Origin of the sequence: Methylobacterium sp. Leaf466 (assembly GCF_001425565.1) — a bacterium.
Lineage (GTDB): Bacteria > Pseudomonadota > Alphaproteobacteria > Rhizobiales > Beijerinckiaceae > Methylobacterium.
The window spans coordinates 111,495-167,465 of the sequence record NZ_LMRC01000035.1 but is presented as its reverse complement, the minus strand read 5'-3'; the positions used below and the strand labels follow the sequence as shown (position 1 = coordinate 167,465).

Sequence of the window (55,971 nt, the reverse complement as noted above, 5' to 3'; positions counted from 1 at the left end):
GGTTGCTCAGGAGGCGCTCGAACAGTGCGCCCTTGCGCCCGTGCCCGCGTAGGTCGCCCGAGTACAGAAGGCGCTGCCCACCAGCTTCCACCAGCAGGGCATAGGCATCGTAGGCCGAGTGGTCGACGAGAATCGGCGTGACTGTGAACGGACCGAAGGTGAGCGGCTGGCGGTCGGTCAACGTGATGGTGTTGGCCGGGACGTGGCAATCAGGGACAAAGGCGGATGCCGCCTGCAGGATACGAAGTGTGGCGGCGCCGAGCGCCACCGGCAGGTCAGGCCCGGCGAGGTGACTGAGGCCGGTGTGGTCGCGGTGGCCGTGGCTCAGGACGAGGCCCAGCAGACTGCCGCCACCAGCCAAACCTTCGATGTCGGGATGACACGCGGGGTCTGACGATTCTCCGTCGAGAGGCAGGCCAAGGTCGAGTAGGAGACGGGCACCAGCATGCTCCAGCTCGATGTTGGAGCCGCCGATCTCGCGCGCGCCACGGTGAATGCGCACCCGCATCGGACGTCCCATCTCCCCTAGGTTGTGGAACGAGCTTAGCCGTAACGTGTGGCTATTGCCAGTGGTTAGATAGCCCCTCCCGCGTGCTGATCCGTCTCATGAAGGGTCGGGCTCTGGTCGCGTGGAACCTACGCCGGGTGCGTGTGGCGCAAGGCTTGTCGCAGGAGCGGCTGGCGGCGGATGCCGGCGTGGACCGAGCCTATCTCGGCGGTCTGGAGCGGCAGGCCGAGAACCCGACGGTCGACCTGCTCGACAAGGTCGCTGATGCGTTGGCCGTGCCGTTGGGCGAACTGTTCGTGACGCCTACTGAAGGCGACGCACCGCCCGAGCCGCTTCGAGGCGGGCGTCGGCGCTGACGCCTCACCGGACCCTGGCGATCTGGGACAGGTGTTGGAAGACGATTTAACCAGCCGCTTTGACGTGTAGACTGGAGAAATCCACCCCGATCGCGATCAATTCGATGGCGGCCTGTAGTTGCGGCAGGGTCGAGCGCTTGGTGTATCGGGCGGTCTCGCCTGCTGTCGCGTGACCCGTGATGTGGTCAATCACGGCCGTGGCTACACCGGCTTGATGCATGAGCGTCGTGGCCGTGTGTCGGAAGGAGTGGAAGTCGAGCCCAACTCGGTAGATCCCAACGTCTCGGCGGTAGCGCGTGAACCATTTGGTGAAGGCGTGGCCGAGCCGTGCGTCGGCCCCGCCGGGTTCGAGGCCGGGAAAAACCCGCGGCTGCTTGATGCGCCGCTGCTTATCGACATGGGCGAGGAAGCCAAGGCGGATCAGTTCGGAGTGGACCGGCACGCGACGTACGGCTGTCACGTTCTTCACTTTGCGCGGGGGGCGGTCGTTGATGTCGACGAACCAGACCCCCTCGTCCTGCCGGATGTCCTCGACCTGCAACTGGCAGATTTCTTCCTGACGCATGCCGGAGAAAACGGCGATCAGGGGTAGCCAGAACTTCTCGTCGCGCACGATGAGCGTCCCCGGCGTCGTGCGTCGGGTCGGCGACATGCAGCCCGTCCAGACTGGTGTCGCGAACAAGCGGGCGAGTTCGGCCCGCTCCCACATATCGCGCTGCTCGCTCGCCTTGCGACTGCTCGTAAACCTGAAGCCGGCGAAGATATTCGCTGCGGCCTCGTCTTTCGCTACAGCTGCGGTCCATAGCGTGGAGAGCGCCGAAAAGTGTCGCTTCACCGTCTTCTGCGTGATAGCCGCCGTCCGGTCCGTAGTCGTGAGCGCCCCATATGCGGTGAGGATCTCATCGACTTTGAGGCCCCGATAGCGCGGATGCTTCCCGTAGTCGTTGGGGAGGCGTTCGACCTGCTCTCGGAAGCGACCCGCATCCTTGCGACTGTAGGCGGCAAGTGGCTGGTCACCGCATACCTCGGTGAACAGGCGGAAGGTTGCGCCCGCCTGGGCTGCTGTCTGCCGGTCCCACGCGCCGATGGCAATCTGCGTGTTACGGAACGCGGCTCCCACGACCGAGAGAGGGCTCGCTTCCTGAAAAGCCGCGTAAGGCTCGGGGGCCGCAGCCGGCGTGGCAGGGGGGTGAGATGTCGATGAAGGCTTAGGAGCCCGAGCCTCCAGTTGAAGCTTAAGGAGCCGATCGCCGGGCTCGAAGTTGAAATCGCCCTCGTAGCGGGCCTTAAGCGCTTCAGCGACGTCGATCCCAGCGCGTAGCATCGCCTGTCGCGCTTGTGCGAGTTCTTCAGGGGCTAGAGTGGCCGCTGCAATGCCCTGCCGTTTCAGCATGTGGCTCGCAACGAAACCTGCTTCTTCCAGACGGTTGCAGGCTAGTGCCTCGCGGTTCAAGGCCGCCATCGTCTCGAATTGAACGACACGGCGCTTGCGCACGTCATTCGGAACCGCACCACGGGTGAAGCGACCCTTGCTTTCCTGATCAAGAATCAGCCCGTAGAAGTCCTGTACGAGGCGAGCAAGTTGGTCGTCGGTCAGCATCGGCGTCACGCTGAGAGCCGAGAACAGGCTCTCCGAGGCGAGGTATAGCCGATATGCGCGGAGCTTGGCAGTGCGCGGGTCTGAGGTCGCGAGGCTACGAAGCAATTCGCTGAGCCGCAGATGCGGCCGCAGGCCGTTCGGTACGCGTCGCCGGAAATAGAAAATTCGCCCACGCAGGACAACGTTCTGGATCGTGCCCACTCCGCTCCTTCGGTGCCCGGGTGGGCGACCTGTGTAGCAGCGGTGTGTAGCAACAGGCTCACGCCGCAGGGCGACTGCGCGAGAAGCTCAATGATCTGAAAGGCTTAGTTCTGACAGTGGCTGGGGGACGAGGATTCGAACCTCGACTAGAGGAGTCAGAGTCCACTGTTCTACCGTTAAACTATCCCCCATCACGCCCGGCGATCCTGGATGTGGACACCCTTGGAAACGCACCGTGGCCTGACGTTCTCCCGGCCGAGCCGCGAGAGACGCCCCATTAGGGCACCTTTCGCGCAGGGTCAACCGCAAGGTTACGGGTCAGGTCAGCAGCTTGTCCAGCGTGATCGGGATCTCGCGCACCCGCACCCCGGTGGCGTGCCAGACCGCGTTGGCGATGGCGCCGGCTGTGCCGGTGATACCGAGCTCGCCGACGCCCTTGATGCCGAGCGGGTTCACGTGCGGATCGTGCTCCTCCACCAGGATCGTCTCGATCGACGGCAGGTCGGCGCTCACCGGCACGTGGTAGTCGGCGAGGTTGGCGTTCACGATCCGGCCCGAGCGCCGGTCGTGGGCGGCGTGCTCGTGCAGCGCGAGGGAGAGGCCCCAGATCATGCCGCCCTCGTACTGGCTGCGCACGAGGCGCGGGTTGACGATGCGGCCGGCCGCGAAGGCCCCCACCAGCCGCATCACCCGCACCTGCCCGAGGTCGGGGTCGACCTTCACCTCGGCATAGACCGCCCCATGCGCATGCATCGCATAGGTCTTTCGCGAGGCGGGCTCGCCCGCACCCTGGCCCTTGGCCGCCACGGACGGTTTTCCGGCGCGCGCCAGGATGTCGCCGAAACGCTCGGAGCGGGCCGGGTCGTCGCGGCGGGCGAGGCGGCCCTCGCTCGCGGTCACGCCGGCATTGCCGGCCCCGTAGAGCGGCGAGGCCGGGTCCGTGGTGGCGAGATCGGCGAGTTGCGCGATCACGGCCTGCGCCGCGGCGTGGACCGCGGTGCCCGAGGTGGCGGTGCCGGTGGAGCCGCCGGCCAGGCCGCCGTTGGGCAGGTCCGAGTCGCCGATGCGCAGGGTGACCCGGTCGAGGGACAGGCCGAGGCCGTCGGCGGCGATCTGGGCGAGCACCGTCCAGGCCCCCTGCCCCATGTCCTGGGCCGCGGTCTCGATCAGCGCGGTGCCGTCGGCCCGGATCGTGGCGCGGGCCTCTCCCTGCATCATGCCGGCGGGATAGGTCGCGGTGCCCATGCCCCAGCCGACCAGGAGCCCGTCGGTGTCGCGCATCGCCCGCGGCGCCCGCGGGCGGCGGTCCCAGCCGAAGCGCTCGGCCCCTTGCGCGTAGCACGCGCGCAGGGCCTTCGAGGAGAACGGGCGCCCGGTAATGGGCTCGACCTCGGCGTAGTTCTTCAGGCGCAAATCGAGGGGGTCGATGTCGAGTTCGAGGGCCAGTTCGTCCAGCGCGCTCTCCACCGCGACGCTGCCCGAGGCCTCGCCGGGCGCGCGCATGAAGATCGGGGTGCCGATGTCGGCGCGCGAGCCCTCGTGCGTCGTTGAGATCGCCGGCGAGGCGTAGAGATGGCGCGCCACGAGCCCCGAGGCCTCGAAGAAGTCGTCGTAGGCGCTGGTCTGGCTCAGGGTGTGGTGGCCCAGCGCCGTCAGGGCGCCGTCGCGGGTGGCCCCCAGGGTGAGCGTCTGCCGGGTCGGCGAGCGGTGGCCGACCGGGCCGAACATCTGCTCGCGCCGGGTCACGAGCTTGACCGGCCTGCCCGTCAGCTTCGCCGCCATGATCCCGAGGATCTGCGGCGGGCTGAGAAAGCCCTTCGAGCCGAAGCCGCCGCCGAGATAATGGCAGACGACGCGGATGTTCTCCGGCGGGATGCCGAAGAAGCCGGCGAGCCGGGCCTTGGCGATCCAGAGCGCCTGGCTCGGGGTGTGGAGGGTGAGCCGGTCGCCGTCCCACTGCGCGACGCTGCAATGGGGCTCGAGGGGATTGTGGTACTGCCCGGCCGTCTCGTAGGTGGCGGTGACGCGGGCGTCCGCCGCGGCCAGCCCGGCCTCCATGTCGCCCGTCCCGTCCGAGGTCGGCGAGCCGGCCCCGACGCTGTCGGGGGTGAAGATTCCGCCCTCCCCCAGCCCGATCGTCGGGGCCTCGCTCTCGTAGCGGGGGCTGAGCAGGGCGGCACCTTCGGTGGCCGCCTCCAGGGTCGTGGCGACCACCACCGCGATCGGCTGGCCGGCGTAGCGGACCGTGTGGTCCTGCAGCAGGTTGAGGCGGAAGGCGAAGGGATTGTCCTTCTCGTCCGGCGACTTGGCCAGCGGCGGTGCGTTGTCGGGCGTCATCACCGCGATCACGCCGGGGTGGGCCTCGGCCGCCGCCAGGTCGAGGTGGGTGACGCGGCCCTTGGCGATGGTGCTCGTGGCCATCACCGCATGGACGAGCCCGTCGGGCCGGATGTCGGCGCTGTAGCGGGCCGCCCCCGTCACCTTGTCGGGGCCGTCGCGCCGAGTGAGCGGCAGGCCGATGGAGGAACCGTGGCGTTGGCGCTCAGGCATGGTGGGACGCTCCGGCGGTGGGGCTGGTGGCGAAGGGGCTGGCAGGAAGCGCGGGCATGCGCCCCGGCGTTCCGGCCGCCGCGAGGGTGAGCGCGCGCACGACGATGCGCCGGGCCAGTTCGATCTTGAAGGCGTTGTCGCCCGAGGGCGTGGCCCCGGCCAGCGCCGCCCGCGCCGCCTCGGCGAACACCTCGGGGCTCGGTGCGCGGCCGGCCAGCAGGGCCTCGGCCTCCCGGGCGCGCCAGGGCCTGAGGGCGACGCTGCCCAGGGCGATGCGGCCGTCCGCGATCCTGCCGTCCTCCAGGCGCAGGCCCACCGCCGCCGAGACCACGGCGAAGGCGTAGGAGGTGCGCTCGCGGACCTTGAGGTAGCGCGAATGGCCTGCGAAGCCGGCGGCCTCGGGCGGCAGCCGGATCGCGGTGACCACCTCGCCCGCGCGAAGCGCGGTCTCGCGCTCGGGCGTGTCGCCGGGCAGGAGGTGGAAGGCGTCGAAGGGCACCTCGCGGCGGCCTGTCGGCCCCTCGATCTCCACCACCGCGTCGAGGGCGGCCAGCGGCACGCAGAAGTCGGAGGGGTGGGTGGCGATGCAGTGCTCGCTCCAGCCCAGCACCGCATGGGTGCGGGTGATGCCGCCCCGCGCCTCGCAGCCCGCCCCCGGCGAACGCTTGTTGCAGGCGCTGGCGGGGTCGTAGAAATAGCCGCAGCGGGTGCGCTGCAGGACGTTGCCGGCCGTGGTGGCCGCGTTGCGCAGCTGCGCCGAGGCCCCCGACAGCAGGGCCTCGACCACCGCCGGATAGCGCCCGGCAAAGCCGGCGTCGCGGGTGAGCGCGCCGTTGCGGACCAGGGCCCCGATGCGGGTGGACCCGTCCGGCAGGGTCTCGATCCGGTCGAGGCCGGGCAGGCGGGTGAGGTCGACGAGGCGGTCAGGCCGCGTCAGCCCGCCCTTCATCAGGTCGACGAGGTTGGTGCCGCCGGCGAGATACGCGCTGCCCGGGGTGGAGGCGGCCGCCACCGCCTCGGCGAGGGAGCCCGCGCGTACGTAATCGAAGCTCTTCACGCCGCGTCCTCCGTCAGGTTGCCGCCGGGCAGCACGTCCGGTGCGTGCATCGCTGCATGGGTCATGGCCGCGTGGGCCTGCAGCACCGCCTGGGTGATGCCGGCGTAGGCGCCGCAGCGGCAGAGGTTGCCGCTCATGCCCTCGCGCACCCGCTCGGGGTCCGCCGGCCCGCCCTCCTCCGCGAGCCCGCCCTCGCCGATCAGCGCCACCGCGCTCAGGATCTGGCCCGGGGTGCAGAAGCCGCACTGGAAGCCGTCGTTGTCGAGGAAGGCGGCCTGGACCGGGTGCAGCACGTCGCCCTGCGCCAACCCCTCGATGGTGAGAAGGCTGGCGCCGTCGTGGCTCACGGCCAGCGCCAGGCAGGCGTTGATGCGCGTCCCGTCCACCAGGATGGTGCAGGCGCCGCACTGGCCGCGGTCGCAGCCCTTCTTGGCGCCGGTGAGGTCGAGGCGCTCGCGCAACAGGTCGAGCAGCGTCACCCGCGCGTCCTCGAGGACGATCTCGCGGCGGACGCCGTTCACGGTCAGCGTGATCGGTATGCTCATGATGGACAGACCCATGATGGGCGTGCAGAGGACCGGCCACGACCGGGCCGGCTTCCACAGCGGATGTCTGGAACCGCTCCAGATAGCCTTGCCGCGCCGGCCGACCAGGGGCGGCGACCCTTGCCGTCGCGACCCTGGCAGTCACGACCTTTGCAGTCGCGACCTTTGCAGTCGAATGGGACCTGCGCATGAGACGGATCCTCGTCATCGGCATCGGCACCGGCAACCCGGAGCACCTCACGGTCGAGGCGGTGCGGGCGCTCAACACCGTCGACGTGGTGTTCGTCCTCGACAAGGGCGGCGACAAGGACGCCCTCGTGCGCCTGCGCCGGGAGATCTGCGCGCGCTACATCACCGGGCGACCCTACCGCATCGTCGAGGCGTCTGACCCCGAGCGCGACCGCAACCCGGCCGACTACGGCGCCACCGTCGAGGCCTGGCATGCCGCCCGCGCCGCGCTCTACGAGACGATGTTCGCCCGCGAACTCGGGGAGGACCAGTGCGGCGCCATCCTCGTCTGGGGTGATCCCTCGCTCTACGACAGCACGATCCGGATCATCGACCGGATCGTGGCGCGCGGGCGCATCGCCTTCGGGTTCCGGGTGATCCCCGGCATCACCAGCGTGCAGGCGCTCTGCGCCGGGCACCGCATCCCGCTCAACCGCATCGGCGCGCCGGTGCGGATCACGACGGGGCGGCGGCTGAGCCGGGGGCTGCCTCGGGATGACGAATCGGTGGCGGTGATGCTCGACGGCAATCCGGCGCTCTCCGCCCTCGATCCCGACCTCGAGATCCACTGGGGCGCCTACCTCGGCTCGCCGGACGAGATCCTGGTCTCGGGGCGCCTGGGCGAGGTCGCCGACACCATCGCACGGGTGCGCGCCGAGGCGCGGGCCCGCCACGGCTGGATCATGGACACCTACCTGCTGCGCCGGCCGGACTCCGAGTCCTGATCGGCCGCCGCACGATCCCCACGGCCATCCCCGTCCCGGCGAACGACCGGGCCGCCCGCCTGGGGGTGTTTGCAGCCACCGGCCGGCTCGCGGCGACCTGAGCCGGCGGTTCAGGCCAGCATGCGGCGGGCGGCGGGGCTGATCCAGTCCCAGCCGGCGCCGCTCGCGGTGAGGCAGGCGAGGCCCTGCGCCTCGGCCAGGGCCCTGCCGTGTTCGGGGCCCAGCACCATCACGGCGGTCGCCCAGGCGTCGGCCATGAGGCAGGAGGCATGCAGCACCGTGGCGGCCGTCAGGCCCGTCTCGATGGGCCGGCCGGTGCGCCCGTCGAGGGTATGGCCGATCCGGCGCCCGCCGAGGTCGCGGGCGCGCCGGTGGTCGCCCGAGGTGGCGATGGCGAGGTCGTGCAGGGCGGCGACGGTCTCGGTCGTGCCGGCCGGCGCTTCCAGGGCCACCCACCAGGGTTGCCGGTCGGGCTTGAGCCCGCGCCCGCGCAACTCGCCGCCGATCTCCACGAGGTGGTGGGCGAAGCCCCGGGCCGCGAGCAGGTCCGAGATCGCGTCGACGGCGTGGCCCTTGGCGCTGCCGGAGAGGTCGAGCCGGAGTCCGCCGGGCTGAAGCGCGCTGCGGTTCTCCCCATCCAGGGCGAGACGGCGCCAGCCGCAGCGGGCGCGCGCGGCCGCGATGACGGCCTCGTCCGGCGGCTGCGCGACGGGACCCGGCGGCCCAAAACCCCAGAGGTCGACGAGGGCGCCCAGGGTCGGGTCGTGGGCGCCCCGGCTCGCCCGTGCCACGGCGCAGGCGGCCTCCAGCACCCGGAACAGGTCGTCGGGCAGCACGTGCCGGCTGCCGGCGGGCGCCCGGTTGAAGTGGCAGAGGGCGGATTCCGGCTCCCAATGGCTCAGCTGCGCCACGAGCCGGGCGAGTTCGACCACGACCGCGTCCCTCACCGCCGCGCCCTCGCCGGGGCGGCGCGTCACCACGCTCACCGACCAGGTCGTGCCCATGATGCGGCCGCCGACCCGCTCCACCGGCCCTGCGGGGAACGCATCCGGGCCGATCGGCGCGAGGATTTCGGGGATCAGCAGGCGGCGCATCGGTCGCTTTGGTATGTCGGTGGCCTTCGACCGTGACGGGGCGAGGGCGTCCGCGTCACGGGCGGCGATTCCCAGGTTCCTATTGCGGCAGCACCTCGAAGGTCGCGGCGTAGACGGACCGCCGCCGGGCGCCTTCGATGCCGGACTTGTCGTCCTGCGCCTCGGCGCCGAACCAGTACTGGCCGGCCTGCGCCCAGGTGACGGAGACGACGCCGTCAGGGCCGGAGGTGAGTTTCTGTTCCTCCGACTTGTCGCGGTAGCGGCTGCCGCCGCGCACCACCTCCACGGCGATCCCCGGGGCCGGCGCCCCGTCGAGGAGCACCGTGAAGCGGGCGGTCTCGCCGGCGGTGAGGTTGTTGGGATGGGTGTCGAAGCGCAATTCCAGGCCCCGGCCGGCCGGGGCGAAGGCGGTGGCGTCGGGCTTGCCCAGCGTCACGAAGGTCTCGGTGCGCTGCACCACCCGCGTCACCTTCACGTCCTGGGCCCCGGCGGGAAGGGCCTGCTTCAGGGCCTCGGCCTTGCCGCGCCAGCGCTTCTGGGCGCCGTCCAGCTTGTAGCTCGCGGTGACGCCGTCGTTGACGATGGCCGCCCGGTAGCTGCCGGGTTTCGTCAGGTGGATGTCGAAGGTGCTGCGGAACTTGCCCGTGGCGGCGTTCTCGTGGGCGAGCGCGGTGCCCTCGGGGCCGGTGACGGCAAGGCCCTCGAGGCGCATCGGCACGTGCTCGAACACGAACAGGTCGTTGGACACCGCGGCGTCGAAGGTGACCCAGGCGTCGCCCCCCGAGAGCACCGTCGAGGAGGGCAGCATCCAGACCCGGTGGGCTGAGGCCGGGAGGACGAGGGCGAGGCTCAGGACGGCGGCGAGGGACAGGGCGCGCATGGGATCGGTCCTTACGGTGTGACGGTGAGGGAGACGGCGCCGAGCTCGTCCTTGCCGCGAACGGACGCTTCGGCCGCGGCCGGCGGCCATGCGAGGGGCAGGCGCACCACCTCGCGGCCGCCGACCTCGCGGGCGGCCTCGACCACGATCTCGTAGGTCCCCGGCGTCAGGGCGGCGAAGGGGGCGGCGGCGGCGTCGAAGCGCAGGGCGTGGGTGCCGGCCGGGCGGGTGGCGCCGCTGACCCCGTCCAGCGGCATCTCGGTCTCGCGGCCGATGCGGCGCCACCATTGCCGCATGTCCTTGAGCCACTTGGCGCCGCCCTCCCCCTCGCGCTTGCGCACGTCGTACCAGACCGCGAGGTTGGCCAGCGCCCGGCCGTCGGCGCCCTCGATCCAGGCGGCGAGGTACGGCCGGTGGTATTCCGAGACGTCGAGGCGGGGGATCTGCACGCTCAGGACCACCTCTCCGGCGAGGGCCGGCGCGGCGATGAGGGTCGAGAACGCGGCGGTGACGGCCGTGCGCATGGGGCGCGCCTTTCAGGCGTGGATGAACAGGAGGGCGAGGAGCACGGGGGAGAGCAGGCCCAGGCCCACCACCGGCCAGGTGGCCGGGCGGCGGGCGGAATGGAACTGCAGCAGCACCAGCCCGGTCAGGCAGAACACGAGGCAGGCCCCGGAGAACACGTCGAGGAACAGGCTCCAGGCGAGGCCGGCGTTGCGGCCCTTGTGGAGGTCGTTGAGGTAGGAGACCCAGCCCCGGCTCGTGCGCTCGTGCAGCACCGCGCCGTCGCGCCGCCCGAGGCTGACGAAGGCGTCGCCACCCGGGCGCGGCAGCGACAGGAGCACCTCGTCGCGGGTCAGCTCGGCCTCGCGGGCGCCGGCCGCGACGCCGAGGCTCGCCGCGAGCCAGTCGCTCACCGCGCCCGGCAGGGCCGCCCGGCCGGTGGCCGGCAGCGTCGCCAGCAGGGCCCGCAGGTCCGGCGGCAGGCTCGCTTCGCGCGCGTCCACCACGGGCTTCGATTCGAACCGCCCGGCATGGTTGAGGGTGATGCCGGTGAGCGCGAACAGCAGCATGCCCACGAGGCAGAGGGCCGAGCTGATCCAGTGCCAGGCGTAGAGCTGCTTCAGCCAGAACGCCCGGCGCGCCTTGGCGCGCCGCAGCGCCGCGGCGGCCTCCCGCAGGGCGAGGCCTTCGCTCACAGCTCGGCCCAGCGCCGCAGGAGGTTGTGGTAGCTGCCCGTGAGCGCGATCACCGACGGGTAGTCGTCGGTGAGGGCGGCGCGCACGCCGGTGATGCCGCGGTCGAGGTCGTAGAGCAGGGCGCGGGCGCCGTCGTCCTTGACCATCGACTGCGACCAGAAGAACGACGACCAGCGCGCGCCGCGGGTGATCGGCTCGACCCGGTGCAGGGAGGTGGCGGGATAGACGATCATGTCGCCCGCCGGCAGCTTGACCGCGTGCGAGCCGAAGGTGTCCTCGATCACGAGTTCGCCGCCGTCGTAGTCGCCCGGGTCGGTGAGGAACAGCGTCGTCGAGATGTCCGCCCGCATCCGGATGCCCGCGCCGGGCACCGCCCGGATCGCCCCGTCCACATGGGCGCGAAAGCCCATGCCGGTGTCGTAGCGGTTGAACAGGGGCGGCAGCACCCGCAGCGGCAGGGCGGCGGCGTTGAACAGGGGGCTGCGCCCGAGGGCGCGCAGGATCAGGTCCCCGAGTTCGCGCGCCACCGGCGCATCCTCGGGGATCTGCAGGTTGTGCTTGGCGCGCGCGGCCTGGGCGCCCGCGGTGACGCGCCCGTCGACCCAGTCGCTGGATTCGAGGCGTGCCCGGCAATGGGCGACTTCGTCGGGGGTGAGGACGGATGTGACGTGGACGAGCAAGGGTTCGGGATCCCGTGGCGGGCTGGCGATGGCGCGCCTCCCCTCCCCGCGAGGAGGCAAGTCCCCTGGAGGAGGCAAGTCCCCATGGGGAGAGAAGTCCCCTGGAGGAGGGAAGGCGATCGCGGTTTCAGAAGCGGGTGCCGAGGCTCACCAGCACGGTGCGGCCCGACAGCGGCACGGCGCGGGTGGAGAAGGCCGAGCCGTAGTTGAGTTCGTCGGTGAGGTTGTAGGCGTTGACCGCCAGCCGGTAGGTGGGCGTCTCGTAGGAGAGGAGCGCGTCCAGGGAGAAGCTGCCGGGGATGCGGGTGATGTTGTCGCTGGCCGGGAAGTAGCCGTCGTCCACCGTGATGCCGCCGCCGATCGTGACCTTGCCGGGCAGGTCCCACAGGGTGCGCATGGGGGCGGTGAGGTCGTAGGTGGTCCACAGCGAGGCCGAGTTCTCGGGCACGAAGGGGGCCTTGTTGCCGATGCTGACGCCCGACTGGACCTTGCCGTCGAGGTAGGTGTAGCCGGCCAGGATGTTCCATTCGTCGGTGAGGCGGCCGGTGATCGAGGCCTCGAAGCCCTGGACGCGGCGGCGCTCGCCGGCATCCAGCGGCCCGAGGATGAGGCCGCCGGTGACGGGGTCGACGTCGAAGCTGTTGCTCTTGTCGACCCGGAACAGGGCGCCGGCGACGCCCAGGCGCCCGTCGAACAGGCCGACCTTGGCGCCGATCTCGTAGAGGTCGCTCTCCTCGGGCGAGAGCTGGTTGGCGGTCGGCACCTCGATGCCGGTGGAATTGGCCACGAACTGGCCCTGGGGCGAGAAGCCCTTGGCGTAGGAGACGTAGTAGGTCTGGTTGGGCGTCGGCTGCCAGATGCCGCTGACCTTGGGGCTGGCGGCGTTGGTGTCCGAGGTCTGTCGCGGCAGGAACTGGCCGATCTGCGGGCCGGTCGTGGCGGTGGCGTCGTAGCGGCTGAGGAACCGGTCGAGGCGCACGCCCGCCAGGATCGAGAACTGCTCGTTGAGCCAGACCCGGTCGCTGACGAAGAAGGCGGCGTTGGCGCCGTCGCCGAGGCGGCGGTTGCCGTAGTTGCGGGTGAGCGCGTAGCCCTCCTGGGCGAAGGAGGGGGTGCGGACCCTCTGGTCCCGGCGCGCGCCGCTGACGGCGAAGTTCACCCGGTCGTCGTTCTGGTAGAAGAAATCGAGGCCGGCCACGACCTCGTGGCGCAGGAAGCCGGTGTGGAACTTCATGATCGCGGTGGTGACGTTCTGGGCGCCCCAGGCCGATTGCTCGAAGGTCTGGCCGCCGCCGGCGCTGTAGGTGACGAAGGGGTTGCCGCCCGAAAAGAACCCGGTGATGCAGCCGAGCGTGCAGGTCGCCGCCGTTGTCGAGAAGTTGCGGTCGTAGAACGACAGCCGCGAGTCGTTGGTCACGGTCAGCCAGGGCGCCACCTGCCACTTCATCAGCGAGGTGGCGAGGTGGACGTTGGCGTCGTCCCGGTCGGTGGCGCGCACGTAGGAGGTGGCGCGCGGCAGGCCGTATTCCGTGAGCGGCCGGGCGAAGCGGTCGCCGGGTCGGCGCGCGGTGGGCACGCCGTAGTCGGGCGTGCGCTCGGAGTGCTGGTAGAGGTAGTTCAGGTACCAGGTGGTGTCGGTGCCGATGCCGAAGCCGAGCGAGGCGGCGAGCCCCGCCCGGTCGGACGAGACGTTGTTGCGGTCCTGGATGTCCTGGCGGTGGATCATGCCGTTGAGGCGGATCGCCGTGGTCGCGTCGATCTGGCGGTTGACGTCGAAGGTGCCCCGCCCGGTCGGGCCGCTGCCGCCGGTGCCGTCGATCGCCGTGAAGTCGGTGAGCAGCGCGCGCTTCGAGATCGTGTTGATCGCCCCGCCCGCGGTGCCGAGGCCGAAGGTCTCGGATGACGGCCCCTTGATGACCTGGACGTCGCCGATGTTGAAGCTGTCGCGGGCGTAGACGCCGAAGTCGCGCAGGCCGTCGAGATAGATGTCGTTCTTGGCCTGGAAGCCGCGGATGCGGAACTGGTCGCCGTTCAGGCCGCCGTTGCCCTCCCCGGCCGAGACCGTGATGCCCGGCACGTTGCGCAGGGCCTGCTCCAGGGTGGTGGCGTTCTGCTGGCGGATGACCTCGCCGGGCACGACGCTGATCGCCTGGGGCGTGTCCTGGATGCGGCCGGGCAGGCGCGACAGGCCGGTGCCCTCGTTGAGGGTGTTGGGCTGCCCCCCGCCCCAGCCCTCGACGCTGAGCTGCGGCAGTTCGGCGGCACCCTCCTGGGCCTCGGCCTCGAACGGCAGGAAGGCGCCGAGCGTCGCCGCCAGGCCGATGCCGAGGGAACCTGCCCCGGTCCAGTCCCGCACTGACAACGACTCGCTCATCGATCGAACTCCTGACGTACTCGCCAGGGCGCTTGAAGCATTTGTGATGCTGTCTTTCAAGACAGAAACACAATCGTTCCCGACGAGTTGCAGAACCACAACAGACTAAAATCGTTATAAATTACTTTTGAACCGATACAAACTGGAAAAAACCGATCTTGCTTCGCCGCTGGCGCGAAACTATTCATCGACGATGACGAGTTTTACTCTGGAAGCGTTCCAGATTGCTGGCTCGTGGGAGCCGAGACAGGCATTATGATACGTCTTTCCCGGGGTCGTGACCGGGCCGGGCCGGTGGTCGGCCTGTGGGACCTGCATCAAAAGACCGAGGCCGAGTGGCGCCGCATCCTCGCCGCCCGCCCCGACGAGGCGGTGGCGTGGATCGCCCTGGCCGCCGCCAACGGCTTCAAGGCGGCGCAGCTGGTGTTCGGCCAGATGCACCTCGACGGGACGCTGGTGGCGCGCGACCCGGCCGCGGCCCACGCCTGGTTCGTGAAGGCGGCCGCGATCGGGAGCGTCGAGGCCCGCAACATGGTCGGGCGCTGCCACGAACTCGGCTGGGGCGTGCCGGTCGATCAGGCGATCGCCCTGCTGCATTACCGCAAGGCGGCCGCGGCCGGGCTCGACTGGGCGCATTACAACGTCGGCTGCCTGCTGCTCTACGGAACCGGCGTCGGCCGGAACCACGGCGAGGCCGTCGCCAGTTTCACGGCCGCCGCCGATCTCGGCCACGCCAAGGCCATGGGGATGCTCGGGCGCTGCCACGAGGAGGGCTGGGGCACGGACCGTGACCGGATGGCGGCCCGCGCCCTCTACCGCCGTGCCGCCGAAGGCGGGGACGGCTGGGGCGCGCTCAACCTCGGCCTGATGCTGGTGGAGGACGGCGCCCGGGCCGAGGCGATCCCGCATCTCGCGCAGGCCGTCGCGACGGCGACGCCCGGCGGTCTCTCGGCCATCGTCGACCTCTTCGAGCGCCGGCCCGAACCCGACCTCGCCGCCATCGCCGCCTCCGCCCGGGCGCGCCTCGGCGAGGTGCGCGCCAGGCCGGCCGCGAGCGAGGGCGGCCGGGGATCGCGCCGGATCCCGCGGCGGGTCCAGGGCCTCGTCCTGGCGGCCCTGCTCGCCCTGGCCGTCCGCAGGATACCGCGGAGCGCTTGAGAGGCGTCGATCGGGCCTATTCGACGATGATGCGTGGCGGGGTCGCCGGGTCGTCGGCCAGCGCGGCGCGGACCTCCTCGGAGGCCACCACCCGTGTGGTCCCGGCCGGTTCGATGCCGTGCTCCGTGGCGATCGCCGCCACGGCGTCGGGGTGGATCAGGCCGAGGCCGGCGGCGTGCTCGGCCATGGCGATGCTGTCGGCGGCCAGCACCAGGCTGCTGCCGGCCGCCGTCACCGCCGCCGCCAGGCGCTCGATGTCCTCGATCCGGCCGCTGCTGCGCGAGACGCTGCGGATGTAGACCGCCTTCACCCGTCCGGGATGCGCCTCGACGATGCCCGCGTAGACCTCCGGGTCGTGCTGGCCGCTGTCGCCGATGAGCACCACCGGCAGGTCCTCGTAGAGGGCGAGCATGCGGGTGATGAGCGCCCGCTTGTGGTCCTCGGCCTTGCGCGGCAGCGGCCGCGTCCACGACAGGCCCCATTCGCGCAGGAACAGCACCGGCCCGGCCGGGATGCGGTGCATCTCGAAGAAGGTGCTCAGCATGTCGTAGATGCCCCAGGGCGCCCGCGAGACGTAGAGCATCGGGTTGCCCTGGTCGCCGGTGTCGCCGACGTGCAGCGCCCGGTAGAACGCCGCGACGCCGGGAAACGCGACCCGGCTCTGCGCATCCGCCACGAACAGGCGCCAGAGCATGGTGAGCTTGTTGGCGACGCCCGTGTACATCACCGTGTCGTCGACATCGCTGATGAGCAGGAACCGGCAGCGCTCGGTGGGGATGAACACCTGCCCCTCCCCGCGCACCGGCGGCTCCATGTCGACGTGCAGGGCGACCGGGTGCCAGGAGGCGTCCTGCGGGGGCGGCGCGAGGGGGCGCAGGGCGATGCGGAAGTAGCCGTCGCGGTCCGTGACGACGCGCTGCTCGGCACCCGCGAACCGGGCGACCACGGGGGCGCCCACGACCTTGCGCCGCCGGATGCGCCGGCCGATGTCGCGCAGGGCGCGCCGGATCTCGCCGTCGTCCCGGTCGTCCTCCGGCCGCGACTGGCGGAACACCCGGCCGATCAGGAAGATCTCGTCGCGCGAGCCGTAGCCGCGATAGGCTTCGAGCACCGTGCCGTGGCGGCCTTGGGCCGATCGCACCGGGCGTGCCGCCAGGGCGAGCAGCCGGCCTGCCGCCCGCCGCCATTTCGCCGACCTCGATCGCGTCACCTGATCGTCTCCCGAACGCCTGCAACCGGTCGGCAACGCCCCAGCGCGCGCACCGTTCAGGCCATCGCGTCCGCCAGCCGGCCGGTCTCGGCGTACACCCGCCCGCCCGGCATGCGATAGTGGACGCTCTGGGACAGGCGGCCGTTGGCCACCACCCGGATCGCCAGGGGGCGCACGAGGTCGCCCTGCCGGTCGAGGGCCTCGGCCACCGTCATCGGCGCGGCGCCGCCGCCGAACCCGCGCCACCACGCCACCGCCTTCTCGCGGGGGTGGCCGCGGTGTTCGAGGCGCACGCGCAGCACCGTGCGATCGCCGCCGGCGAGGTGCAGGGTCACCGCGAGGCTGTCGCTCCCGTCCCGGTCGGCCCGGCTGGCGAGGCTCCAGCCCTCGACGCGCAGCCAGTCGGCGGCGGCGATCGAGAGGATCGGGGTCTCGTCCTCGGCGCTGGCCCCGTGCGAGGGCTCGCCGGCCTCGCCGTCGGGCTCGACCCAGCAGGCCTCGCAGGTGCTGGCGTTCAGCGCGATCAGCGCGCCGCAGCCCGGGCAGGCCTTGGCCCGGATCTCGCCCTCCCGGCCCTTGATCGCGGCGGCGGTGCGGGCGGTGACGATGTCGACCGGGCCGTGCATCCGCACCAGGCCGGCATAGTCGAGGACGAGGCCGTTCTCCTTGCCCGGCGCCAGGCGCAGGGCGCGCCCGACCTGCTGCACGTAGAGGCCGGTGCTCTGGGTCGGGCGCAGCAGCGCGACGAGATCGACGCGGGGCACGTTGAACCCGGTCGAGAGCACGCCGACCGAGGTGAGGCAGCGCAGCCGTCCGTCGCGAAAGGCGGCGACGATGCGGTCGCGCTCGCGTTTGCCGGTCTCGCCGCAGATCGTCTCGCAGGAGACGCCCTCGGCCCGGATCGCGTCGCGCACCGCCCGGGCGTGGTCGACCCCGGCGCAGAAGGCGAGCCAGGCGCGGCGGCCGTGGCCCAGGGTCACCATCTCCTCCACCGCCGCGCGGGTGATCCAGTCCTGGTTGACCGCCGCCTCCAGGGCGCTCGGGATGTAGTCGCCGCCGCGCTTGGGCACATGCGCCACGTCGAGGGTGGTGGCGGTGGCCTTGCACACCAGCGGCGCGAGGTAGCCCTGGTGGATCAGGTCGCCGACGTTGGCCTCGAAGACGATGCGCGAAAACAGGCGGCCCTCGCCCTCGTCGAGGCGACCGCTGTCGAGGCGGTAGGGGGTAGCGGTGAGGCCCACCACCCTGAGGTCGGGCCGGGCCTCGCGCAGGTCGGCCAGGAAACGCCCGTAGCGGGTCTCGGCGGTGCGCGGGATCAGGTGCGCCTCGTCGACGATCACGAGGTCCGCGGGGCCGATCTCGGCCGTGCGTCCGGCCACCGACTGGATGCCGCAGAACAGCACCTGCGCCCCGGCCTCGCGCCGGCCGAGGCCCGCCGAATAGATCCCGGCGGGCGCCTGCGGCCAGTAGCCGAGGAGTTCGCGATGGTTCTGGGCGATCAGTTCCCGGGTGTGGGTGACCACGGCGATGCGCCGGTCCGGCGCGGCGGCCAGGACCTCGCGCACCAGGGCGGCGATGACGAGCGCCTTGCCCGCCCCCGTGGGCAGGACGACGAGGCCGGCCCGTTCGCCCGCGGCCCAGGAGGCGTGGAGGGCATCGAGGCTGGCGCGCTGGTAGGGTCGCAGGTGCATCACCCGCCACCCTCTACACGAGGGTGCGGTGGGGTGTCCGTGGCCGATGGGCTGCACCCCTGCCCTCACGCCGGCAGGGTCAGCTCCGCACGCAGGCCTCCGAGGCCGGCGCGGCCGAGGGCGAGGCCGCCGCCGTAGAGGTCGGCGAGTTCGGTGGTGATCGACAGGCCGAAGCCGTGGCCGGGCAGGCTTTCGTCGAGGCGCCGGCCACGTCGCAGCGCCTCGGCCGCGGCCTGCGCGTCGAGGCCCGGGCCGTCGTCCTCCACCGCGATGACGATGCCGGCCCCGCGGGCCGCGGCCGCGATGCGCACGCGCGTCCGGCACCAGCGGCAGGCGTTGTCGACGAGGTTGCCGAGCATCTCGTCGAGGTCCTGGCCGTCGCAGGCGACCCCCAGCCCGGCCGGCACGTCGAGGGCGATGGCGACGCCCTTCTCGGCGTAGAGCCGCACGAAGGTGGTGCGCAGGTCGGCGACGGGGCCGGCCAGCTCGAGGCGGGTGCGGGCGGCCTCGCCCAGGGCCGCGGCGCGGGCACGGCGCAGGTGATGGCGGATCTGCCCGTCCATGGCCGAGACGAGGGCCGAGAGGCGGCCGTCGGTGTCGCGGCCCTCGCTCGCCAGGGCCATCGACAGGGTCGCCAGGGGTGTCTTGAGGCCGTGGGCGAGGTTGGCGACATGGGTGCGGGCGCGCTCCAGGTTGGCCTCGCCCTGGTCGAGGAGGGCGTTGACCTCGGCGACCAGGGGCTTGATCTCGGCCGGCTGCGCCGCGGGGATGCGGGCGCGGCGCCCCTCCCGGACCTGCGCGAGATCGCGGCGCAGGCGCTCCAGGGGGCGCAGCCCCAGGTGCACCTGCGCCACCACCCCGGCCATCAGGCACAGGCCGAGGACGCCGAGCGTCAGGGCCAGCGCGCCCAGCGCCTCGCGCAAGGGGCCGTTGAGGGCGGCGGCCGGCGCGGCGGCCGCGATCACCGTCGGCCCCGCCCCGGCCCCGGGCGGCAGGGTCAGCACGCGCAGGATCACCGGGCGGCCCCAGGGATCGACGCCGTCGGCCGGATGCGGCCCGTCGCGGTCGCGCGGACGCCGCGGCCCGGCGGGGACGTCGAGGTCCCGTCCCTCCAGGGCGTCCGAGCGCAGCACCGTCCCGTCCCGGCGCACTTGCCAGTACCAGCCCGACCGCCGCCGGTCGAAGGGCGGCCCATCGAGGCCGGGGGCGGTGGCGAGGCCGTTCGGACCGGCCTCGAGGCCCGTCGCGATGGCGACGATCTGGCTGTCGAGGCGGCTGTCGAGCTGGCCGCGCACGAACCGGTGCAGGATCAGCCCGATGGCGATGCCCGCCACCACCAGGGCCGCCACCACGAGGACGAGGGCGGCCGTGAGCAGGCGCCGGCGCAGGGAGCCGAGACGGACGTGGGGCGGCCCCTTCCTGCCAGAGGACGGCGTCGCGCCCGGCGACCTCACGCCCCCTCCCCGTCCAGGAGGCGGTAGCCGTGGCCGCGCACGCCTTCGATCCGGGCCGGGGCGATCTTGCGGCGCAGGCGGGTGATGATGACCTCGACGGAGTTCGAATCGACCTCGGCATCGCCGTCGTAGACGCTCTCGATGAGGTGGTCGCGGGGCACCACGCCGTCCTTGCGCAGGATGAGGCAGGACAGCACCCGCCATTCGAGGCCGGTGAGCTTCAGGGGCAGCCCGTCGCGCTCGAAGGTGCCGAGCCCGGCGTCGAAGCTCAAGGGGCCGCAGGCGATCCGGGCCGCACCCCCCGCGCTCGCCCGCCGCACCAGGGCGCGCAGGCGGATCACCAGTTCCTCGATGCGGAAGGGCTTGACGAGGTAGTCGTCGGCGCCCGCCTTGAAGCCCGCGACCTTATCGCTCCAGCCGTCGCGGGCGGTGAGGATCAGCACGGGCAGCGTCAGCCCGGCCGCGCGCCAGGCCCCGAGCACCGCGATGCCGTCGCGCTTCGGGAGGCCGACGTCGAGCACCACCGCGTCGTAGCGCTCGGTCTCGCCCAGATGCTGGGCGTCCACGCCGTTGCCCGCCCGGTCGAGGGCGAAGTTCTCGGCGCGCAGGGCCTTTTCGATCTCGGCGGCCAGGGGCGCATCGTCCTCCACCAGCAGGATTTTCATGGCGGCTCGTGGTCCTTGCGATCGGGCGGCTTAACCCGGCTCGTTGAACCGGGGCTTAACCGGCCGGTTCAGTCCGGGTTGGAGGCCGTGTCCTAGACCGGCGTCGACCCGAGAGGGGACTTCGCACCGACAGGACATCGCCATCATGACCACCGAGACCGAGACCACCCAGACCCCTGCCGCCGTTCCCGCCGCCGTTCCCGCCGCCAAGCGCCCCCGCCGCCGGGCGCTCGTGGTCGGCGCCATCGCCGCCCCGCTGGCGCTGGGTGCGGCCGGACTGTCCCTGGCCCAGCCCGCCGCGGTGGCGCCGACGCCGGTGGCCCCCGTCGCCGTCTCGGCGCTGGCCTCCTCGGCCGCCACCGCCCTCAAGGGCGAGGTCGCCGAGATCTACGGCAACAAGTTCGTCCTGCAGGACGCCACCGGCCGGGCGCTGGTGGAGACCGGCCGCGAGGGCGAGGGGGCCACCCTGGTGACCAAGGGCGAGGCCGTCACCGTCCAGGGCCGCTTCGAGAAGGGTTTTTTGCGCGCGGCGACCATCACCCGTGCGGACGGGCGTGTCGTGGTCCTCGGGCCGGCGGGCGGTCCGCGTCCCGGCGGCCTCGACTGGGCCAAGGACAAGGTCGGCCTCGGCCCCACCATCGACGTGCCGGCCCTGACCGCCAGGGTCGAGGCGGCGGGCTATTCCGACGTCCGGGTGATCAAGCGCGGACCGCGCCACCTCGATGTGGCCGCCCGTGGCGCCGACGGGCGCGAGCGCGAACTCCACGTCGGCTTCGACGGGCAGGTGCGCGAGAAGCGCACGTTCTGAGCCGCAGGACGACCGGGCGGGCGGCCCATCCGGGCCTCCCGCTCGCCTCAGCCCGACCTCACGCCTCTTCGGGCGCCTGCCGGAAGTAGGGCTCGACCGGGCCCTTGAGCTTGACCGTCATCGGGTTGCCGGCGCGATCGAGGGTCTTGCCGGCCGACAGGCGGACCCAGCCCTCGCTGACGCAATACTCCTCGACGTTGGTCTTCTCGACGCCCTTGAAGCGGATGCCGATGCCGCGCTCCAGGATCGCCTCGTTGTAGAACGGGCTGTTGGGGTTCACCGCGAGGCGGTCGGGGGGCGTGTCGGACATCGTCGGGGCCTTGAAGAGCAGGTCGGCAGGCGGCGGGTTTAGGAAATTCGCGCCGCCGCCGCAACGGCGGGCGGCCTTTGGCTTCTCTCGCGATCCGCTCGCAGCGCCGCCGCCACCTCCGCCACCCGCCCGCTTTGCAAGAGCGGCACCAGGCGCGCGACGGTGGCCGGGTCGCGGTCCCACCAGGCGGTCTCGAGGAGGTCGGCGATGGCGGAGGCCTCGAACCGGTGGCGGACCACCCGGGCGGGGTTGCCGGCCACCACCGCGTAGGGCGGCACGTCGCGGCTCACCACCGCGCGGGCGGCCACCACCGCCCCGTGGCCGATGGTGACGCCCGACAGGACCAGGCAGCCCGTGCCGAGCCAGACGTCGCTGCCGATGGTCACGTCGCCGCGCGAGACCTGGTAGTCCGGCGGCGCCTCCACGCCCGGCCACAGGCCGTCCATGGCCGCGAAGGGGTAGGTCGTCACCCAGTCGAGGCGGTGGTCGCCCCCGAGCATGATCTCGACATGGTCGGCGATGGAACAATACCGGCCGATCGTCAGGGATTTTCCCGACCCGGCGAAGCGCACCTTCGGGCACCCGTAGGAGTAGGCGCCGATGCTGAAACCGTGCCGGCGCGCGAGCCGCGCCAGGTGCAGGCGGGTCTCGTTGTGCGGGTTGCGCAGGGTCCGCAGGCGGTGCAACAGAGTCCTCAACGGAGCCATCCGGATCGGGACGGCACGAGGGCGCGACAACGGCGCGCGATCCAGGGAGGGAGGCCCATGGGCGACAACATGTCCGACGATCTCAGGTCCGGGGCGCTCGTCTACCACCGCCTGCCGCGCCCCGGAAAGCTGGAGATCCAGGCGACGAAGCCCCTGGGCAACCAGCGCGACCTGGCGCTGGCCTATTCCCCCGGGGTCGCCGCGGCCTGCGATGCCATCGCCGCCGATCCGCGCGAGGCCGCCACCCTCACCATCCGCCAGAACCTCGTCGCCGTGCTGACCAACGGCACCGCTGTGCTGGGCCTCGGCAACATCGGCCCGCTGGCCTCCAAGCCCGTGATGGAGGGCAAGGCGGTGCTCTTCAAGAAGTTCGCCGGCATCGACGTGTTCGACATCGAGGTCGACCAGAACGACGTCGCCAAGCTCGTGGACGTGGTCTGCGCGCTGGAGCCGACCTTCGGCGGCATCAACCTCGAGGACATCAAGGCGCCCGAGTGCTTCGAGGTCGAGGAGCAGTGCCGGGCGCGCATGAACATCCCGGTGTTCCACGACGACCAGCACGGCACCGCCATCATCGTGGCCGCCGCCGTCCTCAACGCGCTGGAACTCGCCGGCAAGCAGCTGTCCGACGTCCGCATCGTCACCTCGGGGGCCGGTGCCGCGGCGCTGGCCTGCCTCAACCTCCTGGTCTCGCTGGGCGCCCGCATCGAGAACATCACCGTCACCGACATCAAGGGCGTGGTCTACAAGGGCCGCCCCGAGCTGATGGACCGCTGGAAGGACATCTACGCCCAGGAGACCGAGGCGCGGACCCTGGCCGAGGTCATCCCGGGGGCGGACGTGTTCATCGGCCTCTCGGCCGGCGGCGTGCTCAAGCCCGAGTATCTCGAAAAGATGGCCGAGAAGCCGCTGATCATGGCGCTGGCCAACCCCTACCCAGAGATCATGCCGGATCTGGCGCAGGAGATGCGCCCCGACGCGATGATCTGCACCGGGCGCTCGGATTTCCCCAACCAGGTCAACAACGTCCTGTGCTTCCCCTACATCTTCCGGGGGGCGCTCGACGTCGGCGCCACCTCGATCAACGAGGAGATGAAGAAGGCGGCCGTCAAGGCGATCGCGGCGCTCGCCCGCGAGACGCCCTCCGACGTGGTCGCCCGCGCCTACGGCGGCGAGGCCCGGCCGTTCGGCCCGCGCTCGCTGATCCCGAGCCCGTTCGACCCGCGCCTGATCCTGCGCATCGCGCCCGCCGTCGCCAAGGCGGCGATGGATTCGGGCGTGGCCGGGCGGCCGCTGGAGAACGTCCAGGCCTATACCGACAGCCTCGACCGCTTCGTCCACCGTTCCGGCTTCATCATGAAGCCGATCTTCTCCAAGGCGAAGGAGAACCCCAAGCGAGTCATCTATTCCGAGGGCGAGGACGAGCGGGTGCTGCGCGCCGCCCAGGTCCTCGTCGAGGACAAGGTGGCCCGGCCGATCCTGGTGGGACGCCCGCGGGTGATCGAGACCCGCATCAAGCGGTTCGGCCTGTCCCTGCGCCAGGGCGAGCACTTCGACCTGATCGATCCCGAGGACGATCCGCGCTACCGCGACTACGTCGCCACCTATCTCGAGGTCGCCGGCCGGCGCGGCATCACGCCGGACGCCGCCCGCACCATCGTGCGCACCAACGCCACGGTGATCGGCGCGATCGCGGTGCGCCGGGGTGAGGCGGACGCGCTGATCTGCGGCCTGGAGGGCCGGTTCGAGACGCGCCTGCGCGCCATCCGCGACGTGATCGGGCTCGCCCCCGGCGTCCTCGACTTCGCGGCGATGAGCCTCATCGTCACCAAGAAGGGCGCGTTCTTCCTCGCCGACACCCACGTCCGTCCCGACCCGAGCGCCGAGGAGATCGCCGACGTGGCGGTGGCCTGCGCCGGCCACGTCTCGCGCTTCGGGCTGACCCCGAAGATCGCGCTCCTCAGCCATTCCGACTTCGGCCAGTCCGATTCCCGCTCGGCCATGAAGATGCGCAGCGCGCTGGGGCTGATCCGGGCGCGGGCTCCCTCCCTCCAGGTCGACGGCGAGATGCAGGCCGACACCGCCCTGTCCGAACTGATCCGCGACCGGGTGATGCCGGTCTCGCACCTCAAGGGGGCCGCCAACGTGCTGGTCTTCCCCAACCTGGACGCCGCCAACATCGCCTTCCAGTTCGCCAAGGTGCTGGCCGACGCCCTGCCGGTGGGGCCGCTCCTGATCGGCCCGGCCCAGCCCGCCCACATCCTGTCGCCCTCGGTGACGGCGCGCGGCATCGTCAACGTCACCGCGGCCGCCGTGGTCGAGGCGCAGGCCAGCGCCGTGCGCCCGAAGCCGGATGCCGCCGAGCCGGGGGCGCTGCCCGTCGCGGGCTGATGCATTTCCGGTCGATCACCTTGTGCTGCGAACCGGCGAACGAAAACGGCCCCCGGAGCGATCCGGGGGCCGTTCTCTTGTCAGGTCTGGCCGTCAGCCGGCGTCAGTGACGACGCACGACCGGCGACACCGAACCCATGCGGCCGGCGAAGAAGGCCGCGAGGGCACCGAGCACCAGGGCGAGGGCGGCGTAGAGGGCACCCTGCGCGGCGGCGCTGCGGGTCGCCTCGGCGGCAGCCGTGGCCTTCTGCTTGGCGTCGGCCACGGTGGCCTCGTACTGGCGCTGGTAGTCCTGGATCTGGGCCTTGGCCTGGTCCGCCGGGATGCCCTGCGCCTTGGCGAGGGCGTCGGCGGCCTTGGTCTCGGCCTGGGCCTTCTGCGAGGCGTCGCCCGAGAGATAGGCGCGCACGGCGGCGGCGGCGGCGTCACGCAGGGCCTGCGGGTCCTGGTTGCCGGTGGACTGGCGGACCTGGTTCTCGATGCCGTCGAGCGGGTTGGAGATCTTGGTCAGCGAGGGGGCCGCGGCCTGGGCCGCCGTCTGGGCCGCGCCGCCGACGGCCGAACCGGCCCCGCCGATCACGCTGGTGATGCCGCCGAAGGCACCGCCGATGAGGCCGCCCACCGCCGAGGTCAGGAGGTAGACGATGACGAGGGTCGTCACCGCCCAGGACACCAGGCCGTGGTAGGCGGAGGTGCCGGCCGGCCGGCCCGACAGGCGCCCGGCGAGGAAGCCGCCGATGGCCGAGGCGACGATGCCCGAGATCACCCACCACAGGCCGGCGCCCGTCGACAGCGAACCGGCGGTCGGGGTGTCGGTGCCGGTCGGGTTGAGGACGGAGAGGCCGATGCCGAGGCCGACCATGTTGAGGATCATCTGCGCGACCAGCGCCGCGACGGCTCCGGCGAAGACGGCGCCCCAGGAGACCTGGTTGAGGGCGACGGTGGTACCCGCGTCCCGAACCTCGGCGGTCGTCGATGCGGATGGGTGGAGGGTCGTAGAAAGGGCCAAGGTGGGACTCCTGATGGTCGTACGCGAGAAAGACGAAAGCTGGTGGTATACCAAATAATCGTATTCATTCTCCGCCGGATCCGACGGGGAGCGAAGACGACCCAATGGTGGAGTGAGCGTGAGGAACCCGTTGTGCCGGGTCGAACCTGCGTTTCACCGACCGCCAACGTGTAGAGACCCGTCGGGTTCGATCGTTTTTCGGAAAAACGAAATTCGCGTGGCAGATATGTCTCAGGCGACGTCGCCGCCGTGCCGGAGACCCGATCTCGACGAAGCCTGGCCTGCACGGACTTTGGCCGCTGGCTTGCATACATGTTTTCCGCGACGGGTGGCGGGAGCGACGCGATGTGCCGTGGTGACGATCCGAACTGCGCCGGCTTCGAAGAGCATCGCCGGCGCTTCCTCGGCGATCTCGCGCCGGAGCGGCGCGCCTTCCTCAAGAGCGGCTTTCTCGCCACCGGTGGGGCGGCCGCCCTCGCCGCGGGCGGCATCTCGCTGGTCGGCCCTGCCCTGGCGCAGGCGAGCGCTAAGGGGATCAGACGGACCGCGCACTACCATCTGCCGGCCACCGCCGAGACGGTGCATTGGGGCTACTTCTCGAAGCTCCTCAAGCCCCAGGTCGAGATCGCGTCCGGTGACTACGTCACCATCGAGACCCTGACCCACCACGCCAACGACGATGCCGAGCGCATGGTGACGGGCGACCCCGGCGCCGAGAGCGTCTTCCTCTGGACGAAGGAGGCCAAGGGCGTCGCCCGCCGCGGTGCCGGCCCCGAGACTTCGCCCCTCGGCCCGGGCGGGGGGCTGGGCGTCCACATCTGCACCGGTCCGGTGGCGATCCGCGGGGCGGAGCCCGGCGACGTCCTCGAGGTCCGCATCCTCGACGTGGCGCCGCGCCCCTGCGCCAACCCGACATTCGAGGGCCGCAGCTTCGGCAGCAACGCCGCCGCCTGGTGGGGCTACCACCACAAGGACATGATCACCGGCGACCGCACCCGCGAGGTCGTGACCATCTACGAGGTCGACGCCAGCGGCGCGAGGGACTGGGCCAAGGCCGTCTACAACTTCCCCTGGCCCGGCGTCACCGACCCCGACGGGGTCGTCCATCCGACCATCGACTATCCCGGCCTGCCGGTCGACCACACGAAGACCAAGCGCAACTTCGACGTCCTCAAGGGCGTGCGCATCCCGATCCGCCCGCATTTCGGCACCATGGGGCTCGCGCCCAGGGAGGCCGACATGGTGAACTCGATTCCCCCGAGCTACACCGGCGGCAACATCGACAACTGGCGCATCGGCAAGGGCGCCACGATGTACTACCCGGTGGCCGTGCCCGGTGCCCTGTTCTCGGTGGGCGACCCCCACGCCAGCCAGGGCGATTCGGAGCTGTGCGGCACCGCCATCGAGTGCTCGCTCACCGGCACCTTCCAGTTCGTGCTGCACAATAAGGCGGATCTGGCCGGCACCTCCCTCGAGGCCCTCGATTTCCCGATGATCGAGACGGCCGAGGAGTGGGTGCTCTCAGGGTTCAGCTACCCGAACTACCTCGTCGACCTCGGGCCCGACGCGCAGGCCGCGATCTTCGGCAAGTCCTCCATCGACCTCGCCATGCGCGACGCCTTCCGCAAGATGCGCCAGTTCCTGATGCACGCCCACCGGCTCACCGAGGACGAGGCGATCTCGCTGATGTCGATCGCCGTCGACTTCGGCATCACCCAGGTCGTCGACGGCAACTGGGGCGTCCACGCCATCGTCAAGAAGGCGATCTTTTCGGATCGGCCGAGCTGACCCGCACCCCGCGCGGGCCTCTCCGAACACCTCCCTTCCCCACCCGCACGTCCCTCCCCCCACCGAAACGCCGAGGTTCCCCCGTGACGGCACTGAGCAAGACCCTCCCCGCCCTCGCCCTCCTGGGCTCCCTCCTCTCGGCCGGCCCGGCCTGCGCGCAGGCCCTGAAGGCCACGGTCTCGCAGGCCTTCCAGTCGATGCTCTACCTGCCGCTCTACGTGGCCATGGACGAGGGCCTGTTCGCCAAGGCCGGGATCGCGGTGACCAAGGAGACGGCCGGCGCCCCGAGCGTCGCCCTCTCGGCCGTCATCTCGAAGAGCGCCGAGTTCTCGATCCACGGGCCGGAATGGACGGCGGTGGCCGCCTCGAAGGGCGCTCCCGTCAACGTCATCGCCAACGTCGTCAACGGGGCGGCCGTGTGGATCGCCACGACGCCCGACTTCAACTTCACCGGCGTCAAGGACCTCAAGGGCCAGACCATCGTCACCGGCCTGATGCCGACCACGAGCACGTCGCTGTTCCTCAAGCTCCTCAAGGAGAACGGCCTCTCGAAGGACGACGTGACCCTCACCCAGGTCCAGCTCGGCACCGAGCCCGGCCCCTTCCTGGCCGGCCAGGCCAAGGTCGCGGTGCTCTACGAACCCGGCCTCGACCAGGTCGTGGCCAAGGGCATGAAGGTGGTGCTCGGGTTCCCCAAGCTCTACGGCCCCTACGCCTTCTCGGCGGTGAGCGCGCGCAAGGACGTCGACCCGGCCGCGGCCCAGGCCTTCGTCAACGGCATGCAGGCGGCGGTCACCCTGATGCAGGCCGAGCCGGCCAAGGCCGTGGCGGTGGCCAAGCGCCAGTTCCCGAACCTCGATCCGGCCGTGGTCGAGGCCGCCGTCAAGCGCATGATGGACGAGAAGGTCTATCCGGTGAGCGTCGACATCACCAAGGCGGCGCTGGTGCTCGGCCTCGACACGCAGATTGCCCTGGGCAACCTCGCCGCCCAGCCCGACTACGACACCTTCGTGCGCAAGGACTTCATCGCCAAGGCCCTGGCGGCCAACTGACGGCATGGCCATGCACCGCCTCGGCCTCCTCGACGCCCTGCGCGCCCTGCGCGCGGGCACCCTCGACCCCGCTGCCTACCGCGAGGCCTGCCTCGACCGGGCGCGGTCGTGGGAGCCCCGCCTCCACGCCTTCGCCCACCTCGACGCGGCGGCGGCGGTCGACGCCCCCGGGGCGCCGCTCGCCGGCATCCCGGTGGCGATCAAGGACATCGTCGCCACGCGCGACATGCCCACCACCAACGGCTCGCCGATCCATGCCGGTGATGTGCCCCGGGCCGATGCCGAGGTGGTGGCGCGCCTGCGCGCGCTCGGGGCCACCATCTTCGGCAAGACCGTGAGCACCGAGTTCGCGTTCCGCCATCCCGGCCCGACCCGCAACCCGTGGAACCCCGGCCATACGCCGGGCGGCTCGTCGAGCGGTTCGGCGGCGGCCGTGGCCGCCGGCATCGTGCCGCTGGCGCTGGGCACCCAGACCATGGGCTCGGTGATCCGGCCGGCGGCGTTCTGCGGCGTGGTCGGCTTCAAGCCGAGCTACGGCGCGATTCCCCGCACCGGGGTGCATCCCCTCGCCGGTTCCCTCGACCACGTCGGGTTCTTCACCCGCGCCGTGGCGGACGCCGCCTACGCCCTGAGCCTGCTCGCGGCGGCCAGCGACGCCGACCCGCACGGGCTGCCGCTGCCGCCGTTCCGGGTCGGGACCGAAGCCGACCTCGACATCGACCTCGACCTCGGGCGCCCGCCCCGCCTCGCCCTCATGCGCACCTCGCGCTGGAGCGAGGTCGAGGGCGCGCAGCAGGACCTGCTGCTGGCCACCGCCGAGCGCCTGCGCATGGCCGGGGCCGTGGTGGTGGAGACGGAGTGGCCCCAGGCCTTCGACGCGCTCTGGACCATCGCCGCCGTGATCCTGGCGGCGGAGGCGAGCGCCACCTTCGGCCCCTTGCGCGATCGCTGGCCCACCCTCGTGAGCGAGCCCCTGGCCGGCCTGATCGCCGAGGGCCGCGCCGTGCCCGCTCCCGACTACGTGGCGGCCCTGCGCCGGCAGCGGGACCTGCGGGCCGGGCTCGGCCGGGTTCTCGATGGGTTCGATGCGGTCCTCACCGTGCCCGCCCCCGGCGCGGCGCCGGAGGGGCTCGCCAGCACCGGCGATCCGGGCTTCAACGTGCCCTGGACGTGCCTGGGCGCCCCGGCCCTGACGCTGCCGGTCGGGTTCGCCGACAGCGGCCTGCCGCTCGGGATCCAGCTCTGCGCAGATTATCGCCAGGACCTGCGGCTGCTGCGGGTCGGGCGCTGGTGCGAGGCCGCGATCGGCCGCGAGGTCCGGTTTCCGGCGTGAACCCCGTCAGGCGGCGCGGTTGCCGGCGGCGGGCAGGCGCAGGCCGCCGATCAGGCCGACGAGCTGGTGGCCGTGGTAGGGGGTGCGCAGGCAGGGTGCGCCGGAGACCTTCTTGTTCTCGGGGATGCGGTAGGGCAGCCGGGCCGTGTAGATGACGCTCACCGTGGGGTCGAGGCAGCGGGCGACGCTGGCCAGGGACAGGCCGTCGACGGCGTCGCGCACGTCGGCGTCGGTGATCACCACGTCGACGCGGCGGGTGGCGTGCAGCGACAGCAGCAGGCGCTCGGCCTCCTCGGCGGTGCGGGCGCTGACCACTTCGTAGTCGAACGCTTCGAGGCAGCTGGTGCTGATGCGGCGGGTCAGCTCGTCGCCGGCGAGCAGGAGCACGAGGGGGCGGCGGGACGGTGCGGACATGCGATGGATCCTGCGCGAACCGGCTTGAGGGCTGAACGATCCCCGATCTGACGCCGGTAACCTTACGTCGAACGCGGTTAACGAGGCGTTAACGCAGCCGATTGCTTGCTATAAGCGTGACCATACCAAGTAACGGTCCCGTACCGTCCTGGTGCGGACGCGATCTCGGGCCGGGGAGATCTGGCGTCGAAAGCGGCACTATGGTGCCGTCATCGTCGGCTTTCCTCCGGCAAAGACCAGAGGCAAGGGCCGTCGCGTACCGCTCCCCGTGCCTTCGGCCGCCTCGTCACCACGCCCGAACACAGGCCGCCCCCGCCGGGGAAGAATCTTTTGCAAAAAACCTCGGAACCATTTGCCGTTCGCCGCGTTGTGCTGCGTCGCGCGGTAGCATGTCTTGGTCGGCCTTGCCGGCGAGGGTCCGAATTCGGACCTTCGTGGCTCAGGGATGCGCGAGCGATGCGGGACGCAGGCGCGCCGCGTTCGCACGTGTCGCAGGGCCCGGCCGCAAAACCGCTGGGCACCCTCGCACAACCTGCTTAGCTTGGTGGCATGACCGACGATCCCATCCGCGAATCGCGCGCCGCGCTCATCCTCCTCGCCCTCTGCGTCACGTCCGTGCTGCTGTTCGGCGCGATCACGGTGCTGACCCAGATCGATTGATCCGCCGCCGGCCGAACGGGTGCGGCGGCGAGGCCCGATTCACCCTGCCACGGGATGATCGCGGCGGGGATGGACGAATTGCACCGCCCTTGCGTTCACTTCCATAGGAGCCCGCCCGCGGGCGCAGGAGGGATCGCCTTGGACCAGGAACTATCCGGACGGCACATGGCGGCGATGTGCCTGGCCGCCGACAACCTGCTGCGGCAGCTGGCGAGCGAGGGGATGGACTATCGCATCACCGCCTCCGGCGGCACCGCCACGACGCTGCACCTGACGGTGCGCGACCTCACGCCCGAGATCTCGGAGCGGATCGTTCGCTGCCTTCGCGGCATCGGCGCCGAGCTCGATATCGTCCCGGACGCCGGCGAGGATCGCCGCCGCTGAGGTGCCGCCCCTACCGCAGTACCGATTTCTCGGGCCGGACGGGCGGCGGCAGCGCCTCGCCCAGGGCATCGCGCACGATCGATTCCACCTGCCGCAGCATCGCGTCGAGGGGCAGGTCGTTGGGCTCTGTGCCGAAGGGCTCCTCGAGTTCGTCGCCCAGGGCGTCGAGGCCGAAGAAGGTGTAGGCGACGAGCGCCGTTGCCACCGGCGTCGCCCAGCCCAGGGTGCCGGCCAGCCCGAACGGCAGCAGCAGGCAGTAGAGCCAGGCGGTGCGGTACAGCAGCAGCGTGTAGGCGAAGGGCAGCGGCGTGCCCTGGATGCGCTCGCAGACCACCTGCACCTGGGCCAGGGCGGCGACCTTCTGTTCCAGCATCCCGAGCACGATGTCGCTGAGGTTGCCCGCCCGGAACGCCCGGCCGAAATCCCCCCCGAGGCCGGCCAGGATCGCGTTGGCCGGGTTGGGGCTGTGCGCGAGCGCCTCCGCCTCCGCCGCGGGCAGCCAGGCACGCGCCACCTCGGCCTCGTCGCCGGTGCCGCGCAGGCTGGCGTGGAGGGCATGGGCGAAACCGCAGGCCCGCCGCAGGCTGCGCTGCGACAGCGCCTCCTGCTCGGGACCGAGCACGGCGGGCAGGAGGCGCGCGAGGCCGCGCACCTCGAGGATCAGGCTACCCCAGGCGCGTCGCCCCTCCCACCAGCGGTCGTAGCAGGCGCCGTTGCGAAAGCTCAGGAAGATCGACAGGGCGAGCCCGATCAGGGTGAAGGGCGCGATTCCCGGCCCGACGGGAAACAGTTCCGGAAAGGCCCGTTCGATCGCCACCACCGCCAGCGCGGTCGCCGAGATGCCGAGGATCTTGGGCGCCACGCGCGGCAGGATCGAGCCCTGGAGCGCGAACAGCACCACGAACAGGTTCGGGCGGGACCGGACGACCATGCTGCCTCGACGGCTGGACCAACGCCCGACGCGGCGCGTCCGGCGTGCCCTCCATCGGAGCCTTGGCAAACGCGGTCAACCGGGCAGTCCCGCCCGACGTCTCATCCCCTTTCCGGTTGATCACTTCGTGATGCGGACATGGGCTTCGCTCAGGCGCCGCGCGGGCTCGGTGAGACGGGTCCCGCTTGATCCAAGCGGAAACCGTCTCAGTGCGCCTGCGCGAAGCCCGCAGCCATGTTGATCGCCAGCGCCAGGACGCTGGTGTTGAACAGGTAGGCGTAGACCGTCTGCACGGTGACGAGGCGGCGCATGTTCTTGGCGGTGATGTCGGTGTCCGAGGTCTGCGAGGTTGCCCCGATGGTGACCGAGAAGTAGAGGAAGTCCCAGAAATCCGGGTCGGGATCGCCGTTGAAGTCGAGGCCGCCCCGGCTCTCCCCGGTTTCGCCCTCGCCGTAGTACAGATGCGCGTAGTGGACGGTGAAGACCACCTGCACGAACACCCAGGTGCACAGCATGGTCAGCGCCGCGAGGGCGAGGCGGGCCCCCTTCATCGCCCCCGGCTCCTGCTCGCCGAGCACGAGCATGGCCACCGCGCCGCAACTCGCCGCCGCCGCGAGGATGGCGAAGAGCGAGATCACCGTGGCGCTGTCGTCGAGGCGGGAGGCCTCCTGCCGCAGGGCGTCGCGGGGTTGCCGGGCCGCGTTCCAGACGACGAGGCCGGTGTAGACGCCGACGCCGAGACACCAGCCGACGAGGAGCCGGACCGGGACCGACGCGATCGGCAACAGGACCGTGAGCCCGATCGTCAGCCCCATGGCGAGGAGAAGCCGCGGCCGCAGCCGAAAGGCCTCGAACGGATTGGTCATCGCTGGGTCTCCACCGGTGCGTGTCCGCGCGAAGGGTGCGGTGACCGCGCCCGAGGGGTCACGGCTGCGAGGGCGGCCGCGTACAGGCACCGTCGCGGCAGGCCGGGCCGTCCGACGGCAGAACCTTGGCGATGAAGGGGCGCAGGGGAAGGAAGGCGCGGTAGGCGCGCTCGGCCAGCCACAGGGCGCCGGGCAGGCGCAGGACGAGCGCGAGGAGCCGCCAGGCCGGCAGTTGCGCCCAGAGCCGGGCGAAGCCGGCCGCGCCCGAAGCGAGCCGGCCCTCGGCGTCCCGGACGTGGAACCGCGCCAGCGCCGTCGCCCGGTCGAGACCCGGGCCGAGCGCCTCGCCCTGTGCGACGTCGACGAAGGCCACCCGCTCCGCGCCTCGGCTGCGCCGGTAGAACGCGATCTCGCGGGCGCAGAGCGGACAGGCGCCGTCGAAATAGACGGTCAGGGCGGGGTCTCGGGTCGGTAACATCGGTGCGTCGTCCGCGAAGTGTCCATGCGCAAGATAGGGCGGCCCGCCCCTTGCGGCGCCGTGGCGTCCCGTCGCCTGGGGCCCATGACGCTCGAACAAGGAGCCCACCATGCCGATGCAGCCCCACGTCTTCTCCGGCGGCGCCACGGGAGAGTGGCGCATCCGCGCGGTCCGCACCCTGTGCGGCCCGGAGTTGCCGGCGGCGACGCATCTCTCGGTCGGATTCTCGGCCGTCGAGGGGGCGGCCTGGACCCTGCGCGGGACCGTGAGCAACCTGCGCTATACGACGCGGCCCGAGCGGGACGCCCTGCGCGCCTCGCAGGCCCCCCTCGCCCGGGGCGAGGCCAGCCGTGCCACCCTCATCCCGATCGCCAAGACGGCGGCGTGGTGGGAGATGGCCCAGGACGAGCGCAGGGCCCTGTTCGAGGAGGTCTCGGGCCATACCCGCATCGGCATGGCCGCACTTCCGGCGGTGGCCCGCCGCCTCCACCACGCCCGCGACCTCGGCGAGCCGTTCGATTTCCTGACCTGGTTCGAGTACGCGCCCGCGCACGAGGCGACCTTCGACGCCCTGCTCGCCGCGCTCAGGGCGACCCCGGAATGGTCCTACGTCGACAGGGAGATCGAGCTGCGGCTGGAGCGGGCGGGGTGACCCGGAGCCGCCTAAGCGGGTTCGCGTTGGCGAGCCAACGCTTCACCCTGCTCAGGTCTTTGGCGTGTCGCCGGTTTTCGACGCAGAACCGGTGGCGACCTTTGTGAACCCTGCCTAGCGCGCCACGGCCTTGATGGCCCCGCGCCCGGCGTAGCGCCCCTGGGTGTCGAGGCCCTCCTCGATGCGGATGAGCTGGTTGTACTTGGCCAACCGGTCGGAGCGGGCCAGCGAGCCGGTCTTGATCTGCCCGCAGTTGGTGGCGACGGCGAGGTCCGCGATGGTGGAATCCTCGGTCTCGCCCGAGCGGTGGGACATCACCGCCGTGTAGCCGGCGCGCTGGGCCATGTCGACGGCCGCCAGGGTCTCGGTGAGGGTGCCGATCTGGTTGACCTTGATCAGGATCGAGTTGGCGGTGTTCTCGGCGATGCCCCGCGACAGGCGGGTGACGTTGGTGACGAACAGGTCGTCGCCCACGAGCTGGCAGCGGTCGCCCACCCGCTCGGTGAGGAGCTTCCAGCCGGCCCAGTCGTCCTCCGACATGCCGTCCTCGATCGACCAGATCGGGTAGGCGTCGACGAGGCCGGCGAGGTAGGCGACCTGGGCCTCGATGTCCCGGGTCTTGCCCTCGCCCTCGTAACGGTAGGCGCCGTCCTTGAAGAACTCGGTGGCGGCGCAATCGAGGGCCAGCACCATGTCGATGCCCGGCTTGAAGCCGGCCTTGGCGATCGACTCCATGACGAAGTCGAGAGCGGCCTCGGCCGAGGGCAGGTTGGGGGCGAAGCCGCCCTCGTCGCCGACGTTGGTGTTGTGGCCGGCCTGCTTCAGGGCGCTCTTGAGGGTGTGGAACACCTCCGAGCCCATCCGCACGGCCTCGGCGATGGAGCTCGCCCCCACCGGCATGATCATGAATTCCTGGAAGTCGATCGGGTTGTCGGCATGCGCGCCGCCGTTGATGATGTTCATCATCGGCACCGGCAGCACCCGGCCCTGCGTGCCGCCGACGTAGCGGTACAGCGGCAGGCCGGCGGTCTCGGCCGCGGCCTTGGCGACGGCCAGCGAGACGCCCAGGATCGCGTTGGCGCCGAGCCGCGCCTTGTTGGGGGTGCCGTCGAGGGCGATCATCGCCTCGTCGACGGCGATCTGGTCCTCGGCGTCCATGCCGCCGATGGTGTCGAGGATCTCGGAGCGCACGGCCTCCACCGCCTTGCGCACGCCCTTGCCGCCGAAGCGGGCCTTGTCGCCGTCGCGCAGTTCCATCGCCTCGTGCGCGCCGGTGGAGGCGCCCGAGGGCACCGCGGCGCGGCCGAAACAGCCGTCCTCGAGGAGGACGTCCACCTCGATCGTCGGGTTGCCGCGGCTGTCGAGGATCTCGCGGGCGGCGATGTTGGTGATGGCGGTCATGGCGACCTCTCCGAAAACGTCTGGCAGGAACATCGAACGATCGACGGTGCGGCATGTCGCACGCGAGCGACGAGGCTTATCCGCCAACGTCCCGCTTCGGGCAAGCGCCCGGGCCCGGCCTGGAGGCCCGAGGCCGTGAGGAAACGTTTGACGGTCCGATCAGAAAAACTGACGTGCCCCTTCCGGGTGATGCACCCGCCGCGGCTTGCGCTATAAGTCGTCCATGACGAACGACACGCTGCAACTCGGCCAACAGACCCCGGCGCCGGAATCCCCCGAGACCGCCCGGCTCGACAGGGTGCCCAACCCGCACCCCGACCAGGACTACCTCGCCCGGTTCACGGTGCCGGAGTTCACCTCGCTGTGCCCGGTGACCGGGCAACCGGATTTCGCGATCCTGGTGATCGACTACGTGCCCGACCGCTGGCTCGTGGAATCCAAGTCGCTCAAGCTCTATCTCGGCGCCTTCCGCAACCACGGTGCCTTCCACGAGGATTGCACGGTGGGCGTGGGCCGGCGCCTCGTCGATCTGCTGGCGCCGCGCTGGCTGCGCATCGGCGGCTATTGGTATCCGCGCGGCGGCATCCCCATCGACGTGTTCTGGCAGACCGGGGCGCCGCTGCCGTCGGTGTGGCTGCCCGACCAGGGCGTCCCCCCCTACCGGGCCCGGTAGGGGCGTTCCAGAGTCGGACCGCAAACGAAGACTGGCGCCCGGTCCGACCGGGCGCCCGTCTCATCCTCGACCGATGGCCGAATCTCAGTAGCCGTAACCGTAGGCCGGCTGCCGGTATCCGTAGGCGGGGCGGCCATAGCCACCGCGATTGTAGGAATCGCGCGCCGCTCCGGCGGCGATGGCTCCGGCGGCCAAGCCGGCGATGCCGAGGCCGACGGCTGCGCCGGTCCCGATGCCACGACGTCCACCGCCACGGCCGTAGCCATAGGCGCCGCGCCCGCCGTGATGGCCGTAGCCGCCGTGGTGACCGTGACCGTAGCCGTGGCCCCGGGGACGGGCATCGGCGGAGGTCGCCATCATGGCGCCGATCGACAGGGTGACGGCGGAAATCAATGCGAACTTGCGCATGGTCGTCCTTATCTTTGTTTCGGGAAACGCTTAGTGTGGGAAACGGGCGGGAGCCCGATGTGTTCCCGAACGCGGTCCCGAGATCATCGGCGCCGCCCTAAGCAGGTTCGCGTCGGCAGGCCGACGCTTCATCCTGCTCAGGGTCTCGGGCGTCGCAGGTTTTCGACGCGAAACCGGTGACCCCTTTTGCGAAACCTGCTGAGGTGATCCGATAACTGGACCGGCCAAGGGTGGACGGCATCAGGCGCTTGAGCACGACGTGGGTGGGCGCACACAGGAGGAGCGGAATGCCGACGACGAGGGCCGCAAACCAGAGGTAAGGGTGCATGAGTGTCTGGGCGACGTTGTCGTTCATTCCCCAGACGTAGTTGATGTTCACAGGCTGGAAGCCGGGATCGGGCCGGGGTTCGGGCATCAGTGTGAAGCAGACGACGAGCACCACGATGGCCAGCAGCGACCAAGCGCCCCAGGCCCTCTGGTCATACCCAAGACGCCACACGAGGAAGACGAGGAGGAAAGGCAACCATCCATGGAACAGGGACAGGCCGCGCAGGAACAGCGACGCGTCTGCCTTGAACATGTAGGCGGTCATTCCAACGATGGGCGCGCCAACGGCGCTCGCAATGAAGTCTGCCACCCACAAGGTCTGCGGAAGCAGGATGCCGACTGCGCACATCGACACGAGAAGCGCGCTCTCTGTCCAAATCCCTATTAGCGTGAGGATCAGCGCCAAGTCACAAAAGTATAGGAAGTTGGTCGGACCGTAGAACGTCCAGTACGTCGGCAGCAGGACGGCCATGAAGCCCGTGTAGGCCAGCTTCAGCCCTATCGGCAGCGCCTGCACGCGCTTTGGTGTGATACGGTTTCCGCTTGGATCAAGCGGGAACCGTATCACCGAGCCCGCGCGGCGCCTGAGCGAAGCCCATGTCCGCATCACGACGTGATCAACCGGAAATGGGATGACCGTTGTGGGAGGATGCAGGCCGCCCTCCTCTGGTGCTTCCCCACGTACCATTTCCGCCCCTCCACCGCTTCAGATCGTGGTCGGATTGTGCCCTTGTGCCGTGCCAACGAGCGTGCAGGTTCGCACAGTGTGCAAACTGCTTTTCCGAGCCTGCCGGCTCAATCGACAACAGATGCTGCCGACATCAGATGCTGCCAGCCTGACAGGCGATCGCCCGTGCCGAGCCGGCAAGGCTGACTCGCGTGGGGAAAAAGCGCCGCTCCTCACCATAGCTCGGCCGGGCATAGACCTGGCGGGATTGCGCATGGATCGCCTCCCCCAGGGCGCCGGACGTGCGTTTCATGGCGGTGGCATCGTAGGCTCGGCGATCCGCACGCCGAGTTCGTGGGGCTGGCTGCGACCGTCAGACAGGCAGCCAGTCGCGCCCGGATCGTTTCAGGGATGCCGGCTAAGCAGGGTTGGCAGAAGTGGTCACCGGTTTTGCGTCGAAAACCTGCTTAGCCTGCACGCTGGCCTTGGTTCAGGCCGGCGCGCCGGCGCAGGACGATAGTCCGGCCCGGCTGCAGCACGCAGACGGTGAGGTTGTCCGCCAGCATGTCCTCGCGCGGCCCGGTCTCGCAGCGGAGCAGGGCGGCGCCGGTGCGGCCCTCGGCCGGGGCGCCGGTGAGGAGGGAGCGCCGGTGCAGGGTCAGCGCCAGGACTTCGACGTCCCGCGCCCGCGCGCCGGTGAGACCCTGGCCGGCCAGGCCGATCAGCACGAAGTAAGGCCGGAGCGGCTCGCGCGCGACCGCGCCGAACACCATCCGGCGCGGCTTGCCGCAGGCCAGACTCATGCGGTCGGCGTCCGCGGCGCGGAACACCGCCCCGTCGCCCGCCCGCCCGGCCAGCGAGGCCCCGGTGGCCCGGATCATCCGCGCCGTGAGCGCGTCGCAGGCGTCGCCCGCCCGCGCCATGGCCGGCGCGGTCACGCAGGCCATGACGACGACGGCCGCCATGACGGCGGGCAGGAGCGGGATGCGCTGGATCATGGCCGACACGTCTACCCCAGCCGCCGGGGGACGGCCATGGGTTCGCTGGCGACGCGCGCCTCCCTCCGACTCACGCCGGCAGCCAGTCTCCCGACGCGGTGCGGCAGACGAGCTGCTGGGGCAGTGCGGTGGTCCCTGTCCCGTCGATGGAGGCGGAGGTGTCGGCGGCCCGGCAGATGCGGTTGCCCGCCGCCTCGGCGGCGACCGCGGGGGCGGCCTGGGGCCTCACCGTGATCTGGCGCTGGCGCCCGTCCGCGCCCTGGTAGGCGAGGTACTGCGGCGTGTTGGTCGCCGCGGCCGCGATCTGAGCGTTGCGGATGCGCTCCTTGTCCTGGGCGTCGAGGGCGGTGAGGACGGCGCAGGCGAGGCCGCCGACCCCCGCTCCCACCGCCGCGCCGACGCCCGCGCGCCGGCCCCCGCCGGTGGCGGCGCCCACCAGCGCGCCGATGCCGGCCCCGATCAGGGTCGAGGCGACGCAGCGCCCGATCGCGTCGTCGAGGAGCGGCCGCGAGGCAGCGGCACTGCTCCCTCCTCCTCCGCCACCGCGCGTACTCGTGCAGCCCCCGAGCAAGCCGACGACGCAAAGGGCCACGCCCATCGCCCTGAAGCCCCGATTGGTCATCGTCCCGTCACCCCCGGCCCGTCCGTGAACCGCCCCGTCCGTCGCGGGATGCGGCCGACGGGGCGGCCCGGCCCCCGGCGCGCCCCGCGATCTCGTGTCCGTGCCGTCCGTCAGAACGGCCGGTCCTCGACGCGCTGGATGTCGAAGCGCAGGTCTTCGCGGCGCAGGCCGTTCTCGCCGCTGAAGATCACCTTGGGGTCGAAGATGCGGCCCGAGGCGGCACCCGCCTTGAGGGTCATCTCGACGTTGCGGGCGCCGCCGAAGGGCAGCTTGCCCCGCTCGGCGGGCTCCGCCTGGGGGTCGGGAAACCAGGCCAGCGCGAAGCGGCCGTCGCCGCGCAGCTCGCAGGTCTCGCCCTTGCACAGCATCTTGCCGTCGAGGGGCGTCGCGGTGGTGCGCGACAGGGTGGTCTCGACCCAGGCGTTGACGAGGTCGCCCTGGGCGGTGGCCGCGAGCCGGACCTGGAGCGGCGTGCGCTGGCCGACGTAGTCGATGAAGCCGGCGTAGACGCGGCTGCTCACCGGCTCGGCGAGCAGGCGCGGCAGGCCGTCCGAGCGCACCCCCGCGAGGCTGCCCTTGGCGCCGAGCACCAGGGCGCGGGCGAACTCGAGGCTCGGCGCATCGCCGAGGGTGGCACCCGCGAGGTAGACCTCGGCCCGCCCGAAATCGATGCCGGTCTTCTCCGCGAGCTGGAAGCCGCGCTCGCGGGCGCTTCCCACGTCCTTGAAGCTTGAGCGGTCCGTCACCTGGAAGGGCGTGACGAGGAGGAAGCGCGGCAGGCCGTGGTTGAGGTCGGCGAGCCGGCCCGCGGTCTGGAGCGCTCCGAGCAGCCCTCCCGTCGGAACCGGAACGGCGGCGATCTCGGCGGCCCGCTTCTGCACCTGCGCCACCGCCCTGGCGATGCCGGAGGCGAAGCCCTCGCGGGCCGCCTTGCCCTTGGCCGCCTGCCCGGTGCCGATGAAGGTGTCGAACAGGGAATCGGCCTTGCCGGCGGCCTGTGCCTCCTCGTGCGAGAGGTTGGGCGAGCAGCCCACGAACAGCGGCACCAGCTCGCTGCCGTCGCGGCGCGCCACCATCACGGTGAACCGCTCGCGGGCGCCGAGCGTGCCGAGGCTCGCCTCCCTGGCGTCGGCGGCCTCCACCACCATGCGCGTCCAGCGCTGGTTGGCCTGCGCCTCGCCGGAGACGATGGCCTCGTCGAGGACGACGACGGTCTGGCGCAGGGAGCGCGGCTCTCCGGCCCTGGGGCAGGTCTGCTCCTGGCGCACCACCTCGTAGGCGGTCGCCGCATGGCCGGAGACCGGCATGAGCAGCCCGGCCACGAGGAGGCACGAAGGAAGGATGTGCGGGACGAGGGTCATGTCCGATGTCCCGCTCAGGCGTGGCCGAGGCCGAGGCGACGGCCGAGGTAATCGTCGGCCTCGAGGTCGCGCCGGGTCCCGATGTCCCCGGAGGCGAGGTCGTCGTGGGTGAAGCGGGTCTGCACCCCGCGTTTGCGCGCCTCGGCGACGAGGCGGTTGCGGTAGCTCTCCAGGAGCCCGAGCACCCGCGCGTCCTGGCGCGCCACGACATCGAAGCGGGCGCGGCAGGCGGCGTAGTTGCGCAGGCCCTTGGCCTGGTCGGCCTCGCGCCGGTCGAGCTGCTCGCGGTCGCGCCGCGCCTGCTCGATGCGCTGCTGCTGCTGGCGCTCGAGGCCCTTGCGGTAGGCGGCCTGGGACTGCGCCTTGAGAAGGTCGAGGCGGGCGCGTTCCTCGGCGAAGTCGGGCACCGGGTCCTCGGTGAACAGCACCCAGGCCACGGCCACGGCGTAGACGGCGAGGTTGCCGATGAAGGCGATCCCGTAGATCGCCACGGTACTGCCACCCTCCTCCCCCAGCGCCGCCTGCCGGTTCAGGGCCTCGGCCACGAGGTAGGAGCGGCTGAAGACGATGGCGGCCGCGCCGATGAGGAACAGGACGGCGGCCACGGCCAGGTGGCGGTAGCTGTCGGCCCGCAGGCGCCGGGTGACGTTGTCGCCGAAGCGCTCGCCCCATTGCCGCAGGATGCGCCCCAGGAGGTGGCTGGAGAAGGCGAACAGGATGGCGATGAGCAGGACCGAGGCGGTGGCGAGCGCCGGCGTCAGGAAGTCGATCCTGAGGAAGGACGACAGGTTGAGCGGAAACTCGAGCAGCATGATCGCCGCCACGCCGCCGTGCTTGAACACCGGGTTCCAGGCGCCGGCATCGCGCCCGTGCTGGGACCTCTTGTACGCGTATTCGGAGCGCAGCCGGTCGATCTCGGTCTCGCGGTCGCGGATCCTCTTGCTCTGGAAGAAGCCGTCGCGCTCGGCGCGCAGGTGGCCCTGCTTGACCTGCTCGATCCGGTCGCGCTCGGCCTCGTAGAGGAAGCCGGGGTTGCCGCCCAGCGTCTCCTGTTCGAAGCCGCGGCGGATCTCGGCGATGGCCGAGACCCGGGCGGAGGCGACGCGGGTGCGGTACCAGATCTCCATGGCCGGGGTCAGCAGGGCCGGGCTGTCGGCCGCGGCCCCGTGCGAGGACGAGAGCGGCACCGTCGGGCAGGCCGCCTCCTCGGCGATCCGGGCCGACAGGTCGGCGGCGACGGGTCCGTCCGCCGACAGGTCGAGGGCCTGGTACTCGGACAGGCTCATCGGTCCGGCCTCGGCACGAGGACGCGCTGCTCGCGCAGGTCGATCACGATGGGGGCGTCGCGGGTGATGGTCACCACGGTCCTTTCCGGGGTTGGAGGGGGCGCGACGACCGCGGGCGACGCGCCTTCCGGCGTCACCGCGACCCGGGCGGGCGGGACGATCGACACGAGGTCGGAGTCCTGGATGGTCGGGAGCGCGAGGGCGACGTCGGCGGGCGCGATCGCTACGGTGCGCCGCTCCGGCAGGGACGAGGTCACCGGCGCGGCCTCGACCCGCGGCAGCAGCGCGAGGGAGCGCAGGCAGGCGGCGCGCTGGCGCGGCTCGGCCCCGGCGCAGACCAGGGCCTCCTGCTTGGCGAGCCAGGCCCCCACCGCCTCGGGCTTGCGGCCGAACAGGAACTCCACCCGCCGGTTGCGGGTCATGGCCTCGTCGGAGGTGTTGGGGACGAGGGGCACCGCCTCGCCGAAGCCGATGCGCCAGATGGTGGCCTGGCGCACGCCGCGGCGCTTGAGCGCCTGGGCCACGGTCTCGGCCCGGCGCACCGACAGGTCGAAATTGTAGGCGTCGCCGCCACGGCTGTCGGTATGGCCGGAGATGAACACCGCCGTGTCCGAGGCCTCGCGCCGCAGCGCCTCGGCGACCACGTCGATCACCGCCTCGGCCTCCGGGCGCAGCTCCGCCCGGTCGGTATCGAAGAACACCTGCTGCCCGAACACCACCCGCAGGACCGGGATGTCGGTGTTGAAGCTCGCGGGCAGCTCACGCCGCGGCACCCGGGATTCGAAGAAGCGCGGGCTGGCGTTCAGGGTCGCGTCCGAGAGGCGCCGCAACCGGGCCGTGCGGTCCTGGTGCTCGAGCAGGACCGTGTCCTGCCACGACAGGATCACGTCCCGGGCCGCTCCCGAGGCGGGCACCAGCAGCAGTGCCGCCAGGACGGCCGCCCGCGACGCTCCGCTGCAGATCGACTCGACGGCCCGCTCCACCCCTGCCCCCGCCACCCTGTCTTGAAGCAACTACAGGTGTGACGCTAAATCTGAGGTTGATTAACCGTCAACAGACGCCCGGCGATAAGCGTGGGGGATGGCGCTCTGTGACCGCCATTGTGGTTTTCGTGCAACGAGACGGTGCATCGATCGGGGGTCGCGACGGCGAACGCCGGCCCGCCCCATGGGGCGGACCGGCGCTCGGTTCGATGAAACCCGACCGCGGTCGCTCAGCCGGCCTTGGACAGTGCCACCGCCACGAAGCGGGTGACGCCCTTGGTGCTCTTCACGCGCATCAGCACGGCCTTGCGCCCGCTCGCCTCGGCGGCGCGGATGCGCTCGGCGACCTCGGACGGCTTCGAGACGCTGGAACCGCCGACATCGAGGATGATGTCGCCCTGCTCGATGCCCTTGGCCGCGGCCGGCCCGTCGGGATCGACCTCCATCACCGCCACGCCCTCTTCGCCGCCGACCTCGGAGGCCGGCGCGAGGCTCAGCCCCAGGCGAGGCTGGCCGTCGCGCTGGCCGCCGCGGCGGTCGTCGTTGGCGGCCTTGGGATCGCTCGGCAGGGCGCCGAGTTCCACGGTCGCCGTGTCGGACTTGCCCGAGCGCAGGTAGGAGAGCTCGACCTTGGCGCCGGGCTTGAGGCCGGCGATCTTGCGCGAGAGCTCCTTGGCGTCGTTGACCGGGTTGCCGTTGACCGACTCGATGACGTCGCCGGACTTGAGGCCGGCCTTGGCCGCCGGGGTGCCGGGCTCGGCATGGTCGACGAGGGCGCCCTTGGCCTTGTCGAGGCCCAGGCCGTCGGCGATGTCCTTGGTCACCGGCTGGACCTGGACGCCGAGGTAGCCGCGGGCGACCTTGCCGTCGGCGCGCAGCTGGTCGACCACCGCCTGCACGGTCTCTGCCGGGATGGCGAAGGCGAGGCCGACGCTGCCGCCCGAGGGCGAAGCGATGGCGGTGTTCACGCCCACGACCTCGCCGACCACGTTGAAGGTCGGGCCGCCCGAGTTGCCCTTGTTGATGGGCGCGTCGATCTGCAGGAAGTCGTCGTAGGGGCCCGCGCCGATGTCGCGGCCGCGCGCCGAGACGATGCCGGCGGTGACGGTGCCGCCCAAGCCGAACGGGTTGCCGATGGCCACCACCCAGTCACCCACCCGCGGCGCGGTCTTGCCGAGGGAGACGTAGGGGTAGGTGCCGCCCTCGGTGATCTTGAGGAGGGCGAGATCGGTCTTGGGATCCTTGCCGATGACCTTGGCGTCGAGGGTGCGGTTGTCGTCGAGGGTCACCTGCACGGTCTTGGCCTTGTCGACCACGTGGTTGTTGGTGACGACGTAGCCGTCGGCCGAGATGATGAAGCCCGAGCCCATGCCGCCGCGCTGGTTCTTGCGCTGGGGCATCTGGCCGCCGGGACCGCCCTGGCCGTTGCCCTGGCCGTTCTGGCCGAAGCGCTTGAGGAACTCGCGCAGCTGCGGCGGCGCGTTCTGCATGCCGCGCCCGCCGGACCCGTCCTCGTCGTCGTCGCCGGCGCCGTCCTCGAGCTTCACCTTCACGGCCACGACGCCGGGCTTCACCCGATCGACGATGCTGGCGAAGGAGCCGGGCGGCTGGTCGGGGATGGTGGCCGAGGGCTTGGAGAGGGCCTGGGCCAGGGCGGGGGTCACGGGCTGAACGACGCTGACGCCGACGGCGCCGGTCGCCATCAGGGCGGCCGCGGCGACGGAGGCGAGCGCAGTGCGGCGCAGGCGGTCGGACTGGACGGGCATGGATCACTCCGGATTGTCGGGGCACCGCGAAGCGGGCCGTGATCCGGTGTATAGCCCCCGGCGCCTGACCTGATCGTGGCGCGAAGGTTACCGTTTGGACAGGTTGGGGAGGGGTGCCGCGGCGAAGCCGTGGAAGGTTCACCGTGCCGCCTCCGCCATGGCCTCCACATCGATCACGCAGCGAACCGGACGTGCCTGGCCCCGCCCGACCGCGGACCCGTAGAAGGCCAGGGTACGCCCGTCCTCGTCATGTCCTCTTCGTGCAGACGGTCGCTGTGCCACCAGACCGGACCCGAGCGGTCGAGGATCGGATCTATGGCGCGGTCCGAGCGGCAGGCCTCGATCTCGGCCCAGCGCGCCTCGCGGTTCACCGGCTCGTCGTCGCGGCGGGCGGGGCGGTGGACGCCGGCAGGGCGCCAACCCCCGCCCGCCACCGCAGGTCCAGCAACAGCCCCGCCGGATGGGTGTCCACCACCGGTGTGATCGGCAGGCCCGCCGCGTCGAGCAGCCGGGCGGTCCAGTGGTTGCACAGGTTGAGTGCCGAGAACCGGCCCTCGCCCTCGTAGAACAGGCTCGGCCCGTAGAGCCCCGGCCCGCCCGCCACCGGCTGGCCGGCCTCCAGGCGGAAGCTCGCGTCGAGGCGGGCCAGCAGCCGGGCGAGCCCGGCCGGCGACAGCCGGATCGGCACGATGTCGGAATGCGGGAAGCTCTCCCGCACGCCGCGCTCCAGTCCCACCACCTGCACGACGCCGCTGCGGCCGCCCGGCGTGAACAGGGCCGCCAGGGCGAGGCCGACGTCGACCTGCGCCAGGGTCGGGGTCGCCCGGTAGAAGCGCGCCTCGCCCCAGCCGAACTCGAGGCGCGGATAGTCGCGAAAGCGGGTGGCGATGGCGCGCAGGGCGCTGCCCGTCCCCTCCCCGGTGAGGGCGTCGCGGGGAATGACCAGGCCCGAGTGCCAGCCGTGGCTGACGAGGTGGATCGTCTCGGCGTCCGCCCCCTCGGCCGGTGGATAGAGCGCCGGGTCGCCGGGGCGCGCGGTGAGGACGGCGGCGAGGATCAGCAGGGTGACGAGGCCCGCGAGGGCACGTCCGAGGCGCGACGGCACCTTCCCGAAGCGCCGGCTCGGCGGAGGATGCCCGTGGTCCGCGCCTCGCGGTGAGCCGGCGGCGACGGCTGTCCGGTCGCCCTGCGCGTCCGGCGGAACCCTCCCCACCCTATCCTTCCCCGTCAGCGGGATGGATCGTCGTCGCGATCGCAGGCGTCGGCCTCACGCCTCCGCCAGTCGCGCCAGCGCCTCGCGGATCTTCTCCAGCCGGGCGGCCTCGGCGTCGCGGCGCTCGCGCTGCTCGTCCACCACCTCGTCGGGGGCGCGGGCGAGGAAATCGGCGTTGCCGAGCTTGGCCTCGATCTTGGCGATCTCCGAGGCCGCCTTGGCCGCCTCCTTGTTCAGGCGCACCACTTCGGCGGCCAGATCGACGATGCCCTCCAGCGGCAGGGCGGCCACCGAGCCGCGCACCAGGAGCTGCACCGCGTTCCTCGGCGCGGTCTGCGCGAAGGTGATCTGCGAGAGGCGGGCGAGGCGCAGGAGCGTGTCCTGCCACTGGCGAGCCCGCGCCCGCAGGGCCTCGTCGGCGCCGACGATCACGAGGGGAATCTGCGCGCCGGCCGGCACGTTCGTCTCGGAGCGGGCCGAGCGGATCTCGGAGACGAGGTCCACCACCCAGCCGATTTCGGCCTCGGCCTGCGGGTCGGCCAGGGTCGACAGGTCGGGCCAGGGTGCCAGCGCCAGGAGCCCGCGCCCGGCGATGCCCTCGCCCTTGATCGCCCACAGTTCCTCGGTGAGGAAGGGCATGAACGGGTGCAGCAGCTTGGCGATCTGGTCGATCAGGAAGGCGACGGTTGCTTGCGTCTCCGCCTTGGAGGCGGCGTCGCCCTCGCCCTGGAGGACGGGCTTGGCCAGCTCGACGTACCAGTCGCAGAAGATGTTCCAGACGAAGCGGTAGGCGGCGGCGGCCGCGTCGTTGAAGCGGTAGGCCTCCAGGGCCGCCGTCACCTCGGCCACCGCGCGGGCGGCCTCGCCCAGCGCCCAGCGGTTCAGGGTCTCGGCGGCGTCCCCGGGCCGGTAGTCGGCCCGCAGGACGCAGCCGTTCATCTCGGCGAAGCGCGAGGCGTTCCAGAGCTTGGTCGCGAAGTTGCGGTAGCCCTCGACCCGGTTGACGCCGAGCTTGATGTCGCGCCCGGGCGCGTTCATGGCGGCGAGGGTGAAGCGCAGGGCGTCGGCGCCGTATTGGTCGATGAGCCCGAGGGGGTCGACGACGTTGCCCTTCGACTTCGACATCTTGGCGCCGGCGGCGTCCCGCACCAGGGTGTGCAGGTAGACCGTCGCGAACGGCACCCGGCCGGTGACGTGGAGGCCGAGCATCATCATCCGGGCGACCCAGAAGAAGATGATGTCTTTGCCCGTCACCAGGGCGTCGGTGGGGTAGAACCGGTCGAGCTCGGGCGTCGCGTCGGGCCAGCCCAGCGTCGAGAACGGCCACAGGCCGGAGGAGAACCAGGTGTCGAGGACGTCCTCGTCACGGGTGAGGGCGGTCGGGCGACCGTGCCGGGCCTCGGCCCGTTCGCGTGCCTCCGCCTCGCTCGTCGCGACGAAGATGCCGCCGTCCTCGTCGTACCAGACCGGGATGCGGTGCCCCCACCACAGCTGGCGCGAGATGCACCAGGGTTCGATGTTCTCCAACCATTGGAAGAACGTCTTCTGGTAGGTATCTGGAACGAAACGGGTTTCTCCGTCTCGCACCGCCTGGAGCGCCCGCTCGGCCAGGGGTTTGACGTTCACGTACCACTGGTCGGTGAGGTAGGGCTCGATGACCACGCCCGAGCGGTCGCCGTGCGGGACGGCATGGGTGTTGGGCTCGGTCAGGCGCAGCCGTCCGCGCTCCTCCATCAGGGCGACGACGCGGGCGCGCGCCGCCTCGCGGTCGAGCCCGTGCAGGGCGAGGGTCTCCGGCTCCGGCGAGGCGCCGGCCAGGAAAGCCTCGTTTCCGTCGAGGGTTATGCGCGCTTGTGCATCCAGGACGTTAATGGCGGTGCAACCGGCGCGCCGGCCGACCTCGAAGTCGTTGAAGTCGTGGGCCGGGGTGATCTTGACCGCGCCGGTGCCTTTTTCGGGGTCGGAATAGGTGTCGGCGACGATGGGGATCAGCCGGCCGACCAACGGAACGCGGACCCGCCGACCCACGAGGGACGTGTAGCGCCCGTCGTCCGGGTGGACCGCCACGGCGGTGTCGCCGAGCATGGTCTCGGGGCGGGTGGTGGCCACCGTGATGACCTCGCCGGTCTCGGCGCCGGCCTCGTCCACGATCGGGTAGTCGAAGTGCCAGAGGTGGCCCTTCACCTCGACCTGCAGCACTTCGAGGTCGGAGATCGCGGTCTGGAACTTCGGGTCCCAGTTCACGAGGCGCTTGTCGCGGTAGATCAGCCCCTGCGCGTGGAGATCGACGAAGACCTTGGTCACGGCCCGGACCATCTGGTCGTCGGGCGCGCCCGAGACGCCCATGGTGAAGCGCTCGCGCGACCAGTCGCAGGAGGCGCCCAGGCGCTTCAACTGGTTGACGATGGCGCCGCCCGATTGCGCCTTCCAGGCCCACACCGTCTCGACGAAGGCCTCGCGGGTCATCTCGCGCCGGCCGGGCTTGCCGGCCTCCGCGAGCTGGCGCTCCACCACCATCTGCGTCGCGATGCCGGCGTGGTCGGTGCCCGGCTGCCAGAGCACGTCGCGCCCGCGCATGCGCTCGAACCGGCACAGGATGTCCTGGAGCGTGTTGTTGAGGGCGTGGCCCATGTGGAGGCTGCCGGTGACGTTCGGCGGCGGGATCATCATGGTGAAGGGCTTGGCGCCGGCGCGGTCGGGCCGGCCCGCCTTGAAGGCTTCGCCGGCCTCCCAGGCGGCCGAGACGCGCGCCTCCACGGCGGCGGGGTCGAAGGTCTTGTCCATCATGACGGAGTCGGGGCCACTTCACGCGGAACGTCGCGTCCGGCCGCTTTCAACCCGTCACGGGGCCCGCGTCAACCGACGCTCGGCGGATCGGCGCTTCAGCGGCCGCGGGCCACGCGCTCGATCTCTGCCCGCACCAGGCGCTCGACCATCACCGGCAGGTTGTCGTCGAGCCAGGATTTGAGCATCGGGCGCAGCATGTCCTGCACGAGGTCCTCCAGCGTGCGGGCATTGTGGCTGAGCACCGTGCTCGCCAGCATGCCGAAGGCCTGGTGGACGCTGGCATCGGTCACCGCCGAGGTGAGGCGGTCGTGCGCGCTCGCCGGCTCGGGCCGGATGTCCCGGTAGGGCTCGTGCCGCACCTCCTGGCGAGCGTCCTGGCGAACCTCCTCGCGGATCTGTTCGCGGATCTCTTGCCGGGGCGCGGGAGCCGGTTCGTCCCAGCTGAGTTCCGGCTCGGGCTCCGGCGCGTCGTCGAAGGAGATCGAGTCGAAGTCGATGACGTCGTCGGCCGTCGCCTCGCGAAAGCCGATCGGCTCCTCCTCGATCGGGGCCGGCTTGCGGATCGGCCGGGCGACCTCGGCGAGATCAAGGATGTCGTCGTCCTGGCGCCTGGGCTGGGGGGAGCGCACGGGCTCCGCGTCCTCGGTCTTAGCGACCTGGTCGTCGGCGATGATGCGGCGGATCGAGGCCAGGATCTCCTCCATGGAGGGTTCCTGGCCCAGCTCCTGGGCCTTGTCCTGCGCCTTGGGGCTCGCTGCACTCATAAGGACGATGCTCGGAGCATAAGGTTAAGGAACGGTTGATCCGGTGGATCACGATGCTCACGCCCGTGGCGGAGCACAAGCCGCGGGACCCTTCCGCAACACCGCGGGCCACAGGAAACCGTCGGCCGGGGTCAGCGCCCGTCGGGGGTCCGCACGCCGTACCAGAGGTCCTTGACCTGGTCGAAATGCTCCTTGGGGGAGTAGATCGCGGTCGGGATCGCGGTGAAGCGCACCGTCAGCCGGCCCACCGCCTGGACGACGCCGTAGGAGTTCACCACCCGGTCGCGCTGGGCGATGATGAGGTTGACGCGCGAGTTGAGCAGTTCCTGTTGCGCGTTCAGCACGTCGAGGGTGGTGCGCTGGCCGACGCGGGCCTCCTCGCGTACGCCGTTGAGTGCCACCTCGTTGGCCTGGACCTGGGCCTGGGAGGCGATCACCTGGGCCTTGGAGGCCTCGAGCTGGCCCCAGGCGGTGACGATCGCCGAGCGGACCTGGTCGCGCACGTCCTCGACGTTGATGCGGGCCTGGCCGACCTGCTCCTTGGCCTGGCGGATCTGCGAATAGGTCTGGCCGCCCTCGTACAGCGGGATCGAGATCGAGCCGACGATGGAGGCGGTGACGCCGTTGTCGCCGGGGAACTGGGTGTCGTAGCGCTGCTGCACCGCGCCCTGCAGGCCGACGCGGGGATAGAGCTGGCCCTCGAAGATCTTCACCTGCGCCTCGGCCACGTCCACCGCATGGAGCGAGGCCAGGATCTGGGGATGCTCCTTGAGGCCGATCCCCACCGCGGCATCGAGGCCGGGAGGCACGAATCGGTCGAGGGGGCGGCCCGGGGCGAGCTGGCGCGGTTCGACGCCGATGCGACGGCGGTAATCGCCGATGGAGGACCGCAGGTTGGATTCGGCGGTGCTCACGCTGGAGCGGGCACCGGCCAGGCGCGCCTCGGCCTGGGCGACGTCGGTGCGGGTGACCTCGCCGACGTTGAAGCGGTCGCGGGTCTGGCGAAGCTGCTCCTCGAGCACCTCGACGTTGTTGCGCTGCAGCTCCAGGTTGGCCGTGTCGCGCAGGACGTTCATGTAGGCCTGCGCCGCGCTGAACAGGGTGTTCATCTCGGTGGCGCGCAGGGACTCGCGCGTGCTCAGCACGTTCGATTCGGCGCGTCGGGTCTGGTTGTTGGTCTGGAACCCGTCGAACAGGTTCTGGTTGATCGTCAGGCCCGCCCCGCCCGGCCGGGTGGTGTTGTTCAGCTGCTGGCCCGAGATGCGGCCCTGGAACTGCTGGATGCCGATGTCGGCGCTGAGGTTGACGGTCGGCCGATACCCGGCCTGGGCCTGGGCCACGTTCTCGTCGGTGGCGCGCAGGCCGGCGCGGCCGGCGTTGAGCACGGGATTGGCGCGGTAGGCCCGCGCCAGGGCGCTCTCGAGCGTCTCGGCGCTCGCGGGGGCCGCCGAAGCGACGGCGAGGCCGGCCAGGGACAATCCGGCCAGCGCCAGACGACCCAGCCCAGGTGCGGCGAAGCCGGCGAGCGCAAGCTCAGCCCGCGTCGCGGAGTTCCGTTCTCTCACGTCCATCAGCCCTTGCGGTTTCTCGATGAACCGGCCGACCGTCCAGCGACGGTCGCGGCGCCCGAGGGTTCCCACTTGACGTCCGTGGGGATCCAGAAAGCGCAGTCCGGGTTGCCCGCCCCGGTGCTCTGTCTAGACGAGCTTGGCACCATCGGCACAGGCCCCGTCGGCCGGTGGGTAAAGAAAGGTGATCGGGTGCCGCATAAAAGCGACACCCGATCGGGGGGCGCGGAGGGCGTCTCATGCCATCTCCGGTTGATCGCGTCGTGATGCGGGAAATGGGCTTCGCTCGGGCGCCGCGCGGGCTTCGCGAGACGGTTCACACTCGATTCGAGCGGAAACCGTCTCAGAAGACGAAGCCGGCGTCGGCCGCGAAGCCCGGCAGGGCCGGCAAGGCCGCGTCGAACAGCGGGCGCGAGCCGAAAGCGGAGCCGGCACGCACGAACAGGGTCGCCTTGGCGGCACGGTCGCGCCCCATCACGCAGACGAGGCGGCCGCCGTCGGCGAGCTGGTCGAGGAGGCCCTGCGGCCGTACCTCGACGCGGCCCTCCACGAGGATCACGTCGAACGGGCCACCCTCGGTCGGGCCCCCGTCGAGGGCGGCCTCGACCACGCTCACGCCGGGCCGGCCGGCCAGTCGCTCCCGGGCGCCCGCCGCCAGGGCGGCGTCGGGTTCGAGGGCGACGCCCTCGGCGCCCAGACCGGAGAGGATCGCCGCCCCGTAGCCGTAGCCGGCGGCGACGTCGAGGAAGCGGGCGCCGGGCTCCACCGCCAGGGCCTGGATCATGCGTGCGAGCAGCATCGGCGCGGGCATCGCCCGGTCCGGTCCCAGCCGCAGGGTCTGGTCGCTGTAGGCGAAGGCCGCCCGGTCCGCCGGTACGAACCGCTCGCGCGGGACCGCGCCGAAGGCGTCGAGGACCGCGACATTGGTCACGTCGAAGGTCCGCAACTGGCAATCGACCATGAGGCGTCGCGCCTGCGCATCATCGAGCATCGGTGCCCTTTCTCCCATGGCCGCCGGGGCGTGCCAAAACTCTCGCAGGACGCATCCGACAGGACGGTCCGAGCTCGGCGGCCGAAGCCCGCGGTTTGTCGGGGATCGGCTCGAGAAACGCAAGGTTCCCGGTCGGAAACCGAAAGCGTTCGAAGGGAAGAAGGAAATTGGAGGCCTCGGAGGGAATCGAACCCCCGTACAAGGATTTGCAGTCCTCTGCGTAACCACTCCGCCACGAGGCCTCGTCTGGCCGTACCCCATCCCGGGGCCGTGCCGCGCTGGTCCGGATCGGGCGGCCGATCAGGGGCGAGCGGCTCTCTAGCAGAGGCGGGCCCCCTTGAGCAACGGCCAACCCGACATCGGCGTCACGCATCCGTCACGTGAGGCAGGCGTCACGTGAGGCAGGGCATTCCGCGAGGCAGGACAAGAACGGCATCACGTCAGGAAGGAGGCTGCGTGACGGATTCGTGAAACCTCGCCCCCCGGCCCTTGCGCCCCGCCGTTCCCGTGTGTAGAGACCCCGCCGTGGTCCCCGATAGCTCAGTTGGTAGAGCAAGCGACTGTTAATCGCTTTGTCGTAGGTTCGAGTCCTACTCGGGGAGCCAATCCTTTCCATTGCGATCATGCCTCAGGTCAGCCGAAGCATCCGATGCGCGATGCGTGCGGTCTGCGACTGGCTGGACCGTTAAGGTCTTTTCCAAGGGCGCCGTGATAAGGCTTCGTCCTTGCCCGGATCGGGCCGGGGTCCGGGATGATCGCGCGCCACACCTTCACCTATGTCGGCTCGCGCGGCCTCGCCGCCGCCCTCAACATGGCCGCCGTGGCCGTGTTCACCCGGCTGGCGCCCCCGGAGGCCTTCGGGACGTATCTGCTCATCCTGTCCTGGTCGCTCCTCCTCTACAGCGCCACCAGCCAGTGGCCGAAATACGCGTTCTTCGCCCTCTACGACGAGACCCGGGCGGCGGTGCAGGTCGGCACCGTGCTGCGGCTGCTGGGTGGCATGGTGCTCCTCAGCGGGGTCGTCTGCGCGATCGCCTGCGCCCTCGGCCTCGTCTCCGGCCCTGTCGCCGTCGCGGTGCTGGCTTCGGGGGCGGGCATGACCCTGTTCGAGGCCGCCGCCGAGATCGCCCGCACGCGGCTGGCCGCCACCGCCGTGGCGGCCGCGGTGGTCCTGCGTGCCGTGCTGGTGCTCGGCCTCGGCAGCCTCTCGCTCCTGGTCTCGGGCGATGCGCGCCACCTCCTCCTCGCCATCGCGCTCGCCAACGCCCTGGCCGCCCTGCCCGCCCTCGCGGCCATCGCGCCGCTCCTGCGCGGGCGCGGCAGCCTCGCCGAGGCCCGCGCGATCCTGGCCTACGGCTGGCCCCTGATCGTGTCCTTCACCGCCGCCGCCCTCGCCCAGACCGTCGACCGGCTCATCGTCGGCGGCGTGCTCGGCACGGGCGCGCTCGGCGCCTACGGCGCGGTGTCCGATTTCCTGCGCCAGAGCTTCGTCGTGTTCGGCGAGGCCATCGCCCTGTCCCTGGTCTCCATCGCCAAGCGCGACGCCAGGGCCGGCGGCATGGCGGCGGCGCGACCCGCCCTGGCCGATGCGATGCGGCTGATGGCGCTGGTGGCGGCCTTCGGGGCGGTGTTCGTGCTCACCTTCGACGGGCCGATCGTGTCGGTGCTGCTCGGGCCGGACTACCGCGCGACCGCCCTGTCGGTGGCGCCGCTGCTGCTGGCCGCCAGCATCCTCGTGATGTTCCGGGCCTACTACTTCGGCCAGGTCATCTACTTCTCGCCCACCAGCCGCCTCGAGGCGGTGGCCTCGATGGTCCTCCTGGCCACCGTCGCCGGCCTCTCGGCGGTCCTCATCCCCCGCTACGGCGTCGCCGGGGCGGCCGTGGCCAACCTCGCCGGTCAGGCGGTGGCCTGCCTCGTCCTGGTGCTGGGTGCCCGCGAGGCCGTGCGCCTGCCGATCCCCTGGACCGATCTGATGCTCATCGCGCTCGGCGCCTTGGCCTGCCGGCTGGCGGTGGTCGGTGTCGACGCGCTCGCCCTCGGGCCCGTCGGCGCCCTCCTGCAACTGGCGCTGATCGGCCTCGCGGCGGTCGCCACCGCCTGGCACCTCAACCCGATCGGCCTCGCCGACCTGGTGCGGAGCCGGATCGGCCGGGTCTCGTGATGGCAAAGCCCGATCAGCGTTTCGGCCCGACGCGCCGCATCGGCGACCTCGTGGTGGCGCTCCGCCCCCTCTCGCCGGCCGCGCCCTGGCTCGGGGCCTGGCGGACGCTCGCCGCGGCGCCCGCCTTCGACAACCTGTTCTACCATCCCGACTTCGCGATTCCCGCCGCCGGTCCGTTCGGCTCCGGCGTGCGGGTGATGCTGGTGGGCGACCGAGCCCCCGAGGAGCCGGGCCTGCGCCTCCTCGCCCTCTGGCCGATCCGGGTCACCCGCCGCCGCTGGGGCCTGCCCCTGGCCATCGGCTGGATGCATCCGTTCGGCGTCTTCGGCGTGCCGCTCCTCGACGGCGACGACCCCGCGACGGCGCTGGCCGCCCTGTTTTCGGGCCTGGATGCGGTCGGCCAGCGCCGGGCGATGCTCACCCATGTGCCGACGCGAGGAGCCTTCGCCGACCTGCTGGCGGGCTGGGCGGCGGCGGCGGGCACGCGCCGGACGCCGTTCTGGGCCCATGCCCGTGCCCTCCTCGACCTGACCGGCCGCAGCGAGGCCGAGCGGGCGGCCTACCTCGGCCATCTCTCCGCCCGCCGGCGCCGGCGCCTGCGCCAGTCGCGCGAGCGCCTGGAGGCCGACACCCCCCTCGCCTTCGACACCGCGCGGACGCCGGGTGCGGTCGCCGCCGCCCTCGACGATTTCATCGCTCTGGAAGGCGCGGGCTGGAAGGGGCGCACCGGGGCGGCCACCGCGCTGGCCTGCCGCCCGGACGAGGCGGCCTTCGTCGCGGCCGCGGTGGCGGCCTTCGCGGCGCGGGGCGCCATGCGGATCGACCGCCTGCACTGGGACGGGCGCAGCCTCGCCTCGGCCCTCACCTTCGCCACCCGCGGCCGGGTCTGGTGCCTGAAGATCGCCTTCGACGAGACCGCCGCCCGCGATTCCCCCGGCGCCCAGCACCTGCACCACCTGACCCGGAGCCTGATCGACGATCCCACCGTGACGGTGGCCGATTCCTGCGCGCCGCCGGACTTCTTCCTCGCCGAGACGTTCTGGGCCGAGCGCCTGCCGCTGGCGCACGTCCTCGTGGAAACGCGAGCCGGGGATCGGTTCTACGGCCTCGGCGTTCGCCTGGAATCCCTGCGTGCCGCCGCCGTGCGCGCGGTCAAGCGCTGGCGCGGCCGCGACAAGCCGGCGGCCGAGGCGGAGTGATACGGTTTCCGCTTGGATCAAGCGGGCACCGTATCACCGAGCCCGCGCGGCGCCTGAGCGAAGCCCATTTCCGCATCACGACGTGATCACCCGGAAATGGGATGAGGCCTACCAGCCGAAGCGCGAGATCTGCGCCGACTTGGCCTCGATCGCCGCCGGATCGCGGCCCAGGCGGGCGATGCGCACCGACAGGTCGTAGCAGGTCGGGCAGAAGCCGAAGCTCATGAGCGGGATGCCCTCGGCGCGCGAGCGCGCCACCGAAGCGATCAGGCAGGCGATCGGCAGTTCGGCCGCCGGCGTGGCGAGGCAATCCCCGCGCGGGCTGCCGAAGGGCGAGCGGTTCGGCCAGGTCAGCGACACCACGGTGCCGCCCTGGCGGTCGGGGGCCGGCGGCACGGTGTAGCTGCGCACGAACAGGGCGCAGACGGCGAGGACGGCGGCGAGGGCGAGGAGGAGGCGCATGGTCGCGCCATCATGCGCGCGGGTGCCGCCATGTCACCTGCCGCCGTCGCCGCACGGTCAGCCCGGCTCGTCGTACCGGCTCCAGCGGAACACCTCGGTGCCGGCCCCGTCGATGACCCGCACGGCTTCCGCCGGGGTCCCCGTGCGCTGGGGCACCCGCGCCCTGGCGAACAGGCCGAGCGCCCGTTCCTTAGCGCCCTCGACGCCGGCCGTGCGCACCGAGATGCGCTGGCGCACGACATCCTCGTGCGGCGCGTCCGTCTCCGGGCCGAGGACTTCGATGTGGTAGGTCTCGCGAAGGCTCACGGTCGGGGCTGGTCCTGTCGTCCGGGTGGTGCATCATCGTAGGGCATCGCGGCCCGCCCGTCTGCCG

Annotated in this window: 52 protein-coding genes and 3 tRNA genes (1 of these 55 cut by a window edge); 14 read left to right on the top strand and 41 right to left on the bottom strand. The window is 71.5% G+C overall.

Annotation, left to right across the window (positions count from 1 at the left end):
* Positions 1–508, bottom strand: partial view of an MBL fold metallo-hydrolase gene (locus ASG59_RS18745; RefSeq protein WP_082528847.1) — the 5' end (the start) only. 848 nt of this gene lie to the left of the window's left edge; the window shows 508 of its 1,356 coding nt (coding positions 1–508); it begins with the start codon at positions 506–508; the stop codon falls past the left edge of the window.
* Positions 509–606: 98 nt separating this feature from the next.
* Between ASG59_RS18745 and ASG59_RS18740 the strand changes: the two genes are divergently transcribed.
* Positions 607–864, top strand: coding sequence for a helix-turn-helix transcriptional regulator (locus ASG59_RS18740; RefSeq protein WP_056410763.1), 258 nt, complete (start codon positions 607–609; stop codon positions 862–864).
* 46 nt (positions 865–910) lie between these two features.
* On the opposite strand, the gene ASG59_RS18735 is transcribed toward ASG59_RS18740, so the two are convergent.
* The 5 genes from ASG59_RS18735 to ASG59_RS18715 all read right to left on the bottom strand — a co-directional run bounded on the left by ASG59_RS18735 (position 911) and on the right by ASG59_RS18715 (position 6,817).
* A complete protein-coding gene (locus tag ASG59_RS18735) occupies positions 911–2,665 on the bottom strand; it encodes a site-specific integrase (protein ID WP_056410759.1) in 1,755 nt (584 codons plus the stop codon).
* A gap of 117 nt (positions 2,666–2,782) precedes the next feature.
* Positions 2,783–2,856 (bottom strand) — tRNA-Gln (locus ASG59_RS18730).
* A 127-nt stretch (positions 2,857–2,983) separates the two neighbouring features.
* Complete coding sequence (locus ASG59_RS18725; RefSeq protein WP_056410755.1) at positions 2,984–5,215, bottom strand: xanthine dehydrogenase family protein molybdopterin-binding subunit; 2,232 nt, start codon at positions 5,213–5,215, stop codon at positions 2,984–2,986.
* Positions 5,208–6,272 (bottom strand): xanthine dehydrogenase family protein subunit M, encoded by a 1,065-nt coding sequence (locus ASG59_RS18720; protein ID WP_056410753.1) that lies wholly within the window; start codon positions 6,270–6,272, stop codon positions 5,208–5,210. The genes ASG59_RS18725 and ASG59_RS18720 overlap by 8 nt, the downstream gene beginning before the upstream one ends.
* Positions 6,269–6,817: a 2Fe-2S iron-sulfur cluster-binding protein gene (locus ASG59_RS18715; RefSeq protein WP_055882695.1), complete on the bottom strand. Its 549-nt coding sequence runs from the start codon at positions 6,815–6,817 to the stop codon at positions 6,269–6,271. Before ASG59_RS18715 ends, ASG59_RS18720 begins: the two co-directional genes overlap by 4 nt.
* A 188-nt stretch (positions 6,818–7,005) precedes the next feature.
* Between ASG59_RS18715 and cobF the strand changes: the two genes are divergently transcribed.
* A complete protein-coding gene (cobF, locus tag ASG59_RS18710) occupies positions 7,006–7,770 on the top strand; it encodes a precorrin-6A synthase (deacetylating) (protein WP_056285640.1) in 765 nt (254 codons plus the stop codon).
* Between the two features lie 110 nt (positions 7,771–7,880).
* Here the strand turns inward: cobF and ASG59_RS18705 are convergent, their stop codons facing one another.
* From ASG59_RS18705 to ASG59_RS18680, 6 genes are all read right to left on the bottom strand, one after another.
* Entirely contained in the window at positions 7,881–8,864 is a 984-nt protein-coding gene (locus ASG59_RS18705; RefSeq protein WP_055882594.1) for an FAD:protein FMN transferase, read from the bottom strand.
* A 79-nt stretch (positions 8,865–8,943) separates the two neighbouring features.
* Entirely contained in the window at positions 8,944–9,744 is an 801-nt protein-coding gene (locus tag ASG59_RS18700) for a DUF4198 domain-containing protein (protein ID WP_056410750.1), read from the bottom strand.
* A gap of 11 nt (positions 9,745–9,755) precedes the next feature.
* On the bottom strand, positions 9,756–10,268 hold the full coding sequence (locus tag ASG59_RS18695) for a DUF2271 domain-containing protein (protein ID WP_055882588.1): 513 nt from the start codon (positions 10,266–10,268) through the stop codon (positions 9,756–9,758).
* A gap of 12 nt (positions 10,269–10,280) precedes the next feature.
* Positions 10,281–10,943, bottom strand: a complete 663-nt coding sequence (locus ASG59_RS18690; RefSeq protein ID WP_200945981.1) for a PepSY-associated TM helix domain-containing protein — start codon at positions 10,941–10,943, stop codon at positions 10,281–10,283.
* Positions 10,940–11,623: a Fe2+-dependent dioxygenase gene (locus ASG59_RS18685; protein WP_056410747.1), complete on the bottom strand. Its 684-nt coding sequence runs from the start codon at positions 11,621–11,623 to the stop codon at positions 10,940–10,942. The genes ASG59_RS18690 and ASG59_RS18685 overlap by 4 nt, the downstream gene beginning before the upstream one ends.
* Before the next feature lie 127 nt (positions 11,624–11,750).
* Positions 11,751–13,997, bottom strand: coding sequence for a TonB-dependent receptor (locus ASG59_RS18680; protein ID WP_156387590.1), 2,247 nt, complete (start codon positions 13,995–13,997; stop codon positions 11,751–11,753).
* A gap of 255 nt (positions 13,998–14,252) precedes the next feature.
* Here ASG59_RS18680 and ASG59_RS18675 point away from each other — a divergent pair, with 255 nt between their 5' ends.
* Complete coding sequence (locus tag ASG59_RS18675) at positions 14,253–15,155, top strand: tetratricopeptide repeat protein (RefSeq protein ID WP_082494606.1); 903 nt, start codon at positions 14,253–14,255, stop codon at positions 15,153–15,155.
* Positions 15,156–15,171: 16 nt separating this feature from the next.
* On the opposite strand, the gene ASG59_RS18670 is transcribed toward ASG59_RS18675, so the two are convergent.
* The 4 genes from ASG59_RS18670 to ASG59_RS18655 all read right to left on the bottom strand — a co-directional run bounded on the left by ASG59_RS18670 (position 15,172) and on the right by ASG59_RS18655 (position 20,175).
* On the bottom strand, positions 15,172–16,365 hold the full coding sequence (locus ASG59_RS18670; RefSeq protein WP_056410744.1) for a phosphatase domain-containing protein: 1,194 nt from the start codon (positions 16,363–16,365) through the stop codon (positions 15,172–15,174).
* A 56-nt stretch (positions 16,366–16,421) separates the two neighbouring features.
* The gene (locus ASG59_RS18665) at positions 16,422–18,059 is read right to left on the bottom strand and encodes a DEAD/DEAH box helicase (protein WP_056410741.1); all 1,638 of its coding nucleotides are present in this window, start codon (positions 18,057–18,059) and stop codon (positions 16,422–16,424) included.
* Positions 18,060–18,121: 62 nt separating this feature from the next.
* Entirely contained in the window at positions 18,122–19,510 is a 1,389-nt protein-coding gene (locus tag ASG59_RS18660; protein ID WP_082528846.1) for a HAMP domain-containing sensor histidine kinase, read from the bottom strand.
* Positions 19,507–20,175: a response regulator transcription factor gene (locus ASG59_RS18655; protein ID WP_056410738.1), complete on the bottom strand. Its 669-nt coding sequence runs from the start codon at positions 20,173–20,175 to the stop codon at positions 19,507–19,509. Before ASG59_RS18655 ends, ASG59_RS18660 begins: the two co-directional genes overlap by 4 nt.
* Before the next feature lie 145 nt (positions 20,176–20,320).
* On the opposite strand from ASG59_RS18655, the gene ASG59_RS18650 reads away from it, so the two are divergent.
* Positions 20,321–20,983: a hypothetical protein gene (locus ASG59_RS18650; protein ID WP_056410735.1), complete on the top strand. Its 663-nt coding sequence runs from the start codon at positions 20,321–20,323 to the stop codon at positions 20,981–20,983.
* A 58-nt stretch (positions 20,984–21,041) separates the two neighbouring features.
* Here ASG59_RS18650 and ASG59_RS18645 read toward each other — a convergent pair whose 3' ends face one another.
* Together ASG59_RS18645 and ASG59_RS18640 are read right to left on the bottom strand one after the other, a co-directional pair.
* A complete protein-coding gene (locus ASG59_RS18645) occupies positions 21,042–21,293 on the bottom strand; it encodes a DUF3297 family protein (protein WP_055882565.1) in 252 nt (83 codons plus the stop codon).
* 38 nt (positions 21,294–21,331) lie between these two features.
* Complete coding sequence (locus tag ASG59_RS18640) at positions 21,332–22,000, bottom strand: CatB-related O-acetyltransferase (protein WP_244475761.1); 669 nt, start codon at positions 21,998–22,000, stop codon at positions 21,332–21,334.
* A 57-nt stretch (positions 22,001–22,057) separates the two neighbouring features.
* Between ASG59_RS18640 and ASG59_RS18635 the strand changes: the two genes are divergently transcribed.
* Entirely contained in the window at positions 22,058–24,391 is a 2,334-nt protein-coding gene (locus ASG59_RS18635) for an NADP-dependent malic enzyme (RefSeq protein ID WP_055882559.1), read from the top strand.
* 103 nt (positions 24,392–24,494) lie between these two features.
* Here the strand turns inward: ASG59_RS18635 and ASG59_RS18630 are convergent, their stop codons facing one another.
* Positions 24,495–25,400, bottom strand: coding sequence for a hypothetical protein (locus ASG59_RS18630; RefSeq protein WP_055882554.1), 906 nt, complete (start codon positions 25,398–25,400; stop codon positions 24,495–24,497).
* 345 nt (positions 25,401–25,745) lie between these two features.
* On the opposite strand from ASG59_RS18630, the gene ASG59_RS18625 reads away from it, so the two are divergent.
* The 3 genes from ASG59_RS18625 (at position 25,746) to ASG59_RS18615 (ending at position 29,573) form a co-directional block, all read left to right on the top strand.
* Entirely contained in the window at positions 25,746–27,188 is a 1,443-nt protein-coding gene (locus ASG59_RS18625) for an acetamidase/formamidase family protein (RefSeq protein ID WP_056410729.1), read from the top strand.
* 83 nt (positions 27,189–27,271) lie between these two features.
* Positions 27,272–28,240: an ABC transporter substrate-binding protein gene (locus ASG59_RS18620; RefSeq protein ID WP_056410726.1), complete on the top strand. Its 969-nt coding sequence runs from the start codon at positions 27,272–27,274 to the stop codon at positions 28,238–28,240.
* Between the two features lie 4 nt (positions 28,241–28,244).
* Positions 28,245–29,573 (top strand): amidase, encoded by a 1,329-nt coding sequence (locus ASG59_RS18615; protein WP_244475760.1) that lies wholly within the window; start codon positions 28,245–28,247, stop codon positions 29,571–29,573.
* A 6-nt stretch (positions 29,574–29,579) separates the two neighbouring features.
* On the opposite strand, the gene ASG59_RS18610 is transcribed toward ASG59_RS18615, so the two are convergent.
* Positions 29,580–29,987 carry a response regulator gene (locus ASG59_RS18610; RefSeq protein ID WP_055882545.1) on the bottom strand — a complete coding sequence of 136 codons (408 nt, stop codon included), beginning with the start codon at positions 29,985–29,987 and terminating at the stop codon, positions 29,580–29,582.
* 798 nt (positions 29,988–30,785) lie between these two features.
* On the opposite strand from ASG59_RS18610, the gene ASG59_RS18605 reads away from it, so the two are divergent.
* Positions 30,786–31,031 (top strand): hypothetical protein, encoded by a 246-nt coding sequence (locus tag ASG59_RS18605; protein WP_156399293.1) that lies wholly within the window; start codon positions 30,786–30,788, stop codon positions 31,029–31,031.
* Between the two features lie 10 nt (positions 31,032–31,041).
* On the opposite strand, the gene ASG59_RS18600 is transcribed toward ASG59_RS18605, so the two are convergent.
* The 3 genes from ASG59_RS18600 to ASG59_RS18590 form a co-directional block, all read right to left on the bottom strand.
* Positions 31,042–31,962, bottom strand: coding sequence for a bestrophin family protein (locus ASG59_RS18600; RefSeq protein WP_055882538.1), 921 nt, complete (start codon positions 31,960–31,962; stop codon positions 31,042–31,044).
* Positions 31,963–32,168: 206 nt separating this feature from the next.
* Complete coding sequence (locus ASG59_RS18595; protein WP_056285617.1) at positions 32,169–32,828, bottom strand: DUF1345 domain-containing protein; 660 nt, start codon at positions 32,826–32,828, stop codon at positions 32,169–32,171.
* A gap of 58 nt (positions 32,829–32,886) precedes the next feature.
* On the bottom strand, positions 32,887–33,306 hold the full coding sequence (locus tag ASG59_RS18590) for a DUF393 domain-containing protein (RefSeq protein ID WP_056285616.1): 420 nt from the start codon (positions 33,304–33,306) through the stop codon (positions 32,887–32,889).
* Between the two features lie 115 nt (positions 33,307–33,421).
* On the opposite strand from ASG59_RS18590, the gene ASG59_RS18585 reads away from it, so the two are divergent.
* Positions 33,422–33,958: a chlorite dismutase family protein gene (locus tag ASG59_RS18585; protein ID WP_156399302.1), complete on the top strand. Its 537-nt coding sequence runs from the start codon at positions 33,422–33,424 to the stop codon at positions 33,956–33,958.
* 114 nt (positions 33,959–34,072) lie between these two features.
* Here the strand turns inward: ASG59_RS18585 and eno are convergent, their stop codons facing one another.
* Positions 34,073–35,359: a phosphopyruvate hydratase gene (eno, locus tag ASG59_RS18580; RefSeq protein ID WP_056410802.1), complete on the bottom strand. Its 1,287-nt coding sequence runs from the start codon at positions 35,357–35,359 to the stop codon at positions 34,073–34,075.
* Positions 35,360–35,582: 223 nt separating this feature from the next.
* On the opposite strand from eno, the gene queF reads away from it, so the two are divergent.
* Positions 35,583–36,032, top strand: a complete 450-nt coding sequence (gene queF, locus ASG59_RS18575; RefSeq protein ID WP_056410721.1) for a preQ(1) synthase — start codon at positions 35,583–35,585, stop codon at positions 36,030–36,032.
* 84 nt (positions 36,033–36,116) lie between these two features.
* Here the strand turns inward: queF and ASG59_RS18570 are convergent, their stop codons facing one another.
* The 15 genes from ASG59_RS18570 to ASG59_RS18500 all read right to left on the bottom strand — a co-directional run bounded on the left by ASG59_RS18570 (position 36,117) and on the right by ASG59_RS18500 (position 52,015).
* Positions 36,117–36,440 (bottom strand): hypothetical protein, encoded by a 324-nt coding sequence (locus tag ASG59_RS18570; RefSeq protein WP_056410718.1) that lies wholly within the window; start codon positions 36,438–36,440, stop codon positions 36,117–36,119.
* A 97-nt stretch (positions 36,441–36,537) separates the two neighbouring features.
* Positions 36,538–37,455, bottom strand: coding sequence for a hypothetical protein (locus ASG59_RS18565; RefSeq protein ID WP_347379719.1), 918 nt, complete (start codon positions 37,453–37,455; stop codon positions 36,538–36,540).
* 133 nt (positions 37,456–37,588) lie between these two features.
* On the bottom strand, positions 37,589–37,747 hold the full coding sequence (locus ASG59_RS20770; protein ID WP_156387588.1) for a hypothetical protein: 159 nt from the start codon (positions 37,745–37,747) through the stop codon (positions 37,589–37,591).
* Between the two features lie 154 nt (positions 37,748–37,901).
* Positions 37,902–38,399, bottom strand: coding sequence for a hypothetical protein (locus ASG59_RS18560; RefSeq protein WP_156399300.1), 498 nt, complete (start codon positions 38,397–38,399; stop codon positions 37,902–37,904).
* 103 nt (positions 38,400–38,502) lie between these two features.
* On the bottom strand, positions 38,503–39,054 hold the full coding sequence (locus ASG59_RS18555; RefSeq protein ID WP_156387587.1) for a hypothetical protein: 552 nt from the start codon (positions 39,052–39,054) through the stop codon (positions 38,503–38,505).
* A gap of 110 nt (positions 39,055–39,164) precedes the next feature.
* Complete coding sequence (locus ASG59_RS18550; RefSeq protein WP_056285590.1) at positions 39,165–40,415, bottom strand: hypothetical protein; 1,251 nt, start codon at positions 40,413–40,415, stop codon at positions 39,165–39,167.
* Between the two features lie 14 nt (positions 40,416–40,429).
* Positions 40,430–41,701 carry a hypothetical protein gene (locus tag ASG59_RS18545; RefSeq protein ID WP_056410714.1) on the bottom strand — a complete coding sequence of 424 codons (1,272 nt, stop codon included), beginning with the start codon at positions 41,699–41,701 and terminating at the stop codon, positions 40,430–40,432.
* A complete protein-coding gene (locus ASG59_RS18540) occupies positions 41,698–42,699 on the bottom strand; it encodes an OmpA family protein (protein WP_162245470.1) in 1,002 nt (333 codons plus the stop codon). The genes ASG59_RS18545 and ASG59_RS18540 overlap by 4 nt, the downstream gene beginning before the upstream one ends.
* A 215-nt stretch (positions 42,700–42,914) precedes the next feature.
* On the bottom strand, positions 42,915–44,450 hold the full coding sequence (locus ASG59_RS18535; RefSeq protein ID WP_055882504.1) for a Do family serine endopeptidase: 1,536 nt from the start codon (positions 44,448–44,450) through the stop codon (positions 42,915–42,917).
* Positions 44,451–44,817: 367 nt separating this feature from the next.
* Positions 44,818–45,555: a DUF2459 domain-containing protein gene (locus ASG59_RS18525; RefSeq protein ID WP_056410706.1), complete on the bottom strand. Its 738-nt coding sequence runs from the start codon at positions 45,553–45,555 to the stop codon at positions 44,818–44,820.
* A gap of 162 nt (positions 45,556–45,717) precedes the next feature.
* Positions 45,718–48,450, bottom strand: coding sequence for a valine--tRNA ligase (locus ASG59_RS18520; protein WP_056410704.1), 2,733 nt, complete (start codon positions 48,448–48,450; stop codon positions 45,718–45,720).
* A 95-nt stretch (positions 48,451–48,545) separates the two neighbouring features.
* Positions 48,546–49,154, bottom strand: a complete 609-nt coding sequence (locus tag ASG59_RS18515; RefSeq protein ID WP_055882677.1) for a DUF2497 domain-containing protein — start codon at positions 49,152–49,154, stop codon at positions 48,546–48,548.
* Between the two features lie 191 nt (positions 49,155–49,345).
* Positions 49,346–50,785: a TolC family outer membrane protein gene (locus ASG59_RS18510; protein WP_082494616.1), complete on the bottom strand. Its 1,440-nt coding sequence runs from the start codon at positions 50,783–50,785 to the stop codon at positions 49,346–49,348.
* 340 nt (positions 50,786–51,125) lie between these two features.
* Positions 51,126–51,773: a protein-L-isoaspartate O-methyltransferase gene (locus ASG59_RS18505; RefSeq protein ID WP_055882495.1), complete on the bottom strand. Its 648-nt coding sequence runs from the start codon at positions 51,771–51,773 to the stop codon at positions 51,126–51,128.
* A gap of 168 nt (positions 51,774–51,941) precedes the next feature.
* Positions 51,942–52,015 (bottom strand) — tRNA-Cys (locus tag ASG59_RS18500).
* Positions 52,016–52,302: 287 nt separating this feature from the next.
* Here ASG59_RS18500 and ASG59_RS18495 point away from each other — a divergent pair.
* The 3 genes from ASG59_RS18495 (at position 52,303) to ASG59_RS18485 (ending at position 55,136) form a co-directional block, all read left to right on the top strand.
* Positions 52,303–52,378 (top strand) — tRNA-Asn (locus ASG59_RS18495).
* Positions 52,379–52,524: 146 nt separating this feature from the next.
* Complete coding sequence (locus ASG59_RS18490; RefSeq protein WP_056410700.1) at positions 52,525–53,937, top strand: oligosaccharide flippase family protein; 1,413 nt, start codon at positions 52,525–52,527, stop codon at positions 53,935–53,937.
* Positions 53,937–55,136, top strand: coding sequence for a GNAT family N-acetyltransferase (locus ASG59_RS18485; protein WP_056410697.1), 1,200 nt, complete (start codon positions 53,937–53,939; stop codon positions 55,134–55,136). Before ASG59_RS18490 ends, ASG59_RS18485 begins: the two co-directional genes overlap by 1 nt.
* A 108-nt stretch (positions 55,137–55,244) precedes the next feature.
* Here the strand turns inward: ASG59_RS18485 and ASG59_RS18480 are convergent, their stop codons facing one another.
* Both ASG59_RS18480 and ASG59_RS18475 read right to left on the bottom strand, forming a co-directional pair.
* Entirely contained in the window at positions 55,245–55,598 is a 354-nt protein-coding gene (locus ASG59_RS18480) for a hypothetical protein (RefSeq protein ID WP_056285574.1), read from the bottom strand.
* A gap of 57 nt (positions 55,599–55,655) precedes the next feature.
* Complete coding sequence (locus ASG59_RS18475) at positions 55,656–55,904, bottom strand: hypothetical protein (protein WP_055889410.1); 249 nt, start codon at positions 55,902–55,904, stop codon at positions 55,656–55,658.
* Between the last annotated feature and the right edge of the window lie 67 nt (positions 55,905–55,971).

Bases quoted from the DNA above. Each gene is read 5' to 3' on its own strand.
- ASG59_RS18740 (WP_056410763.1), top strand. From the start codon at position 607: ATGAAGGGTCGGGCTCTGGTCGCGTGGAACCTACGCCGGGTGCGTGTG.
- ASG59_RS18725 (WP_056410755.1), bottom strand. From the start codon at position 5,215: ATGCCTGAGCGCCAACGCCACGGTTCCTCCATCGGCCTGCCGCTCACT.
- ASG59_RS18715 (WP_055882695.1), bottom strand. From the start codon at position 6,817: ATGAGCATACCGATCACGCTGACCGTGAACGGCGTCCGCCGCGAGATC.
- cobF (WP_056285640.1), top strand. From the start codon at position 7,006: ATGAGACGGATCCTCGTCATCGGCATCGGCACCGGCAACCCGGAGCAC.
- ASG59_RS18705 (WP_055882594.1), bottom strand. From the start codon at position 8,864: ATGCGCCGCCTGCTGATCCCCGAAATCCTCGCGCCGATCGGCCCGGAT.
- ASG59_RS18700 (WP_056410750.1), bottom strand. From the start codon at position 9,744: ATGCGCGCCCTGTCCCTCGCCGCCGTCCTGAGCCTCGCCCTCGTCCTC.
- ASG59_RS18695 (WP_055882588.1), bottom strand. From the start codon at position 10,268: ATGCGCACGGCCGTCACCGCCGCGTTCTCGACCCTCATCGCCGCGCCG.
- ASG59_RS18680 (WP_156387590.1), bottom strand. From the start codon at position 13,997: ATGAGCGAGTCGTTGTCAGTGCGGGACTGGACCGGGGCAGGTTCCCTC.
- ASG59_RS18675 (WP_082494606.1), top strand. From the start codon at position 14,253: ATGATACGTCTTTCCCGGGGTCGTGACCGGGCCGGGCCGGTGGTCGGC.
- ASG59_RS18655 (WP_056410738.1), bottom strand. From the start codon at position 20,175: ATGAAAATCCTGCTGGTGGAGGACGATGCGCCCCTGGCCGCCGAGATC.
- ASG59_RS18650 (WP_056410735.1), top strand. From the start codon at position 20,321: ATGACCACCGAGACCGAGACCACCCAGACCCCTGCCGCCGTTCCCGCC.
- ASG59_RS18645 (WP_055882565.1), bottom strand. From the start codon at position 21,293: ATGTCCGACACGCCCCCCGACCGCCTCGCGGTGAACCCCAACAGCCCG.
- ASG59_RS18640 (WP_244475761.1), bottom strand. From the start codon at position 22,000: ATGGCTCCGTTGAGGACTCTGTTGCACCGCCTGCGGACCCTGCGCAAC.
- ASG59_RS18635 (WP_055882559.1), top strand. From the start codon at position 22,058: ATGGGCGACAACATGTCCGACGATCTCAGGTCCGGGGCGCTCGTCTAC.
- ASG59_RS18625 (WP_056410729.1), top strand. From the start codon at position 25,746: ATGTGCCGTGGTGACGATCCGAACTGCGCCGGCTTCGAAGAGCATCGC.
- ASG59_RS18615 (WP_244475760.1), top strand. From the start codon at position 28,245: ATGGCCATGCACCGCCTCGGCCTCCTCGACGCCCTGCGCGCCCTGCGC.
- ASG59_RS18610 (WP_055882545.1), bottom strand. From the start codon at position 29,987: ATGTCCGCACCGTCCCGCCGCCCCCTCGTGCTCCTGCTCGCCGGCGAC.
- ASG59_RS18600 (WP_055882538.1), bottom strand. From the start codon at position 31,962: ATGGTCGTCCGGTCCCGCCCGAACCTGTTCGTGGTGCTGTTCGCGCTC.
- ASG59_RS18595 (WP_056285617.1), bottom strand. From the start codon at position 32,828: ATGACCAATCCGTTCGAGGCCTTTCGGCTGCGGCCGCGGCTTCTCCTC.
- ASG59_RS18590 (WP_056285616.1), bottom strand. From the start codon at position 33,306: ATGTTACCGACCCGAGACCCCGCCCTGACCGTCTATTTCGACGGCGCC.
- ASG59_RS18585 (WP_156399302.1), top strand. From the start codon at position 33,422: ATGCAGCCCCACGTCTTCTCCGGCGGCGCCACGGGAGAGTGGCGCATC.
- eno (WP_056410802.1), bottom strand. From the start codon at position 35,359: ATGACCGCCATCACCAACATCGCCGCCCGCGAGATCCTCGACAGCCGC.
- queF (WP_056410721.1), top strand. From the start codon at position 35,583: ATGACGAACGACACGCTGCAACTCGGCCAACAGACCCCGGCGCCGGAA.
- ASG59_RS18570 (WP_056410718.1), bottom strand. From the start codon at position 36,440: ATGCGCAAGTTCGCATTGATTTCCGCCGTCACCCTGTCGATCGGCGCC.
- ASG59_RS18565 (WP_347379719.1), bottom strand. From the start codon at position 37,455: ATGGTACGTGGGGAAGCACCAGAGGAGGGCGGCCTGCATCCTCCCACA.
- ASG59_RS20770 (WP_156387588.1), bottom strand. From the start codon at position 37,747: ATGAAACGCACGTCCGGCGCCCTGGGGGAGGCGATCCATGCGCAATCC.
- ASG59_RS18560 (WP_156399300.1), bottom strand. From the start codon at position 38,399: ATGGCGGCCGTCGTCGTCATGGCCTGCGTGACCGCGCCGGCCATGGCG.
- ASG59_RS18555 (WP_156387587.1), bottom strand. From the start codon at position 39,054: ATGACCAATCGGGGCTTCAGGGCGATGGGCGTGGCCCTTTGCGTCGTC.
- ASG59_RS18550 (WP_056285590.1), bottom strand. From the start codon at position 40,415: ATGACCCTCGTCCCGCACATCCTTCCTTCGTGCCTCCTCGTGGCCGGG.
- ASG59_RS18545 (WP_056410714.1), bottom strand. From the start codon at position 41,701: ATGAGCCTGTCCGAGTACCAGGCCCTCGACCTGTCGGCGGACGGACCC.
- ASG59_RS18535 (WP_055882504.1), bottom strand. From the start codon at position 44,450: ATGCCCGTCCAGTCCGACCGCCTGCGCCGCACTGCGCTCGCCTCCGTC.
- ASG59_RS18520 (WP_056410704.1), bottom strand. From the start codon at position 48,450: ATGATGGACAAGACCTTCGACCCCGCCGCCGTGGAGGCGCGCGTCTCG.
- ASG59_RS18515 (WP_055882677.1), bottom strand. From the start codon at position 49,154: ATGGAGGAGATCCTGGCCTCGATCCGCCGCATCATCGCCGACGACCAG.
- ASG59_RS18510 (WP_082494616.1), bottom strand. From the start codon at position 50,785: ATGGACGTGAGAGAACGGAACTCCGCGACGCGGGCTGAGCTTGCGCTC.
- ASG59_RS18505 (WP_055882495.1), bottom strand. From the start codon at position 51,773: ATGCTCGATGATGCGCAGGCGCGACGCCTCATGGTCGATTGCCAGTTG.
- ASG59_RS18490 (WP_056410700.1), top strand. From the start codon at position 52,525: ATGATCGCGCGCCACACCTTCACCTATGTCGGCTCGCGCGGCCTCGCC.
- ASG59_RS18485 (WP_056410697.1), top strand. From the start codon at position 53,937: ATGGCAAAGCCCGATCAGCGTTTCGGCCCGACGCGCCGCATCGGCGAC.
- ASG59_RS18480 (WP_056285574.1), bottom strand. From the start codon at position 55,598: ATGCGCCTCCTCCTCGCCCTCGCCGCCGTCCTCGCCGTCTGCGCCCTG.